This is a genomic window from Rubellimicrobium aerolatum (genome assembly GCF_017872975.1).
Classification (GTDB): Bacteria; Pseudomonadota; Alphaproteobacteria; order Rhodobacterales; family Rhodobacteraceae; genus Rubellimicrobium; species Rubellimicrobium aerolatum.
Window position 1 is genome coordinate 1 of the sequence record NZ_JAGGJP010000011.1, and the last position, 54,711, is coordinate 54,711.

Sequence of the window (54,711 nt, forward strand, 5' to 3'; positions counted from 1 at the left end):
GCATGACGCGGATCGCGATCTCGCCCCGGTTGGCAATCAGGATCTTCTGGAAATCGGGCATGAACAGGCTCCGCTGCGGACAAGGGCAGCTTACGAGGTTCTCACGTCCCTGCAACCGCATCTGCATGAGAGATACAATAACAAATAAACGTTGAGGACCGGCCGTGCTCATGTTGGCGAGCAACAGATCGTCAAGAAGAGGGCGCAAGCTGAGCTCCTCCCCAGAAGCACCCAGACACTTGGGACCAGTTGGAAAGTGCCCAACTGTTGCGCCAAAGCTTGTCTTCCCTCGCCAGCATACGGAGCCTATGCGAGGAGCAATGCTTGTTGCAAAAACACTTAATGTAAAAAAAATTGCAGTATAGGTAAATACGCAATCTGCTGTGTCAAGGGCTGTTGGAGGCAGCTCTCGTCATGGCGGAGCCCCACGGGAGGACATACATGAAATTTATGACCCTGGCCCTTCTGGCCACGATGACGCTTGCCGGCTCGATGGCTGTCGCGCAGGACGCCCCCAAGGTGTTCATGCTGCTGCCGAACGAAACCACGATCCGCTTCGAGAGCCGTGACGCGCCCTTCTTCACGGTCGCCATGTCCGAACTCGCGCCTGAAGCCGAGGTGATCGTGCAGAATGCCCAGGGCGATCCGGCCCGCCAGCAGGCGCAGGTCGAGGACGCCATCGCTCAGGGCGCAGCCGTCATCGTGCTGACCTCGGCCGACGCCAACCTTGTGGCTGGCGGGCTCGCGGCGGCCGAGGCGCATGTGGTGTTCGACTCGCTGGCGGTCGGTCGTGCCTAGGGCGAGCGGGCGGCGCAGCTTATCGAGGCCATGGAGCAGACTCCGGTCCAGGTGGCGCGCGTCAAGGGCAACCAGGGCGAGTACGGCACCACCCAATACGAGGCTGGCCAGAACGAGTTCATTCAGCCGCTGATCGACTCGGGCAAGGTCGAGATCGTCTGCGAGCAACATACGCAGAATTGGGACCCGGTGGTGGCTCAAGCCTTCGCCGAGGACTGCCTGACCCGCACGGGCGGCGAGGTGGACGTGTTCCTCGGCATGAACGATGGCACCACCGGCGGCTCGGTGGCCGCGCTCATCACGCAAGGCTACCAACCGGGCGAGATCCTCGTCACCGGCGGTCAGGACGCGACCGTCGAGGCGCTGCGCTACATCGCGCAGGGCTGGCAGGACAACTCGGTCCTCAAGGATCTCAACGTCCAGGCCCGCCATGCGGCCGAGGTCGTGGCCTCGATCCTCAAGGGCGAAGGCGTGCCCCAGGATCTCGTGAACGGCACGGTCAACAACCAGTACATGGACGTGACGGCGGTCTTCCTGCCCGTGTCGAACATCACCCAGGACAACCTGGCCGATGTGGTGACGGTCGGCGTCTGGACCTGGGACGAGATCTGCCAAGGCATCGAGGACACCGAAGTCTGCCAGACCAGCAACCCGAACTGATGGTCTTCCGAGGGCGGCGGATCGCGCCGCCCTCTCGCCCCTGCCCGACGAGGAGCGCCAGCCCCATGCCTACCACCGCTGCCATGCCGCGGCCCGCCAATCCCGCGGCCGATCGGACCCAGCCGCTCATCTCGATGCGACGCATCACCAAGTCCTTCGGCTCCGTGCAGGCCTTCAGGGGCGCCTCGGTCGAGGCTCACGCCGGCGAGATCGTGGCGCTTGTCGGCGACAACGGCGCCGGCAAGAGCACCCTCGTCAAGGTCATGGCCGGCGTCTTCGGCTTCGACTCGGGCGACCACGACTTTGAGGGGCGGCCCGCAAACATCCGCACACCATCGGATGCCACGGCCATGGGGATCCAAACGGTCTACCAAGACCTCGCCCTCTGCAACAACCTCGACGCCGTCCAGAACCTCTTCCTCGGGCGCGAGCTGACAGGGAGCCGCTGGTGGGGCCGTCGCATCCGCCGCGCCGAGTGCGAGGTCCGCGCCCGCGAGGTGCTGACGCGGATGCGGCTCGGCAACCTATCCCTGACACGTCCCGTGGGCGCGATGTCCGGCGGCCAGCGCCAGAACATCGCCATTGCCCGCTCGATCCTCTGGACCCCCAAGGTGGTGATCCTCGACGAGCCGACCGCTGCCCTCAGCCACTCCGCCGCCGAGCAGGTCTCGCGCCTCGTGCGGACGCTGGCGGACCAGGGGCTCGGCGTCGTCATCGTCAGCCACGACATTCACCATTTCGTCGTCAACGCCACCGACCGGGTCGAGGTCATGCGCCTGGGCGCCAACGCCGCGAGCTTCCGCTCGCGCGACGTGACCGGCGAGCAGGTCGTCAATGCGAGGGTCGGCGGCAACGAAGCCGTCAACCTCGCCGGCTGAACCCTCCGCGACAGGACCCTGCACATGACATCGGTTCCCACCATGACGCCGCCTGTCAAGCGCCGCACCTTCGGCGAGCTTCTCTCCTCCGATCTCCGCGCGCTTCCGGTGCTCCTGGCGCTGGTGCTTCTTTGGGCCTTCTTCGCCATTCAGAGCGACGTCTTTCTCAGTCCGCGCAACCTGTCGAACCTCCTGATCCAGTCCACCGTCGTGGGGATCATGGCGCTGGGCCTGATGTTCGTCCTTCTCGTCAAGGAGATCGACCTGTCGGTCGCCGCCATCAACGGCGTCACCTCGGTCTTCATGGCCAAGGCCATCGTGGAATGGGGCGCCTCACCTTGGATGGCAGTTCCCGCCGCCATCCTTCTGGGTGCCGGCATCGGCTCGCTCTCGGCGCGCTGGGTGAACTGGGTGGGCGTGCCGTCCTTCGTCGTCACATTGGGCTTGGGCCTTGCGCTCAACGGCCTTCAGCTCATCCTTCTGCCCGACACGGCACGTTACGGTCTCCAGGGCACCGGGATCGAGGCTGTGGCGCTGACCACCATCGGCGGAACCTGGGCGTGGATCGCGCTCGCGGTAGGCATTGCGATCTTCGCGTCGCTGGTCCTGTCCAGCGTCGGCCGCCGCCGCCGTGCCGGGCTGGAGGTCAACGCCCGAAACGAGGTCGTGCTGCCTCTCGTGGGCGGGACCCTGTTCGGCATCGTCGTCGTGCCCTCCTGAACGCACACCAGGGCATCCCGCTGCCCGTGCTCATCTTCACGGCTCTCCTGGGCATCGGCGCCTACATTCTCAAGGAAACGCAGTTTGGCCTCTACCTCTATTCCGTCGGCAACAACGACGAAGCCGCGCGCCGCGCCGGCATCAAGGTCCGCTCGGTGCGGGTCGCCGCCTTTGCCATCGCCGGGGGCGTGGCCGCGCTGGCCGGCGTGATCGCCTCGGCACGGACCCTGGGCGTCGGCGTCTTCTCGGGTGGCGGAATCGGCGGCGGCACGCTGCTCCTCGAGTCCATCGCGGCGGCCGTCATCGGCGGCGTGAGCCTCTTCGGCGGTCGAGGCGGTGCCCATGCCGCGCTCCTGGGCTGCCTCGTCATCGGCACGGTGTCGAACGGACTCAACCTGATGGGCGTCGAGAACGAGGTGCGGCTGATCGTGACCGGCCTCCTCCTCGTCCTCGCCGTGTCCATCGACAAGATCATCGAGAAAGCGACGGGGCAGCAGAGCTTCTGACCCACCTGTTAGATTCCAAACCAGGGCTCCCGCAGTCTGAATGTTCTACGCAGTTCGACATGCCCTCCCGTGTAGGCGGAGCCGCCTGGGGCTCGACAGACCCGGTCAGTCGCTGATCGAGGGTGGACCCTGATCAGTATCTAGACGGCCATCCCCGATCCAAGTCATTTTCATCAGGAGAACTTCCTTGAACAAAGTCAGGTATGCCGTCGTCGGAGCCGGCTGGATCTCGCAGGAGGCCTTCATGCCCGGAGTGGGCCAGACCGGAAACTCCGAGATCGCGGCCATCGTGAGCGGCAACGCCGACACCTCCCGCCGGTTGGCTGAGTTCCACCGCGTCCCCGAGGTGGTGGGCTACGAGGACTACGACACGCTCCTTGCGTCGGGGCGCGTGGACGCCGTCTACATCGCGCTGCCGAACTCCATGCACGCCGACTACGCCATCCGGGCGCTCCGGCGCGGCATCCACGCCCTGGTCGAAAAGCCTCTCGCTCTCACGGTCGCCGAATGCGAGGCGATGATCGTGGCGGCCCGCGAGGGCGGTGCCTTCCTCATGACGGCTTACCGACTGCACAGCGAGCCCGGGACCATGGAGGTGCTTGAGCGTGTTCGCCGCGGCGAAATCGGCACGCCACGCCTGTTCCACGCCGACTTCTCCTTCCAGTCCGGTCCCGACAACCACCGCCTCCGAGCCGAGCACTGGGGCGGGCCCCTTCAGGACATCGGTGTCTACTGTCTCAATGCCGCGCGCCAGATCTTCGGGGCCGAACCTCTGAAATGCGTCGCCATGGAGGGCGCGGCAGCGGGGGACGCGCGGTTCCAGGACGTCCATGAAGGGCTCACCGCTATCCTGCGCTTTCCGAACGGCGCCTTGGCCAGCTTCTCCTGCAGCTTCGGTGCGGCGGAACAGGATCGTTACCGGATTACCGGGTCCGATGGGATCATCGACGTCGAGCGGGGGTTCCGATTCGAAACCGTGCCGAAGGTGCGAATGATCCATGCGGGGGGCAACGAGGAGTGGCAGCCCGAGCCGGTTGATCATTTCGGTGCGCAAACAGCGTACTTTTCGGACTGCATCCGCCAGGGGACTCCGCCCGAAGCCGACGGCGCCGAGGGGCTGGCCGATGTGCGGGCCCTTCGGGCCATTGAGGAGGCCGCAAGGACCGGGCGTGCGGTCACGATCGGCGGGCCGGAACGCGACCGCCGGCCGGGGCCGGACACGGTGCGTCGGATTTCCCGGACGGATCGCCGGCTTGTGCTCTGAGCCGAGCTTCCGTCTGACTTCATCTTCGCCCGAGGGGATGAGTAGGTCTCCTTAGGAGGGATGGCATCCGCGCTCCGATTGGATCCTCCAGATCATCATGGACATTCCCTATCGATCCTGCAAAAAATATTGCAGGATGACGCTCGTAACTTGGAGGTATTCTGTCTGTGGTCGACGACAGCTTCACCGCACCCCGGTCCTACGAAGAGCTGATCCGTCTGATCCACGACCGCCATGCCGGGATGAGCAGGGCGTTCCAGAAGGTCGGCCTTTACCTGACGCAGAACCCCAACGACGTGGGCGTGCTGTCGGTGGGTGCCATCGCGGAGCGCTGCGGCATCCATGCCTCGAACCTTGTGCGCTTCGCGCAAGCCCTGGGCTTCTCGGGCTTCAAGGAGCTCCAGCAGCTTTTTCGCATCCGGCTCACCACCGCAGCTCCGGGCTTCGACGCGCGGGTGCGCGCGCTCGAAGCCGAGTTGGGCGGTCGCGAGGATCGGAGCGAGCTCGGGTTCCTGCGTGACCTCGTGGTGCGAGACATCTCGTCGCTTCAGGATCTCATCGCCGACATCTCGGCCGAGCAGATCGCCCACGCCGTCACGCTGATGGAGAAGGCCGACACCATCTACCTGATGGGGCAGCTCCGCTCGGTGCCCGTGGTGGAACTCCTGCGCTACGTGCTGACCATGTTGGGCAAGCGCACGGTGCTGCTCGACCCCGGAGGAGGCCTTGCCACGCACATGGCGCGGGCGGCGCGGCCCACGGACCTGCTCCTTGTGGTGTCCTTCCGCTTCTACGCCACCGAGGTCGTGAACGTGGCCGAGGAGACCTTGTCCCGCGGCGTGCCGCTGGTGGCCATTTCGGACAGCACGTTGTCGCCGATCGCGAAAGGTGCAGCCGTGCTCTTTGCCGTGCCTGAGCACGAGTACACCTTCTCGCGATCCTTGGCCGCGCCGATGTGCCTGGCTCAGGCGTTGGCGGTGGCCTTGGCTGCGCGGCTTCAGAACGACTCGGAGCAGCCGCGCATCCCGATCGTGACGACGGCCTAGTCGCCGGTTCGGGCGGACGGCCCTGGCAGGGTCATGGTCAGTTCATCATTTCAACGGCTTGCAGGTCGCGGCGCATCTTCCGCGCCATCTGCGGCTTACCTTCAGACGCCCTGCAGGTGGCGCAGCCCGCCCTGCAACAATGAATTGCACGATCACCCCTGAAATGCCTCATTGACAATATTCGTTGATTGCAACAAATCTTGCGGCAACCAACAGAATAGTACGCCTTGGAGGGGACTATGTTACGGATAGCCGTGCTGGGCTGCGGTCGCATCGGTCAGATGCATGCCGCCAATGTTGCGCGCCACCCTGGCCGGGGTCTTCGACCTGCATCAGCCGTCCGCCGACCGCGTGGCCGCCGCGCAAGGGGCCCAGGCCTTCGCCAGCGCCGAGGAGGTGTTCGCCTCGCCGGACGTCGATGCGGTCCTGATCGCCACGGCCACCCCGACCCATGCCGACTACATCGAGATGGCCGTCGCCGCCGGCAAGGCCGTGCTCTGCGAGAAGCCCATCGACCTGGGCCTTGAGCGGGTCGAGGCCTGCGCCGCCAAGGTCGCGGGGACGCGCCTGCCGATCCAGATCGGCTTTAACCGCCGCTACGACCCCGGCCATGCCGCCGCACGCGCCGCGATGCTGGCCGGCGAGATCGGCGACCTGCATCAGGTCATCATCACCTCGCGCGATCCCGGCCTGCCGCCCCGCGCCTATCTGGAAGCGGCGGGAGGTCTCTTCCGCGACATGACGATCCACGACTTCGACCTCGCGCGCTTCATGCTGGGCGAGGAGCCGGTCGAGGTCTTCGCCTTGGCCAACGCGCTGATCGACCCGGAGCTGGGAGTCGCCCTGAACGAGGTGGACAGCGCGATGTTCATCCTGCGCACGGCGTCGGGCAAGCAGTGCCACATCAACAACTCGCGCACGGCGGTCTATGGCTACGACCAGCGGGTCGAGCTGATGGGCACCAAGGGGATGGTGATCTCCGACAACCGCAAGCCGCACGAGATGCGCCGCTTCACCGCCACCTCGACCGAGGGCGCGGAGCCCGATCAGTTCTTCTTCCTCGAACGCTACCACGAGGCCTTCATGGCCGAGATCGATGGCTTCGTGGACTGCGTCGAGAAGGGCGCTCAGCCACTGGCCAGCTTCGAGGACGGGCGGCGGGCGCTGATCCTGGCCGAGGCCGCTTACCGTTCCCTGAGGGAGGGGCGCCTCGTGAAGGTGGCGGAGATCGCCAACTAGACCGCATCGGCCGCGGCCCAGCCGGGAGGGGGCGGGCCCGCGGAACTGAGGAAGGAGCAACGCAAGACGCATGATCCGTAGCTCGCGGCCCGTATCGGCCGCGCGCCTGGACAAGTCTTGTCTCCCCGCTACCCCGACCGACGATCCGAGCCCGCAAGGCGCATTCGGATGCAACCCACGACCTGCGCGGTTGGATCGGCCAGCCCGCAGACCCGAAGCGGACCCGACCAAAGTGGCCGCCACAATCAACGAATCAACTGGAGGAAGACATGGAAGTTGGAACAACCCTGAGATTCGGCCGCCGCGCCGTCGTGGCGGCGATCGGCGCCGCCCTGCTGGCGTCCACGGCCACCGTGGCGCTGGCGCAGAACGCCGACGTGCAGATCGGCTTCACGCCGAAGTTCCTGAAGGACGACTTCCAGACCCTGATGCTGGAACTCTCGCTTCAGGCCTTCGCCGACAAGGGCTTTACCGTCGTGGGCTCGCCCGACCCGAACGGCGACATCTCGGCGCAGGTCGATACGCTCCAGAACCTCCTGGCCAACGGCGCCAACGTGATCGTCTTCGCGCCCCTCGACGCGGCGGGCATCGTCCCGGCCGTGGAGCGCGCCAACGAGGCTGGCGCGCTGGTCTTCTCGATCAACGACTCGCCGGCGGGCGGTCAGGTGACGGCGACCGTGCGGGCCGACAACCTCGATGCCGGCGTGCAGGGCGCGACCGAGATGGTGGCCCGTCTCCAGAACGACGCCTGCTGGGCCGACAATTCCTGCGTCGTGCTCGAACTCCAGGGCTCGCTGACCACGCCGAACGGGCTCGACCGCTCCGAGGGCTTCTCCACGACCCTGGCCGAGCTGGCCCCCGAGGTGGAGCTGATCCAGCGCCCGACGGAATGGACGGCCGACATGGCCGCCGATGCGGCGCAGAACGTGCTGACGCAATACCCCGAGCTCGACGGCATCTTCATGGCCTCCGAGCTGATGGCGACGGCGATCAACGCGCAACTGAAGTCCGCAGGCCGGGACACCCCGGTCGGCGACGCGGCCTCGGTGATCCGCGTGGCGATCGACGGCACGCCGCAGGGCCTGCAGCTGATCCGCGAGAACGCGCTCGATGCCACCGTGTCGCAGCCGCTGAGCGCCTATGCGACCAAGACGGCCGAACTGATCGAACTGGTGTCGAACGGCGGCACCATCGAGATCGGCCCGCGCGACGACGGCCAGGTGATCGAGACCCCCGTCGGCCCGCAATACCAGCTCAAGGCGACGCTGGTCACGATGGACAACGTCGACTCGCCCGATCTTTGGGCCAACCAGCTCAACAACTGAGGCCCGTCCGTCAGTGACAATCGTGGAACCGAAGATCATGGACATGACCCAGCCCATCGTCGAGATGCGCGACATCACGAAGACCTTCGGTTCCACGCGCGCCCTCCGAGGCGTGGATTTCACGGTCATGCCGGGCGAGATCCACGCGCTTCTGGGCCGCAACGGCGCGGGCAAGAGCACGCTCGTGTCCGCGCTGAGCGGCGTCACCCCCGCCGACGCCGGCACCATCCGCATCGGCGGAACCAGCGTGACCGCGAACGGCCAGAGCTACGCCGCCGCGATCCGCGACGAGATCGCCCATGTGCAGCAGACGCCACGGCTCTTCGACCAGCTCACGGTCGCCGAGAACCTGTTCCTGGAGAACCCGGTCGTCCGCAAGCGGTATGGTCTGGTCAGCCACGGTCGGATGATCTCGCGCACCCAGGCCCTGCTGGACGAGTGGAGGATCGACATCCGCCCCACCGCCCTGGCCGGGCAACTGGACGCCGGCACGCGGCAGCTCCTGGAGATCATGAAGGCCCTGAACCGGGGCGTCCCGGTGATGATCCTCGACGAGCCGACCGCCGCCCTCAGCAACGCCGAGAAGCGCATCCTGTTCGATCATATCCGGGCGCTGAAGCTCCGGGGCGTGTCCTTCGTCTACATCTCGCATCACCTGGACGAGGTGTTCGAGGTCGCCGACACGGTGACCATCCTGCGCGACGGGCAGATCGTCACCGCGCGCGCCCCGGTGTCGAGCCTCGACGTGGAAACCATCGCCAACCTGATGATGGGGCAGGCGACCACCCGCAGCGAGCGCAGCGACACCACCGACGCGACCGCGCCGCCCCTGCTTCGGGCCAAGGGCATCCGCATCGGCCCGGCCCACGAGGCGACCGTCGATCTGGAGGTGCGCGGCGGCGAGATCGTCGCCCTGGCCGGTCCGGTCGGCAGCGGCAAGGAAAGCCTCGCCATGATCCTCGCGGGGCACCAGACGCCCTTCGGCGGAGAGATATCGAGCCCCCGGGGCAAGCTGCCGGTGATCGGCCTCGTGCCGACCGACCGGCACGCCAGCGGTTATGTCGGCATCCTCGGCGTGCGCGAGAACGTGGCGGCGGGCGGCCTCGACATCCTGTCGGGCCCGCTCGGCTTCATCAACCGGCGCAAGGAGCAGGAGCATGTCGGCCGCCTGGCCCGGCAGACCAACGTCATCGCCTCCTCGCTGGACCAGGCCGTCGGGCAGCTCAGCGGCGGCAACCAGCAGAAGGTCGTCTTCGCGCGATCCCTCTGCCGAAGTCCCGACGTCATCGTGGCCCTCAGTCCGACGCGCGGCGTCGATGTCGGCGCCAAGGAGCAACTCTACGCGCTGCTGCGCGACCTTGCCGCCAAGGGCATGGGAGTCGTCGTCGTCTCCGACGAGGAGGACGAAATCAGTCAGTTGGCAAACCGTGTCGTCATCGTCTTCGAAGGAGCGATCGTCGATGAACTGGTCGGAGATTACAGCATGAAGGACCTAATCCTGCGGATGGAGGGCGTGGCATGATGGTGGAGCGGCACAGCACGGCCCCGACGCCTGCCTCGTCGAGGCGGTCGGCCTTCGGCAGCGCCTTCGTGGCCAACGGGTTCACCATGTATCCCGTCCTCCTCCTCCTGGTGATCGTGGGGGCGCTGGTGGCCCCGCGTTTCCTGACGCCGCTCAACCTCATCAACATCCTGGAGCAGGTCAGCGTGCTCGGGCTGACCACGATCGGCCTGACCTTCGTCGTCCTGATCGGGCGGCTCGACCTGTCCCTCGAAGGGATCGTGGGCTTCGCCCCGATGCTGGCGGCCGTCCTGCTCGTTCCGGCCTCGGCGGCGGCTTCGGCGTGGAGCTGCCGGGCTGGATGGGACCCGTCGTGGCGCTCGGCGCGGCGGGGCTGATCGGCTGGTTCAACGGCTTCATAGTCGTGCGCGTGGGGTTGAACCCCTTCATCTCGACCCTCGGCCTTCTCGTGCTGCTTCGCGGCGGCATCCTCATCATCTCGAACGGGCGCTCGATCTATTCGCCGGGAGAGGCGCTGACCTATTTGGGCTCCGAGCGGATCCTGGGCCTGCCCGTGACGGTGCTGGTTTTCCTGATTGTCGCCGTGATCGTGGGGCTGGTCTTCCAGTACCATCGCTACGGCCGCGCCCTTTACGCGATCGGCGGCAACGAGGAGGCCGCGCGCGCGGCCGGGATCAACGTGGATCGGGTGATCTGGTCGGCCTTCGTCTTCGCCGGGCTTCTGGCCGGCTTGGCCGGCGTGCTGATGACTAGTCGCCTTGACTCGGCGGTGACGACGCAAGGCGAGGGGATCATCTTCTCGGCTTTCGCGGCGGCGGTGATCGGCGGCGTCAGCCTCGGGGGCGGCAAGGGCAACATCATCGGCGTGGTCAGCGGCGTGCTGCTGATCGGCGTGATCAACAACCTGCTGACCCTGGCGCAGGTGCCGTCCTTCTACGTCCAGGCGTCCACCGGGGCCGTGATCATCGTCGCGGCGATCCTGACGACGCTGGCCAGCCGGCGTTCCAGCGGGATCAGGACGCGGACCTGATCGGCGTCGCGGCCTCATCCTTTGGAGGCCGCGACCCGACTCGGCACAGTCCCTGGGCCTTGGACGCCAAGGCCGTGGGCCGGCGCTGTGCCTCCGCCCTGTTCGTGGCGCCCTCGCGCCGTGCCTCCGCGCAGAAGGTCACCATGGGACCTGCCGACATGCCCGAGGCACCCCCCATGACGGAGGCCGGTCCCGGCACGGGGCCATGACGGCTCTCCTTCAGCGATGGAACCTCGCCGACGGAACGACATCCACGATCCGTATCGGTCTCCATAACCCGGCAGCACGAGCCGATCGTGCCCCGCCTATGGAGGTCATCCCATGACCAACCGCCGCACGTTCATCCTTGGCCTCACCTCGCTGGGAACGCTCGCCGCGATCTCCACGCCCGCCCTTGCCGCCGACCTTGCCCCGCAAGGCGCAACAGCGATCACCAGGGTGTACGGAGACGGGCTGCGGTTTGTGGCCGTTGCGGTCTCCTATTCGGGCGCAGTCTCGGCGAGCGACCTTTCGGTCGAGGATTTCAGGGTGGGCGACCGCACGGTGACCGCCGTCTACCCCGCCACCGCACCCGATCCCGCCAGCCGCGCCGACAGCGGCGCGGTCGTGATCGTGGAGCTTTCGGACACGGATCCTGGCGCCTTGCTTGCGGTCGAGCCGGAGCGGTCCTAACCACCCTCGGGCAACTCGCAAGGCGAGGGCAAGCCCCGCTGGACGGCGGGCGACCCCAACATCAGCGACACGACCTGGGCCACGCCGCAGGCCCGCGTCGAGGTGGCCGAAGTCGCGGCGGCAAACGGCGACACCCTCGCGGCCGCGTCTGTCGAGACCAGCGCGGTCAGGAACCTCGTCCTCGACGAGTTCGAGCAGCGGGTCTGGAACGACCCCGAGACCGGCGACACGCTGCCCTACAACCTGTTCGTGCCGAAGGGCTACGACCCGTCCAGATCCTACCCGCTGGTGAACTTCATGCACGATGCCGGCGCCACCAGCGACGATCCGCTGTTCACGCTGAAGCAGGGCCTGGGCGCGATCGTCTGGGCCAGCCCCGAGGATCAGGCCAAGCGCCCGTGCTTCGTTCTCGCCCCGCAATTCGCCGAGATCATCGCCGATGACGACAACAACACGTCGAGCATGCTCGACACCACCATCAATCTCATCAAGGCGCTTGTCGAGGAATTCAGCATCGACGCCGGGCGGCTCCACACCACCGGCCAGTCGGGCGGCGGGATGCTGTCGATCGCGATGAACATCAAGTATCCGGACTTCTTCGCCGCCAGCTTCCTCGTCGCCTGCCAGTGGGGGCCCGAGCTGGTGGCCCCGATGGCCGGCAACCGGCTGTTCATCGTCACCAGCCAGGACGACCCCGGCGCCTTCCCCGGCCAGAACGCCATAACCGAGGCTCTGGAAGATACGGGCGCCACCGTGTCCCGCGCCATCTGGGACGGAACCTGGACCGCCGAGCAGTTCCGGTTCGCCTTCGACGACCTCGATGCCGAGGGGGCCCGGATCAACTACGTCTCCTTCGCCGAGGGCACGGTCATTCCCGAAGGCCAGAGCGCCGCCGGGGCCTCGGGGCACCGCAACACTTGGCGGGTCGCCTATGCCATCGAGCCGATCCGTGAATGGATCTTCCGGGCCGACGCGTGAACGAACAAGGCAGGAGATCAGGATGACGATCCGCGGAACCCGTCCTGGCGACACCCTGGTGGTATGGAAGCTGGACCGGCTCGGCCGCTCGCTGCCGCACCTGCTGGCGATCGTCGCCGAGCTGAGGTCGCGGGACGTGGCCTTCCGCTCGCTGACGGAGTAGATGGACACGACCACGCCGCACGGGGAGCTGCTGTTCTCGATCTTCGGCGCGCTGGCCCAGTATGAGCGGGCCTTGACCCGCGAACGCGTGGTCGCGGGCCTCGCGGCCGCCAGGCGCCGCGGCCGGCGTGGTGGCCGCCCGCCGACGCTCGACCCCGAGCAGATCGAGCAGATCACGGCCGCGCTCGACGGGGGTGCGAGCAAGGCGTCGGTGTGCCGGACCTTCAAGGTGCCGCGCTCGACGCTGCTCGACACGCTGGCGTGGGTGGGCTGGACCTCCCCGGCCAAGGCCTGACCGGTGCCCCGGCGCGCCGTTCTGACCGAACGGCAGCGCGCCGCCCTAATGGCGCTGCCTGAAAACGAGCCCGACCTGGTCCGGCACTGGACGCTCGGGGCCGACGATCTGCGCGTCATCGGGACCCGGCGCAGGCCGCACAACCGCTTGGGCTTTGCGCTCCAGCTCTGCGCGTTGCGCTACCCCGGCCGGGGCCTCGCGCCCCGGCGAGGTGATCCCGCACGTGCCGCTCGCGTTCGTCGCCGACCAGATCCCCGTCGACCCGCAGGTGCTGGCCGACTGCGCCGTGCGCGAACCGACCCGGTACGAGCAGCTCGACGCGGCTCGCGCGAGGAGTTCGGCTTTCGGCCGCTCGACCCCTTGGCCAAGGCCGAGCTCCAGGCGTGGCTCCTGCCGGTCGCGCTGGCCACGACCAGCGGGGTCGACCTCGCGCGCCTGTTGCTCGACGAGTTCCGCAGCCGCCGCGTCATCGTGCCCGGCATCACGCTCGTCGAGCGCATGGTGGCGCAGGCGCTGCTTGAGGCGGAGCGCCACGTCGCCGACCTGCTCACTCGGCGCCTCACCGCCGGGCAGCGCGACCGGCTCTCGATCCTGCGCGCGACCGAGCTCGATCCGGCGCTGGCCTCCGCGGTGCATCCCCAGCGCCTGCGCCGCCTGTGCCAGGAAGGGGCGCGGTTGACCGCCCAGCACCTCACTACCCTGCTCCCCACCCGGAGGCGCGCGGTCCTGGTCGCGACCGTGCTCGAGGCGCAGGTGACGCTGACCGACGACGCGGTGCTGATGTTCGAGCGGCTGTTCGGCTGGATGTTCCGGCGCGTCGAGCGGGGCGAGGAGGCCGCGCTGAAGCGCGACCGGCGCACCATCAACGACAAGATCAGGCTGTTCGCCCGCCTCGGCGACGCGCTCCGAGCCGCCTGCGACAGCGGCGCCGACGCGTTCGCCGCGATCGAGCGCGTCGGCGCCTGGGACGAGCTGGGCACGCAGGTGGACGAGGCCAAGCGCCTGGTCCGGCCCGATCCGCTCGACCCGGTCGCGCTCGTGCAGTCCAGTTTCCCCATCCTGCGGCAGATCGGACCCGCGTTCGTGCAGGCGTTCGCGTTTGGGGCCGTGCCCGGCTGCTCGGGGCTCGCGCGCGGGGTCGAAGTGATGCGCCGGCTCGGCCAGGGACGATTGCGGAGGCTGCCGGCCGACGCGCCGACAGGCTTCATTCGTCCGACCTGGCGGCGCCGGATCGGCCGCGACGGCATGGACCGGCGCATCTACGAGTTCTGCGTCCTGGCCGAGCTGCGCGACCGCCTGCGCGCGGGGGACATGTGGGTGGAGGGAAGCCGACGCTACTGCTCGGTCGAGCAGCAGCTCATCTCCGCCCCCGTGTTCGCAGCCATGCGCGAGGCGGGTCCGCTGCCCGTGCCCGTGGTCGGGTCGGCCGCGGAGTGGCTGGCCGACCGCCGCGCGCGGCTCGCTCGACGGCTGGCCGAGGTCGCGGCCAAGGCGGAGGCCTGCACGCTCGAAGAGGTCCAGCTCAAGGCCGGGCGGCTGCGGATCTCGCCCTTGAAGTCGGCCACGCCGGAGGAGGCAGAGGGCGCGCTAGCCCCCCTTTACGCCCACCTCCCGCTCATCCGCGTGACCGACCTCCTCGCCGAGGTCGATCGCTGGACCGGGCTCGCCGGCTGCTTCACGCACCTGACCACCGGGCGCGCCCACGACGAGCCGCGCGCGGTGCTCACAGCCGTGCTCGCGGACGCCACCAACCTCGGCCACGCCCGCATGGCGGAAGCCTGCAACCTCGTCAGCCAGCGCCAGCTCGGCTGGCTGTCGTTCTGGCATCTGCGCGAGGACACCTACGGCGCCGCGCTCGTCCGGCTCGTCGACGCGCAGTACCGGATGTCGCTCGCCGCCGCTTTCGGGTCCGGCACCGCGTCGAGCTCGGACGGCCAGCACTTCCCGCTCGACCGGCGCGCCCAGGCGACCGGGGCCGTCAACCCGCACAAGGGATCGGAGCCGGCCGTGTCATCTCACACGCACCTGTCCAACCGCTACGCCCCGTTCCACTCCAAGATGATCTCGGCGAGCGCGGGCGAGGCGGCCCACGTGCTCGACGGGCTGCTTCACCACAGCGCCGACCTGAACGTCGAGCGGCAACCACACCGACGGCGGCGGCGTGTCGGACCGCGTGTTCGCGCTCTGCCATCTGCTCGGGTTCCGGTTCGCGCCGCGCGTCCCGAACCTGGCCGCCCGACGGCTGCACCTGTTCGAGGGGCCGGAGCCCGGGCCCGACATCGCCCCGCTTTTGGCCGCCCCCATCGACGAGCGCCTGGTCACGGACCACTGGACCGACGTGCTCCGGCTGGCAGCCTCGATCCGCACGGGCGTGACCAGAGCCTCCGCGATGCTGGCGCGGCTCGGCTCCTACCCGCGCGCGAACGGGCTGGCGCTCGCTCTGCGCGAGATCGGGCGCGTCGAGCGCACGCTGTTCACGCTCGACTGGATCGAGGACCCCGAGGAGCGGCGCCGCGCGACCCGCGAGATGAACAAGGACGAAGCCGAGAACGCGCTCAAGCGGGCCATCTTCTTCCACCGGGCGGGCCGGCTGCGCGACCACGGCCTCCAGGCCCAGGGCCACCGCGCGAGCGCGCTCAACCTCGTGGTGGGCGCGATCGTGCTCTGGAACATGACCTACCTCGAAGCCGCCATACGCCACCTGGAGCGCCAGGGACGGCCGGTGCCGCCCGACCTGCTCCAGCACCTGTCCCCGCTCGGCTGGCAGCACATCAACCTCACCGGCGACTACCTCTGGACCGACCCTCCCACCCAGGCCGGACAGCGCCGGCCCCTCCGCCGGTGGCTCACCCAGCCAAAGCCGCATGGCCCTAAGCGTAGATCTGGGTCCGTTCTGTGTGACATCCCCGTTTCGGCGGACCCGGAGCAGGATCACGAGCCCAAGACAAGGCACCGGCTTGGCAGGCAGTGGAGCCAAGCCGGTTCCTACGGGGCCTGCGGTGCTCTACGTCACCTGGGCAGCGCCATCGGTCCCTCGGGCGCTGGCGCCTGGCCCGGATAGGCGCCCCAGATCGACTGGTCGAAGTTCACGATGGCCCCGGTCATCAGCCCGGCGTCGTCCGACACGAGGAAGTTGATCGCTCGCGCCGCCTCCTCCGGGTCCACGAGGCGCCCGAAGGGGAGCCGCGCCGCCGCCTTCGCCTCCCAGTCGGGATCGCCGCTTTCGACCGCCTGAACAAGGTTCTCGTTGTCCGACGACATCCAGCCCACGTTGAGCTGGTTGACCCGGATGCGGTTCGCCATGACCGAAAAGGCCGTGTTGGTCGTCAGCGTGCTCAGGGCCGCCTTGGAGGCGCAGTAGGGGTTGATGAAGGGCTGCCCGGCCAGCGCCGACATGGAGCCGACGTTGCAGATCGCCCCTTCCACGCCGTCGCGGATCATCAGCTTGATCGCCTCCTGCATCAGGAAGAACGGACCGCGTACGTTGGTCGCGAACATTCGGTCGAAGAGGTCGGGCGAGGTGTCGAGGATGGAGCCCCGCTCGGTGGAGGCCCCTGCGTTCACCAGCACGTCGATCCGACCGAACAGCCGGTCCACCTCGGCCACGGCGCGGCGGCAGTCCTCGACACGCGCGAAGTCCGCCGGGACGAAGTGGACCGCTGCGCCGCTGGCCTCGGCGATGGCGCGGCGGGCGGCCTCGCCCCTCTGTGGATTGCGTCCGGTGATGACCACGCCGGCGGCCCCGGCAACGGCCAGACGGCGCGCGACGGCCGCCCCCAGCCCCTGGGTGGCCCCGGTCACGAGGCAGATCTTGTCGTCCATGCGGTTCATTGCACCACCCCGTATCCCGCAGCTTGCATCACGCGAAACAGCTCGTTGTGGCCGATCCGCGCCATCTCGGCGGGCGGCGCCTTCCTCGGGTCCTGCTCGGCCTCGACCACGAACCAGCCCTCGTAGCCATGGCTGGCCAGCCGCTTGACGATGGCCTCAAAGTCGAGGCTGCCGTCGCCCGGCACGGTGAAGGCGCCCTTCACCACGGCGTCGAGGAAGGACTCTTTTGTGCGGTCCAGCGCATCGATCACTTCCTGCCGCACGTCCTTAGTGTGCACGTGGCTTATGCGGGCGTGGTGCTTGTCGATCACCCGCAGCACGTCACCGCCCGCGAAGGCCATGTGCCCGGCATCGTAAAGGAGCGGCAGGGCTTCACCTGTCACGGCCATGAAGGCGTCGAGTTCCGCTTCGGTCTCGATAACGGCCGCCATGTGATGGTGGTAAGCCAGTGGCATCCCCTCCTCGGCGCACCATTCCGCGAAGGTGGTCATCTTGCGCCCGTAGGACCGCATTTCGTCGTCCGAGAGCCGGGGCTTGGTCGCCAGCGGCTTGGACCGGTCGCCTTGGATCGACCGCGCCGTCTCGCCATAGACGAGGCAGGGCGCCTTGGCCGCGATGAAGAAGTCCATCTGTTCGCGGACCCGGTCCTTCTCGGCCTCCAGGTCGCCGTCGAGCAGCAGCCCCGAGAACCAGCCCCCGCAAACCTGGATGCCGTAGCGGTCGAGAATGGGGGTCAGGACCGTCGTGTCCATGGGGAAGCGTCGCCCGGTCTCCATTCCGGTGAAGCCGGCCTCGGAGGCCTGCCGGAGGCACTCCTCCAGCGACACGTCGTCCGACAGTTCCGCAAGGTCGTCGTTCCACCACGCGATGGGGGCGATGCCGAGCTTGGCCTTCATTTCCTGTTGATCCTTCCGTTCCATGTGGTCAGGCCGCTGGGCAACCACGGCTTCCCGGTCGGCCCGAACCCTGTCCCGTGAGCCCTCAGACGCCCACGCGCTGCTTCTTGCGGATCGCATCCTGCGAAGTCCGCGCGTCCTGCACGGCAGGCCTCTCGGACACTTCCGGTACCCCCACGTCCCAGTCGGCGTCGCCGGGGACCCAGGCATAGGCGTCGGTGCGCAACGAGATGACCGTCGTCCGGTCCGTGCCCTTGGCCCAGTCCAGGGCCGCTTCCAAGTCGCCCATGCTCTCGCAGTGCCGCGCCTCCGCGCCCATGGCGCGGGCGTGGGCCACGAAATCCACCGGGAAGGGCTCCCGGGCCGTGCGGCAGTCCTTGAGGAGGTTGTTGAACCCCGGCACCCCCTTGAACTGCTGGAGACGGTTGATGACCGCGTAGCCGCCGTTGTCACAGACCAGCACGACCAGCTTATGGCCGGACAGCACGGTCGAATAGATGTCCGAGTTCATCATCATGTAGGTGCCGTCGCCGATCATCACGATCGGCACGCCGTCGCCCTGCTTGGCCAGCGCGTGGCCCCAGCCCGCCGCGATCTCGTAGCCCATGCAGGAGAAGCCGAACTCCAAATCGAAGGTGTTCGGCTCCTTGACCCGCCAGCCCTTCATCAGTTCGCCCGGCAGGCCGCCCGCGGCCGTCACCACCGTATCGCGAGGGCCAGCCCAGCTGTTCACCGCCGCCACGACTTGCGCGTAGGTCGGCCGCTCGGCGTTCGTCGGCGCCTGATGCGTGTCGAGCAGCGCGTTCCACTCCGCGAAGAGCCCCCGCGCACGCTCCATGTGGGTGGCCGGCGCGGCCCAGTCGCCCAGGGCGGCGTCGAGTTCCCCCACCGTTTCCAGCGCATCGCCCACCACGGGCAGCGTGGAATGCTTGAGGGCGTCCCAACGCGCGGTGTTGATGCCGATGAAGCGGGCCTCTAGCTTGAAGGAGGTCCAGGACCCGGTGGTGAAGTCCATGAGCCTGGTGCCAATGGCGAGCACCACGTCCGCCTCGGCGGCGAGCGCGTTGGCCGAGGTGGACCCCACGATGCCGATGGGCCCCGCGTGGACGGGATGCTCATGCGTGAGCGTCCCCTTCCCGGCGATGGTCTCCACGACCGGGATGCCGCGCTTCCTCGCGAACTCCGCCACGGCCTCGCTCGCACCCGAGTAGCGCACGCCACCGCCGGAGATGATGAGAGGCGTCTTCGCGTCGCGCAGGACGTCGGCCGCGCGGGCGACGGCCCGGCGGTCGGGCCGAGGTCGCGGGATCTCCCACAGCCGGGGCGCGAAGAACGCGGCGGGGTAGTCGTAGGCCTTCTCCTGCGTGTCCTGGCAAAGCGCCAGGAACGCCGGCCCGCAGTCCGCCGGATCGAGCATGGTGGCGACCGCCTGCGGCAGGGAGGCGAGGATCTGTTCTGGCAGGGAGATCCGGTCCCAGTAGCGCGTGACGGCCTTGAAGGCGTCGTTCACTGTGACCGTCGGGTTCCCGTAATGCTCCACCTGCTGCATCACCGGATCGGGCACGCGGCTGGCGAAGCTGTCGCCGGCCAGAAGCAGCACCGGCAGCCGGTTGGCATGCGCCGTCCCGGCCGCCGTCAGCATGTTGGTCGCCCCCGGTCCGATCGAGGAGGTGGCAACCATGAGTTGCCGGCGTCGCTGGGCCTTGGCGAAGCCCACGGCGGCCAGTGCCATGCTCTGCTCGTTCTGTCCCCGCCAGGTGGGCAGGCGGTCCTGCACGCCCTCCAGCGCCTCGGACAGGCAGGTGACGTTGCCGTGCCCGAAGATCGCGAAGCATCCCGCGAAGAGAGGCACCCGCCGGCCATCCAGCTCCGTCTCCTGCGCGCACAGCCAGCGCACGAGCGCCTGCGCCATCGTCAGGCGGATCGTGGTCCCTGTCATCCTAAACCCCTCCCAGGTCGAGTGTCCTGCGGACTTTATGGAATGCTCATTGACAGCGCAATACAGTTGCAACAAAGATTGCACAACAAGACGGGGAGGACATCGATGCGAAGGATCGCCCTGCCGGGCCATGGCCACATCTGGAGCATCCACGCCGGTGTCATCGCAGCGCCGGCCCAGCGAAGGCTGTCGCGTGTCTACGATGCGGCCTCCCTTGTGTCCACTGACCCGGCTCGACTTCGCCTTGCCGCTGCCTTCGTTGGCACCAAGGCGGCCGGGGTCGGCCTTGGTGTGGCTGTCCGCCTCGGGATGCCAACTGACGCCGCGCTGAAACCGGCTGCCGGAACGCGTGCCCCCCACCTCAATCAGATCGGGTGATCTCATGTATCAGTCCTATGGGCTGTTCCTCGATGGCGCTTGGCGCGCCGCATCGAACGGCGCCTCGGCGCCGGTCCTGAGTCCGGTGACCGACCAGCCCCTCGGCAAGGTTCCGTTGGCGACCGCGGCCGACACGGCCGAAGCCATCGACGCCGCCGAGCGGGGGCTTGCGGTCTGGCGGGCCCTGGGCAACTTCGCCCGCGCCGATGCGCTGCACCGCATCGCTGACGAGATGACCCGGCGCAGGGACGAAGCGGCACGTATGATCTCCTCCGAGACCGGCAAGCCCCTCGCGCAGGCCGAGCGGGAGTGGGGTCTGTCGATCGACCAGTTCCGTTGGTACGCCGAGGAGGCCCGTCGCATTTCCGGCCGGATCGTGGAAAGCCGCGTCCTCGGCGGACGCTTCGAGATCACGAGCGAGCCCGTGGGGGTCTGCGCGGCCTTCACGGCCTGGAATTTCCCGGCGGCGCTGGTGGCCCGCAAGGTGGCCCCCGCGCTGGCGGCGGGCTGCGCCACGATCGTCCGGCCGTCCAGCCAGACGCCAGGCGTCGCGATGCTGATGGTGGACTGCTGTCGGGCGGGGAACCTGCCTGCCGGGGTCGTCCAGCTCCTCGTCGGCCCGACCGATGCGACCTACGCGCCCTTGATGGCCGACAAGCGGGTGCGCAAGGTCTCGCTCACCGGCTCGACCCGCGTGGGCCAGCAGATGATCCGCGACGCCGCCGCGACGGTGAAAAAGGTGTCGATGGAGCTTGGCGGCAACGCGCCGTTGATCATCTATGACGACGCAGACCTGGATTTGGCGCTGAACGTCTCGGTCCCGACCAAGTTCGCAAACGCCGGCCAGGTCTGCGTGACGGCGGACCGCTTCTACGTCCACGAGTCCTTGCACGACGCCTTCGTCGAGGGCTTCGTCGCACGCGCGCAGGCCCTCAAGGTCGGCGACGGGCTCGATCCGACGACGCAGATGGGTCCGCTTATCTCGCGGAGGCGGCTCGAGGAGATCGAGGGCATCGTCGCCGACGCCATCAAGGCGGGCGCGACGCTCGCCTCCGGAGGCAAGCGCGCGTCCGGCTTCAACGCCGGCCATTTCCACGAGCCCACGGTGCTGACCGACGTCACCGACGATATGCGCGTGATGGCCGAGGAGAACTTCGGCCCCATCGCCGCGATCACGCGCTTCACCAGCGACGACGAGGCCCTGAGCCGCGCCAATTCCACCGACATGGGCCTGTCCGCCTACGCCTTCACCCGCTCGCCGCAACGGGCACGTCGCACGGTGGCCGAGCTCAAGGCCGGGATGGTCGGCATCAACAGCTTCGCCATGGCGGCGGCCGAGGCCCCCTTCGGCGGGACGGCCTTCTCGGGCCTGGGCCGCGAGGGCGGTCCCGAGGGGATCGACGCCTATCTCGACACCAAGCTCGCGCAGATGGTGTGGCTATGACCCAGCTCCGCGACCTCTGGGCCCAAGGCAAGCCAGTCCTCAACGGCTGGCTGTCCATCGGCAACGCCTTCACGGCCGAGATCATGGCTGCCCAAGGCTACGACAGCGTCACCATCGACGTGCAGCACGGGGCGCTGGACTACTCCTCGGCCTTACCGATGCTGCAAGCGATGCGCGCCTCCGGGGTGGTCCCCATGGCGCGCGCGCCCTGGCGCGAGCCCGGCATCATCATGAAGCTCCTCGACGCGGGCGCCCTGGGGATCGTCTGCCCGATGGTGAACACGGCCGAAGAGGCAGCAGAGTTCGTGAGCTTCCTGCGCTACCCTCCACGCGGGCAGCGCAGCTTCGGGCCCACGCGGGTGGGGGTGGCCCATGGGCTGGCCGCCTATGCGCGCGACGCCAACGACCTCGTCCTCGGCTTCGCGCAGATCGAGACGTCCGAGTCGATGGCGAACCTCGATGCGATCGCGGCCACCCCCGGCCTCGACGGCCTCTACGTCGGACCGGCCGACCTCGCCCTCGGCCTGAGCGACGGCCGTCTCTCGCCGGGCTTCGATCGCGAGGAGCCCGAGATGATCGACGCCATCAAGGAGGTCCTGGCCGCCGCTCACCGCCACGGCATCAAAGCCTGCCTCCACTGCGGGACGCCCGACTACGCCGCCCGCGCCGTGGGCTGGGGCTTCGACCTCGTGACCGTCTCGGGCGACTCGCGCCTCCTCGCGGCCGCGGCCAGCGCCTCCGTGGCGAAGTTCCGAGAATTGGCAGCGCAGGGGGAAAAGCCAGTCGCGGTCGCTGCTGAGGGAGGCTACTGATGCCGCATCTGCTCATCGCCGGAAAGCTGCACCCTGCGGGCCTTGGGGTCCTCAAGGCTACGCCGGGGCTGACCTACGACTATGTCGAGGAGGTCTCCGAGACTTCTTATGCCCCGCTGATCGACAGGGCCGATGCGCTGGTGCTGCGCACCCAGCCCCTGTCGGCCGCCACCGTGGCGCGAGCCGGGCGCCTGAAGGTCGTCTCCCGCCACGGCGTGGGCTATGACGCCGTGGACATCAAGTCCCTCGACGCCCGCGGCATCGCGCTGGCCGTCGTCGGCGACGTCAACTCCGTCTCGGTGGCCGAGCACGCGATGATGATGCTTCTCGCCTGCGCCAAGAGGGCGGTGGCGGCTGACCGCGCCGTGCGCAACCCCGCGCGTTGGGGCTGGCGCAACCAACTCGAGGCTTCCGAGATCTCCGGCCGCAGGCTTCTGATCCTGGGCTATGGCCGCATCGGGCGGCACCTGGCGCGCATGGCCCGGGGCTTCGGGATGGAGGTGCGGGCCTTCGATCCGTTCTTGGCGGCGCAAGGCTGGCCGGATGGGGACACGACGGCCCCTGTAAGCTCGCTTTCGGAGGGTTTGGCCTGGGCCGATGCGGTCTCTGTCCATGCGCCGAAAGGCGAGCGCCCTCTTCTCGATGTGGCAGAACTGTCGCTGCTCCAGCCCGGGGCGATTCTGGTCAACACGGCTCGTGGCGGCGTGGTGGACGAAGGGGCGCTAGCTGACGCCCTCGCCTCGGGACGTGTAGGCGCGGCCGGCCTCGACGTCTTCGACGATGAGCCGCCAAATCCCGACCACCCGCTCCTCGCTTTCGAGCAGGTGCTTCTCTCGCCGCACATCGCCGGACTAACGGCCGACGCCGCCGAGCGCATGGCCGTGGCCTCCGTCCGAAACGCCCTCGACTACCTCGACGGCCGGCTCGACCCGGCCCTTCTCGTCAACAAGGACGCACTCGCATGTCACGTTCTCCCCTCCGCGTCGGCCTGATCGGCTCGGGCTTCATGGGCAAGGCGCACGCCTTCGGCTACGGCGCGGCCGCCAAGGTCTTCGACCTGCCCTTTGCCGTGGAGCTGCACACGCTGGCCGACGCCACGCCCGATCTGGCCGCCCGCGCTGCGCGCGAGCTGGGCTTCGCGAACTCCACCGCCGACTGGCGCGCGATGGTCGCCTCCCCGGAGATCGATGTGGTGAACATCACCGTCCCCAACGCGCTCCACAAGGAGATGGCGCTCGCCGCTATCGCGGCTGGCAAGCACGTGTACTGCGAGAAGCCCTTGGCCCCTCGCGCGCGCGACGCCCAGGAGATGACCGAGGCCGCCGAGGCGGCGGGCGTCAAGACCCAGGTGGGCTTCAACTATCTCTGCAACCCCATGCTGCGGCTGGCCCGCGACATGATCGCGGGGGGCGAACTGGGCCAGATCGTGAGCTACCGGGGCGTGCACGCCGAGGACTACATGGCCGACGCCACCTCGCCGTGGTCCTTCCGCCACGACCCCCAGGGCGGCGGCGCCTTCGCCGACATTGGCAGCCATGCCCTCGCCACGGCCGAGTTCCTTCTCGGGCCGATCACGCGGCTGCTGGGCGACACGGTGACGGTCATCCCCGATCGCCCCGACGGCACGGGCGGCCGCCGCCCTGTCGAGGTGGATGACTTGGGCCGCGCCTTCGTGCGCTTCGCGGGTGGCGCGTCGGGCAGCATCGAGGCCTCCTGGGTCGCGATGGGCCGCAAGATGCAGCACGATTTCGAGGTCTACGGCACCCGGGGCGCGCTCCTGTTCACGCAGGAGCGGTTCAACGAGCTGCACGTCTACTCGGCCGATGACGCGCCGGGCCGCCGCGGCTTCCGCCGCATAGAGGCCGCGCCCGACCACCCGCCCTATGGCCGCTTCTGCGTGGCGCCGGGCCACCAGATCGGCTTCAACGACCTCAAGGCCATCGAGGTCGCGGGCTTCCTCGACGCGCTGGCGGGGCAGGGGCCCGAGCCTTTCGGCTTCCGCCAGGGCTGGCGCGTCCAGTCCCTTGTCGAGGCCGTCCATGCCTCCTCGAAGGCGCAGGCCTGGGTGGACGTGGCATGAGCCTCGCGGTCGGGATCATCGGCGCGGGGGTCATGGGCGCCTTCCATGCCCGTCTTCTGCGCGAAGGGACGGGGCACGCCCGCCTCGCAGCCGTCTGCGACACCGATCCCCAACGGGCGGCGCAAGCCGCCGAGGGCGCGCGAGTCCATTCCGACCCTCTCGCCCTCATCGCCGACCCGCAGGTGGAGGCGGTGGTCGTGGCCTCCCCCGACGCCACCCATGCCCCCCTGGCGCTGGCCTGCCTGGCCGCCGGCAAGCCCGTGCTGCTGGAGAAGCCCATCGCCGCCACGGCCGCCGAGGGTTGGCGCGTGTTGGAGGCCGAGGCCGCGCGAGGCCGCCGCCTCGTGACGGTGGGCTACATGCGCCGCTTCGACGCCGCCTACCTGGAGATGAAGTCCGTGGCGGACACGGGTGACATCGGCACGCCCGTCCTGCTGCACAACGTCCACCGCAACCCCTCCGCGCCCGACTGGTTCGCCGGCCCCATGCCGATCACCAACTCCTTCGTCCACGAGATCGACGTCAGCCGCTGGCTCCTGGGCTCCGAGATGGTGGCGGCTCGCGTTCACGCGGGGCCGGGCGGCGAGCCGCTCCTCATCGCCCTGACCACCGACCGGGGCGAGCTCGTCTCGACCGAGGTCAACATCAACGCTCGCTACGGCTACCACGTCCACGCCGAGCTGGTGTGTCGCGAGGGCACCATCTCCATGGCCCAGCCCGAGTTGACAGCTGTCAACTCCGCCCTCCGCCACGCCTCGGCCTACCCGGACAACTGGGTGCCCCGCTTCGCGCAGGCCTACCGCGACCAGATGCAGGCCTGGGTCCGGTCCGTCAGCAGTGGCATCCCGGTCGGCGCCTCCGCCTGGGACGGCTACTGCGCCACCGCTGTCGCCGAGCAGGTGGCGCAAGGGCTCGACGGCTGCGAGGTGCAGGTCACGCTGCCTCCGATTCCTGCCCTCTATGAAGCCGCAAGATAGGAACACGGTCCGCTAAGACCCCACCTCGCCTAGGCAGGGCTCAACCCGACACCTGAAACTCTCAAGGCAGCCGTCCCGTCTGCCTCATCTGCTTCCCTAGGAGACTTCCATGCCATCGCTCACCTTCGCCATGAACCGCACTTGTGCCCCCCACCTGCCGCTTGGCGAGTTCATCGCGCTGGCCCGAGGCGCTGCCGTCTCGGCTGTCGAGATCCGCAACGACGTGGCCGGGCAGGAGTTCATGGATGGAACCCCGGCCGCCGATTTGCGCCGTCGCCTCGACGATGCGGGGCTCAAGGTCGCGTCCGTCAACGCCCTGCAACGGTTCAACGATTGGACGTCCGAGCGCGAAGCAGAGGCTCGAGCCCTGATCGCGTATGCTGCCAAGTTGGGGGCGCCGGGACTCGTCATGTGCCCGGTCATCGATGAAGCGCATGGCTGGTTGGAGGCGGAACTGGAACGCAATCTGCGCGACGCGTTGCGGGGCCTGCGTCCGATATTAGCTGACCAAGGCGTTACGGGCTATGTCGAGCCCCTGGGCATGAGGGGCTCGACCCTCATGCGGCAGGCCAAGGCCGTCGAGGCAGTGGCCGACATCGACGGCTGGGACAATTTCGCGCTCTGCTACGACACGTTCCAGTACTTCCGCTGCGGCGACGACCGAACCGTCCCGCAGCATGTCGGGCTGGTCCATGTGTCCGGCATCTCACGAAGCGACCTGACGCCCGGCGAACTGAGTGAGCCGGACCGGGAACTGGTTTTTGTCGATGACCGAGTGGGAAACGTGGTCCAGTTGCGTGCATTGGCATCAGCGGGCTTCAAGGGTTATGTTTCCATGGAGCCGTTCAGCCCCCGTATCCAGCAAGATCCCTCGCTCGGGACGCGCCTGCAGGCCAGCTTTGCCTACCTGAATGCGGCAGTTGGTGCGGAAGGGACGTCCATGCAGCGGGCCGGTGCTTAGGGGCGCCAAGCGAATGGTACGAGACAGACCGCCGAGGCTCTTGCTGCTCAGCTCAACAGAGTCGTTGACCCTACGGTGTGCCAGAAGTAATTTTTGACAGAGTGATGAATTATGCAATTTTTTCTGCGAACCACCGCTCGATGGAGCGGAGCTGTGACCAAAGCGTGCTCCGCAGCCATATGAGAGTGCATCATGACACGATGGGAGGCATCGATGAAGGATTTCGTGGCTGGGCTGGACTTTGAGAAGTTCCGCGCTCAGGCTGAGGCGGCGACCACGCGCGAGCAGTGTCCGTCGGCGGTCGACATTGAGAAGAATATCCCGATCTACGACGGGGCGGGCATTACTGAGTCGATCGCGCCCGAGTAGACAGGCGTGATCGGTCGGGGGCCGGGCGTCTTCGCCATCAGGCGCGCCTTCACGGACCTCGGGGCCATCGACGCCGCCTCCGAGGCCTTCCGCGCCATCATCGCCCAGGAGCGGGCGGCGGGGGACCACTTCGCCGAGGCCGGGGCGAACGACCGCATCTGGAGCAGCCTCCAGAAGCTCTGCCTGCACGATCCGGCGGTCTATGCGCGCTACATGGCGAACCCGGTGTTCGACCTCGCCTGCCGGGCCTAGCTCGGGCCGGGCTACCAGATGGCGACGCAGGTGAACCAGGTGCGGCTGGACGGCAAGGCGCAGGCGCCGCACCACGACTCACCTCGGTTTCATGTCGCCCCCGCAGATGGCCGAATATCCCGAGCACATCCACGCGATGGGGCCGACGCTGATCCTCCAGGGCAGCGTCGCGCATTGCGACATGCCGGTGGAGAGCGGGACGACCAAGCTCCTGCCGCATTCGCAGCGCTACCTGCCGGGCTACGTCGCCGCAACCCGGCCCGAGTTCCGCGACCATTTCGAGGCGCGTTGCATCCAGCTGCCGCTGGAGAAGGGGACGCGATCTTCTTCTCGCCGGCGCTGTTCCACGCGGCGGGCGAGAACCGGACGGAGGACGTGGTGCGGATGGTGAACCTCATCCAGACCGCCTCGGCCTTCGCGCGCCACATGGAAAGCATAGACCGCACCGCCATGTCGCGAGCGGTCCATCCGCATCTGGCCGCGCTCTCGCCCGAGGGGCGGCGCGCGGAGAGCGCCGCCACGGCGGACGGCCATCCGTTCCCCACCAACCTTGACACCGATCCGCCGATCGGGGGGCTTGCGCCGGAAACCCAGCAGGATCTCTTGGCGCGGGCGGTGGCGGAAGGCTGTGAACAGGCGCGGCTCGACGCGGCGCGGGCGGCCAAGCGCCGGCCCTGGGCCGCGACACGAGGGCCGCCAAGGTCCCGGCGAACGACCACGGCACAAGAACAGGGGAGGAGTGCAAATCATGAGAGCCATCCTGAGATCGGCTCTAGCCGCGGTCCTGACGACGGCCGCGCTGACGGGCGCGGCGCGCCGAGGGCGAGCAGTTTGTCTGGATCAGCCACGGTCCCGACAGCGATAGCTGGTTCAACGTGATCAAGAACGCCATCGAGGTCACCAACGAGCAGCTTGGCGTCACGACCGAATACCGCAACCCGCCGACCGGCGACCTTGCTGACATGGCGCGGATCGTCCAGCAGGCCTCGGCCGCCGGCGTGGACGGCATCATTGTCACCATTGCCGACTACAACGTGCTGGAAGGCCCGATCGCCGACACCGTCGCCAAGGGCATCCCGGTCGTGACGGTGAACTCGGGCATCGTGGAAGAGAGCAGGAACCTGGGCGCGCTGCTGCACGTGGGCCAGCCCGAATACGAGGCGGGTTTGGGCGCCGGCGAGCGCGCGAAGGCGGAGGGCATCACGTCCTTCCTCTGCATGAACCACATCATCAGCAACCCGGTCTCGGTCGAGCGGTGCCGGGGCTTCGCCGACGGGATCGGCGTGGAGCTGGGGAACCAGATGATCGACTCCGGGATCGATCCGTCCGAGGTGCAGAACAAGGTGATGGCCTACCTGACCGCCACCCCTGACACCGGCGCGGTCCTGACGCTCGGCCCGAACTCGGCCGAGCCGACGATCCGCGCGGTCAAGGAGATGGGCCTCGACGGCGAGCTCTACTTCGGGACCTTTGATCTCTCGGCCGAGATCTCGGCGGCGATCAAGGACGGCACGGTGGACTTCGTCATCGACCAGCAGCCGTTCCTGCAAGGCTCCGTCCCGATTCAGGTGCTGACCTCCTACGTCCGCTACGGTGTGGCGCCCGCCAACTCGATCTTCACCGGCCCCGGCTTCGTGACCAGCGAGACCATCGAGCAGGTCGAGGCGCTGGCCGGCGAGTTCCGCTGATCCGATCCCGGCCGGGGGAGCCTCCCCCGGCCGTCCTTGCTCATGGGAATGACCTCATGACCGACGCGGCCAAGGCTGCGCCCGACGAACGCATCAAGGCGGTCCCGCCTTGGCGGTGCGCCCTCAGCCGGCCCGAGCTGGGCGGGATCTGCGGCACCATCCTCGTCTTCCTCCTGTTCGGCGCCATCGCCGGGGACTCGGGGATGTTCGCGGCCGAGGAGGTGCTGAACTGGACCGTGGTCTCGGCGCAGCTCATGATCATCGCCGTGGGCGCCTGCCTGCTGATGATTGCGGGCGAGTTCGACCTGTCAGTGGGCTCGATGATCGGCTTCTCGGGCGCGGTCATGGCGATCCTGTCGGTGCACCCGGGCTGGCCGCTCTGGGTGGGGATCCTGTTCACCTTCGCCGTCTGCATGGCCATCGGCGCGCTGAACGGCTGGCTGGTGGTCCGCACCGGGCTGCCGTCGTTCATCGTCACGCTCGCCTTCCTGTTCATCCTGCGCGGGCTGACCATCTGGGGATCGGTCTTCTTCACCCGCCAGACCATCATCGGCGGCGTGTCCGAGCGGGCCGAGGGCGATTGGCTGGCGCCGGTATTCGGCGGCAAGGCTCTGACCGGGCTCTTCCAGTGGATGGCGGACAGCGGCTGGATCGCCACCTTCTCGCGGGGGAGCCGCGCGGGCCAGCCAATCGTGGACGGCGTTCCTGCTGGTGGTCTGGGCCCTCGGGCTGGTGATCTTCGGGCACTGGCTGCTGACGCGGACCAGGTTCGGCAACTGGATCTTCGCCGCCGGCGGCGACGCGCAGGCCGCGCTCTACGTCGGCGTGCCGGTCATGGGACGATAGGTAACACGTGACAAGGCCTTCTACCTTCAGGCCATCAGTAGAACCATGGCGATGACAAACTCTTCCCGTAACATGAGCTTCAACTTCCCCGGAAAGGCTGGTTCTTTCCCCGCTGCCACAGTTGATGGCATCGAACAGTGGGCCGGGGATTTGCGCAACGGCTTGGCCGTGGCCGATCCGGCACGCGAACCGGGAGACGAGCGTGGGTGATGCGATGCTGGAGGCGCTAGGGCGGCTTGCGCTGACCGGGCCGGGGCAGGCGGCGGTGCTCGCGGGGGCCACGGCGCTGGCACTGGCGGCGCCGGACGTGGACCTCCTGATGCTGCGGCTGCTGCACCATCGGTCGATCCTGACGCATTCGGTGCTGTTCCCGCTTCTGGTGCTGTGGTTTCTGCCGGCGCTCGGCCCGGCGGCGGTGGCGGGCGTGGCGCTGGGGGTGGCGGTGCATTTCGCGGCGGACCTTCTGTCGCCGGCGCGGGGCTTCGGGCAGGTCTGGCTGCCCGAGCCCTTCCAAGTGAGCCTGGGGCGCTGGAGCCATCTCTGGCTGTTGGTGAATGCGCTGGGGGCGTCGTGGCTCGCGCTCGCGGTGCTGCCGCCGGGCGCGCGGGGCCTCGCGCTCGGCGTGGGCGTCGTGGCGGCGCTGGGCTATGGGCTGGTGCGCGAGAGGTCGGTGCTGTCGGCGCTGGTGGCGCTGGCGGTGGTCGCGGGGCCGGCGGCTTGGGATCGGTGGGGTCGGGGGCTGCTGGCCTGACGGCGGGCGGGCGCGGCGGGGTGACCCCCGCCCTGCGAGGCTGCGACGCATGCCGCTCCTCCTGCTTCTCGCCATGCTTTGGCGCCAAATATCCCGGGGGGAGCGCGCCAGCGCGGGGGGCAGCGCCCCCCTGCGACGGATGACATGGGGTGGACCTCGGACCCGTCCGTCCCCATCTCCGTTGGACCCGATGAACCCGCCCCGGAGCGCGCCCATGGAACTGTCCGTCCTCGACCTTTGCCCGATCGTGGAGGGCGGCGACGCCGCCCAGGCGCTGCGGGAATCCGTGGCCTTGGCGCAAGAGGCGGAGCGGCTGGGATTCCGGCGCTTCTGGCTGGCCGAGCATCACAACATGCCGGGGATCGCCTCGTCGGCGACGCCGCTGGCGATCCAGCACGTCGCGGCGCACACCGATACGATCCGTGTCGGGGCGGGCGGGATCATGCTGCCGAACCATTCGCCGCTGGTGGTGGCCGAGCAGTTCGGGACGCTCGCCACGCTGTTTCCGGGACGGATCGACCTCGGGCTCGGGCGGGCGCCGGGGACGGATGGGCTGACCATGCGGGCGCTGCGGCGGCATCTGGACGGGGACGAGGACGGCTTCCCGCGCGACGTGGTGGAGCTGATCGGGTATCTGTCCAAGGAGGGCGGGCACGCGCGGGTGCGGGCGGTGCCCGGCGCCGGGACCGAGGTGCCGGTGTGGATTCTGGGCTCGTCGCTGTATGGGGCGCAACTGGCGGCCTATCTGGGACTGCCCTACGCCTTCGCCTCGCATTTCGCACCGACGTATCTGGAGCAGGCGCTGGAGATCTACCGGGCCACCTTCCGGCCGTCGAAGTGGCTGGAGAAGCCGCACGCGATGGTCGCGATGGGCGTCTGCGCGGCGGCGACGGACGAGGAGGCGCGGCATCTGCGGACCTCGCAGGTCCGGGCCTTCGCGCGTCTGCGGACCGGGGAGGCAGGGACGCTGCCGCCGCCGGGGCCGGTGGACGACCTGCCCGCCGAGGCGCTGCGGGGGGCGGAGCAGGCGATGGCCTTCTCGGCGGTGGGAAGCGCGGAGACGGTGAGGCGCAAGCTAGAGGAGGTGCGGACGACGCTGCGGCCGGACGAGATCATCGTCGCGGGGATGATCTTCGACCTGGAGGCGCGGCTCGAGTCGCTGCGGATCGTCGCGGGGGCGGCGGGGGAGATGCGGGCCGCCGCCTAAAACGCGAGGAGTAGGGCCAGCCCCAGCAGGATCGCCCAGGCGCGCCAGAGGGTGCAGGTGGCGGCGTCGATCTCGGCCGGGCCGATGGCCTTGCGGCCGTGGGGGTGGACCCAGGGATAGTCGCGGCTCTCGCCGTGGTAGGACCGGGGGCCGGAGAGGGCGACGTTCAGGACGCGGGCCATGGCCGCCTCGGGCCAGCCGGCATTGGGGGAGCGGTGGAGGCGAGCGTCGGAGATGATCTCGCGCCAGCCGCCGTGCGGGCGGGTGAGCCAGATCAGCAGCGCGGACAGGCGCGCGGGGATCAGGTTCAGGAGGTCGTCGAGGCGGGCTGAGGCCCAGCCGAAGGCCTCGTGGCGGGGCGTGCGGTGGCCGATCATGCTGTCGGCGGTGTTGACCACCTTGTAGAGGAGGAGGCCGGGGAGGCCCCCCAAGGCGAACCAGAAGGCCGGGGCGACGACGCCGTCGGAGAAGTTCTCGGCGGCCGATTCGATGGCGGCGCGGGCGATGGCGGGCTCGTCCATCGCCGCCGTGTCGCGGCCGACGATCATCGCCACGGCGCGGCGGCCTTCGGGGATCGAGAGGCGGAGGGCCTGGGCGACGGCCCGGACGTGGTCGGCGAGCGATCGTTGGGCGAGGAGGATCGCGCCGACGAGGACTTCGGCTATCGGACCGGGGAGAACCTGGAGCGCGAGGCCGAGGAGGATCGCCCCGCCGCTGAGGAGGAGGACGGCGAGGACCCCGCGCGCTCGGGTGCGGTCGTTGAGCCGGCGGTCGGTCCAGGCGACGGCGCGGCCCATGAGGACGGCGGGATGCGGATAGCGGTCCCAGAGGGCGCGGGGCTCGCCGAAGGCCGCGTCGAGGAGGAGGACGAGGACGAGGGTCAGAGCGCGGCTTCCAGTTGCGCCCAGCGGTCGGGGGCGGGGAGGCCCAGGCGGAGCCAAGTGCGGGAATAGGGGAAGGTGCGGGCGAGGATGCGGTGCTTCGCGAGGCGGGCGGCCCAAATGGCGGCGTCGTCCACCTCGTAGAGGCGGAAGAGCGTGGTGCCGCCCGCGACGGTCGCGCCATGTCCGGTCAGGAGCGCGTCGAGGCGGCGGGCGTCGGCCGAGAGGCGCTGGCGCGTGGCCTCGGCCCAGACAGGGTTCCCCAGCGCCTCGGCCCCGATGGCGAGCGCGGGGCCGGAGACGGGCCAGGGGCCGAGAGAGTCGCGCAAGCAGTCCGCGACGGGGCCGGGGGCGAGGATGGCAAAGCCCAGGCGCAACCCGCCGAGGCCCCAGAACTTACCGAAGCTCTTGAGGATCACCGCGCCGGGGCGGGCGGCGCGGGCGACGTGGGTGGCCTCGGGCGTCACGTCGCAGAAGCTCTCGTCGATGATGGCGAGGGGGCGCGCGTCGAGATCGGCGGCCGTCCAGAGGCGGCCGGTGGGGTTGTTCGGGTGGACGAGGACGGCGGGCGCGTCGGGGTCGTCCACGAGGGGGGCGCCGGCCTGCGCGAAGCTCGCGGCGTATTCGTTGTAGGTGGGACCGGGGATGGCGACGCGGGTCGCGCCCAGCGCCTGGGGCAGGCGCGCGATGAGCGCCGAGAGGCCGGAGGCGGGGACGATCGTGGCGGCGTCGGGGACGGCCCAGGCCTCGCAGGCGGCGAGGAGGAGCGCGTCGGTCGCCGCGCGGTCGGGGAGGGCGGTCCAGGCGTGGGGCGGCAGGTCGGGGATCGGGTAGGGAACCGGGTTGATGCCGGTCGAGAGGTCGAGCCAGTCCTCTCGCGCGCCGCCATGCACGGCCATCGCCGCGTCGAGGCCGCCGCCGTGGTCGCGCATCATTCTTCCTCCGGCAGCGGCGGGTGGCGGGTGACGAAATGGCCCTTCACCGGCGCGGGCCAGAGCTTGTAGGGCACCTGGCCCGAGGCGCTCTCGGCGTGGAGCAGGCCCCAGGCGACGATGGCTTGGGCCGCCTCCGGCGTGGGGTCGAAGCGGCCGAGGGTGTAGCAGAGCTTGGCCCGCGCCTGCACGGCGACGTTGCAGCCGTGGTCGCAGCCCATCAAGCAGGCGATGCGGCGGGTGCGGAGGGGCGTGCCCTCGGCGGCCTGTTCGACCAGCGCGGCGAGGCGGGCGCCGGGGAGATCAGCCCCTTCGGCGGGGCCGGGATGGCCCTCGCGCTTGCAGGTGTCGCAGATGGTGATCCAGGTGGCCATGGGCGCGGGTTGAACCGCATCCGGGGCGGCGGGGCAAGGGGCGCGAGGCTCAGGTCCCCAGCGCCTCGCGCCCATGGGGGGCGAGGAGGTCGAGGTCGGGGCCGATGGGGACGATGCGGAACGGGTTAATCCGGTCGTGGCTGTAGTGGTAGTGCCGGGCGATGTGGTCGAGGCGGACGGTCGCGGCGACGCCCGGCGTCTGGTGGAGGTCGCGGGTGGCGGCCCAGAGGTTCGGGTGTTCGATCAGCTTGCGCCGGTTGCACTTGAAATGGCCGTGGTAGACCGTGTCGAAGCGGATCAGCGTGGTGAAGAGGCGGATGTCGGCCTCGGTCATGCGCTCGCCCAAGAGGTAGCGTTGCCTGGCCAGCCGCTCCTCCAGCCAGTCGAGCGTGTCGAACAGGGGATGCACGGCGGCGTCGTAGGCCCCCTGCGATTCCGCGAAGCCCGCCTTGTAGACGCCGTTGTTCAGGGTGTCGTAGATGCGGGCGTTCACGGGCTCCAGGGCGTCGTGGAGGTCCTGGGGCCAGAGGTCGAGCCTGTTGCCGATGATCCCGTCCCAGGCTGAGGTCATCATGCGGATGATCTCGGCGGATTCGTTGGAGACGATCCGGTTCCGCTCGCGGTCCCAGAGGACGGGGACGGTGACCTTGGTGGTGATGCCGGGGTCGCTGCGGGTGTAGATGTCGCGCAGGAAAGGAAGGCCGTGAAGGGTGTCGCCGGTCGCGCCCGGGAAGTCGGTGGCGAAGGTCCAGCCGTCCCCCAGCATGTCCGGGTGGACGACGGAGACGCCGATGTGGTCCTCCAGCCCCTTCAGCGCCCGAACGATCAGCGTCCGGTGCGCCCAGGGGCAGGCGTAGCTGACGTACAGGTGGTAACGCCCCGACTCGGCCTTGAAGCCGCCGTCGCCCGTGGGGCCGGGGGCGCCGTCGGGCGTGACCCAGTTTCGCAGCACGGAGTCGGGGCGGTCGAAGGCGCCCGCCTTGACGCGGGCCACCGGCGCCTCGACCCACCGGCCATTCTCGAGCTGCCCCATCGCGCGGTCCTCCTGCCTGATCCGCCGCCGGACCTAGACGATGGGGAAGCCGGGGAAAGGCGCAGGACCGGTGCGGGGGCGCACAGCGCGTGGGCTGATGTCGCAGGGGGGTCCGTCCCCGCCGCTTCCCGCTTGCCGCGTGCGCGGTGCGCGGGCTAGGAGGGCGGGAGACGAAGCCCTGCGGGGCCGGACAGGTGGCGCGAGGGGGGACCGACCCAGATCGGGGGTTCCCGGCGCGCGTCGTCGAGCGGGGGCCTTGGCCCCCTCGTGCCGGCTTCGCTCCCACATCCGGCCCCGGGAGCCAGTTCATGCGCAAGACCCTCCTCCTCCTCGCCCTCCTCCTGCCCTCGGCCGCTCTGGCGCATCCGGGGCACCTGTCCGAGGCGGAGGGGCACGCCCACTACGTCGCCGCCTGGGCGCTGTTCGGGGCCATCGCGGGCGCGGGCTGGCTGATCTGGACCGAGCTGCGCGCCCGTTCGGCTCCCAAGCGCAAGGACGACGAGGCCGGGGCGTGAGCACGGGGCGCGTCGGCGTCCTGCTCTGCGGCCACGGCTCGCGCGATGCGGGGGCGGTGGCGGAGTTCGCCGCGCTGGCCGCCGCGCTGCCGGCGCACCTGCCCGCCGACTGGCTGGTGGAGCACGGGTATCTGGAGTTCGCGAACCCGGTGCTGCGCGACGGTCTGGAGGCGCTGAGGGCGCGGGGCGCGGCGCGCATCCTGGCGGTACCGGGGATGCTCTTCGCGGCGATGCACGCGAAGAATGACATCCCCACCGTGCTGTCCACCTGGGCGGCGGCGTCCGGGGTGTCTGTCTCCTACGGGCGCGAGCTGGGCGTGGACCCCAAGATGATCGCCGCCGCCGCCGCGCGGGTGCGCGAGGCGCTGGTCAGGGCGGACGCGGAGCGGGGCCCGGTGCCGCTGCACGAGACCTGCCTCGTGGTGATCGGGCGGGGGGCCTCGGACCCCGACGCCAACGCCAACGTGTCCAAGGTCGCGCGGATGCTGTGGGAGGGGCTGGGGCTGGGCTGGTGCGAGGTCGGCTATTCCGGCGTGACCTTCCCGCTGGTGGAGCCGTGCCTGACGCACGTCGCCCGGCTGGGGTATCGGCGGGTGGTGGTGTTCCCCTACTTCCTGTTCTCGGGCGTGCTGGTGGACCGCATTTACGGGTTCACCGACCGCGTCGCGGCGGCGCATCCGGGGATCGAGTGGGTGAAGGCGGATTACCTCGGGTTGCACCCGGAGGTGCTGCGAACCTTCGCGGAGCGCGCGATGGAGCAGGTCGAGGGCGTGCCGCCGCCGAACTGCCAGCTGTGCAAGTATCGCACGCAGGTGCTGGGATTCGAGGCCGAGGTCGGCCGCCCGCAGGAGAGCCACCACCATCACGTCGAGGGGCAAGGGGCGAGCGCGCCGGGCTCGAACGTGGCGGACTGCGCGCTTTGCGAGGACTTCTGCACGGGGCTGTGCCGGCTGAAGGTCGCGGCGGTGGAGCCGTCCGGGCCGGTGGCGGGCGGGCATTTCCACGTCCATGGCGACGGTCAGGCGCACTGGCACGGCCATTCGCACGACCACGGCCATCACCATCCGCGCTATCCGCACGAGGATCACCCCCTGGGGCCGCTGAGCGTGCTCTCCACCCTGAAGGCGCGCTGAGGCCCTTCTTTGGCTCCAAATATCCCGGGGGGAGCGAAGCGGGGGGCAGAGCCCCCCTCCGCCCTTTCCGCCCATCCCGAAGGCCCTGCCGATGCGCCCCTACCTCAAGGATCCCGCCGCCATCTACGCCGAGAGCTTCGCGACCGTGGCGCGCGAGGCGCGGCTAGGGCGGTTCCCCGAGAGCCTGCGGCCCCTGGCAACGCGTGTGATCCACGCCTGCGGCATGGTCGAGGTCGCGGACAGGCTGGCCTTCTCGGCGGACGCGGGGGAGGTCGGAAGGGCGGCGCTGCGGGCGGGGGCGCCGGTGATCTGCGATTGCGAGATGGTGGCGGCGGGGATCATCCGGTCGCGGCTGCCGGTGGGGAACGAGGTGATCGTGACGCTGAACGAGCCCGGCGTGCCGGAACTGGCGCACCGGCTCGGCACCACGCGGTCGGCGGCGGCGGTGGAGCTGTGGGAGGGGCGGATCGAAGGCGCGGTAATCGCCATCGGCAATGCGCCGACGGCGCTTTTTCACCTGTTGGAGCGGCTGGACGCCGGGTGGCCCCGGCCGGCGCTGATCCTCGCCTTCCCGGTGGGCTTCGTCGGCGCGGCCGAGAGCAAGGCCGAGATCGCGGCGGACCCGAGGGGGGTGCCCTTCGTGGCGTTGAAGGGGCGGCGCGGCGGGTCGGCCATGGCGGCGGCGGCGGTGAACGCGCTCGGGGTCGAGGGGCCGTGATGCCTTGGCTGCATGTCGTCGGGCTGGGCGAGGATGGGCTCGCCGGCCTTGCTCCCGCCGCGCGCGGGCTGGTGATGGGGGCCGAGGTGCTGGTCGGTGGCGCGCGGCACCATCGGCTGACCGAGAAGGCGGAGGGGGAGCGGATCGCGTGGCCCTCGCCCTGGGACGCGATGCTTGGGGTGCTGGAGGGGCTGCGTGGGCGGCGGGTGGTCGTGCTGGTGACGGGCGATCCCCTGTGGTTCTCGGGCGGGGAGCGGATCGTTGCGGCGTTCCCGGGCGAGGTCGCGGTGCATCCGCATCCGGGGGCGTTCCAGATGGCGGCCGCGCGGATGGGCTGGTCGCTGGACGGGGTCGAGTGCCTGACGGCGCATGGGCGGCCGGTGGGGCGGGTGCTGCCGCATCTCGCGCCGGGCGCGCGGTGGCTGGTGCTGGTGAACGGGCCGGAGACGGCGGGGGAACTGGCGCGGCTGCTGGTCGCGCAGGGCTGGGGGTCGAGCCGGGTCGTGGCGCTGTCGCATCTGGGCGGGCCGGGAGAGGCTCGGGTCGAGGGGACGGCGGGTGGGTGGTCGGGCGAGACGCCCGCGCTTTGCACGCTGGCGGTCGAGTGCATCCCTGGGCCGGGCGCGCGGGTGCTGGGGCGGACGGGGTTGCCGGACGAGGCGTTCGAGTCCGACGGGACCATGACCAAGCGCGAGGTGCGGAGCGCGACGCTCGCGAAGCTGGTGCCTCTGCCGGGGCAGATGCTGTGGGACGTGGGGCTGGGCTCGGGCTCAGTCGCGATCGAGTGGATGCGGGCGGCCAAGGGGGCGCGGGCGGTGGGGGTGGAGCCGCGAGCCGACCGGCGGGCGCTGGCGGCGGCGAACGCGCTGGCCTTGGGCGTGCCGGGGCTGGAGATCGTGGCGGGGGAGGCTCCGGCCGCGCTGGAGGGTTTGCCCGCGCCGGACGCGGTGTTCCTGGGGGGCGGGCTGTCGGAGGCAGCGTTCGAGGCCGTTTGGGCGGCGCTGCGGCCTGGGGGGCGGCTGGTGGCGAACGCGGTGACGCTGGAGGCGGAGGCGGTGATGCTGGCGCTGCATCGGCGGCACGGGGGGGAGCTGGTGCGGATCGCGGTGAGCCGCGCCGAGCCAGTAGGGCGGCTGACCGGCTGGCGGCCGGCGATGGAGGTGATGCAGTGGAGCCTTCGGACGCCGTGACGCAGGGAAAAAGAGAAGATGCGTATTTGGGCCAAGTTGAGAGGGCAGGGACGCTCGTGGGCGTGGGCGTGGGGCCGGGGGCGCCGGACCTGCTGACGCTGCGGGCCGCGCGGGCCATCGAGGGGGCGCGGGTGCTGGCCTATCCGACGCTGGCGGGGGCGCCGTCGTTCGCGCGCTCCATCGCGGCGGGGTTCATCCGCGAGGGGGTGGAGGAGGTCGCCATCGACATCCCCATGATTCCGGCTCGGGAGCCGGCGCAGGCAGCTTATGATACTGGCGCCCTGCGGATCGCGGCGCATCTGGAGGCCGGGCGGGATGTCGTGTGCCTCTGCGAAGGGGACCCGATGTTCTACGGGTCGTTCATGTATCTCCAGGCGCGGCTGGCGGGGCGCTTCGCCGTGGAGGTGGTGCCGGGGGTGACCTCGGTCTCGGCAGCGGCGGCGGTCGCGGGGCTGCCTCTGGGCGCGCGGGAGGGGCGGATCGCGGTGCTGCCGGCGACGCTCCCCGACGAGGCGCTGGCCGAGGGGCTGCGGGCGCACGAGACGGTGGCGCTGATGAAGCTCGGGCGACATTTCCCGCGCGTGCGGACGCTGCTGGACGGGCTCGGGCTGACGGGGCGCGCGACCTATGTCGAGCGGGCGACGCTGGCGGGGGAGGTCGTGCGGCCCCTTGCGGAAGCGCCGGCCGAGGCGCCGTATTTCTCTCTGATCCTCGTGACGAAGGACGCTGATCCATGGCTTTGACCCCTGTCGTGGTCGCGCTGACCCCCACGCCCGTTGCGGCCCGCGTGGCGGAGGCGCTGGGCGCGACGCTGCATGGGCGCGCGGGGCGGGTGGAGGCGGAGGTGACCTTTGACGACACGCTCGACCACCTGCGGACGCTGTTCGCGGCGGGGATGCCGGTGATCGGCGTCTGCGCGGCGGGCATCCTGATCCGGGCCGTCGCGCCGCTGCTGTCGGACAAGCGGACGGAGCCCCCAGTGGTCGCGGTGGCGGAGGACGGGTCGGCGGTAGTGCCGCTGCTGGGCGGGCACCGGGGGGCAAACGCGCTCGCCCGCCGGATTGCCGAGGCGCTGGGAGTGCCGGCGGCGGTGACCACCGCGGGGGACGTGGGCTTGGGCCTCGCGCTCGATGAGCCGCCGGAGGGCTGGCGGCTCGCGGAGCCGGAGAAGGCGGGGGCTGTCATGGCGCGGCTGCTGGCCGGCGAGGGCGCGCGGGTCGTGGGCGAGGCGGCGGAGGCGGCCGGGTGGCTGGCGGCGCTGCCCGAGGGCGACGGCGTGACGGTCGCCTGCACGACGGGGCGGGCGCTGGGGGCGGACCTGCGCTTCGCGCCGCAGGTCGCCGCGCTGGGCGTAGGGGCCGCGCGGGGTTGCCCGCCGGACGAGCTGGCTTTCCTGGTGCAGAGCGTCCTAAAGGAGGCCGGGATCGCGCCCGAGGCGCTGGCAGCGGTGGGAACGCTGGACCTCAAGGCCGACGAGGGCGCGGTGGTGGCGCTGGCGCGGGAGCTGGGCGTTCCGCTGCGGCTGTTCGGGGCGGCGGAGCTGGAGGCGGAGGCTGGGCGGCTCCTGACGCCTTCGGAGGTGGTCTTCGCGGAAGTCGGGTGCCACGGCGTGTCCGAGGGCGCGGCGCTGGCGCTGGCGGGGCCGGAGGGACGGCTGGTCGTGGCAAAGCGCAAGACGGGGAACGCGACCTGCGCGCTGGCGCTGTCGCCCGCGCCGGTCACCCGGCTGGCGGGGCGGCCGAGGGGGCGGCTCTCGGTCGTGGGGATCGGGCCGGGGCAGGCGGCGTGGCGGACGCCCGAGGTGTCCCGGCTTGTTGCGGAAGCCGAGGAGCTGGTGGGATACGGATTGTATATTGACCTCCTTGGGCCGCTGGCGGCGGGGAAGCCGCGCGCGGAGTTCCCGCTGGGCGGCGAGGAGGATCGCTGCCGCCATGCGCTGGAGCGGGCGGGCGAGGGGCGGGACGTGGCGCTGGTCTGCTCGGGCGACGCGGGCATCTATGCGATGGCGGCGCTGGTGTTCGAGCTGCTGGATCGGCCCGGTGCGGTGTCGGACGCCGCGCGGCGGGTGGAAGTGGTGGTGAGCCCCGGCATCTCGGCCTTGCAGGCGGCGGCGGCGCGGGCGGGGGCGCCCTTGGGCCACGACTTCTGCGCGGTGTCGCTGTCGGACCTGCTGACCCCCCGCGAGGACATCCTGCGGCGGCTGCGGGCGGCGGCGGCGGGGGATTTCGTCGTGGCGCTCTACAACCCCGTCTCGCGGACGCGGCGGACTCTGCTGAACGACGCACGGGAGATCCTGCTGGCAGAGCGGCCCGCCGATACGCCGGTGCTGCTGGCGTCGAACCTGGGACGACCGGGGGAGCGGCTGGCCTATCGGCGGCTGGGCGAGCTGCGGGTCGATGAGGTGGACATGCTGACGGTGGTGCTGATCGGGTCGTCGCAGAGCCGGATCGTGGAGCGGGGCGAAGGGCCGCGGCTGTACACGCCGCGGGGCTATGCGAAGAAGATGGTGACGGCATGACGGTGCATTTCATCGGCGCGGGGCCGGGCGACCCGGAGCTGCTGACGCTCAAGGCGCAGCGGCTTATCGGGACGTGTCCGGTGTGCCTCTATGCGGGGAGCCTGGTGCCGGAGGCGGTGGTCGCGGGGGCGCCGGAGGGGGCGCTGGTCCGGGACACCGCGCCGATGACGCTGGAGGAGACGCACGCGCTGATCGTGGGGGCGCACGGGCGGGGGCAGGACGTCGCGCGGGTGCATTCGGGGGACCCGTCGCTCTATGGCGCCATCGCCGAACAGATCCGGCTGCTGCGACGCGATGGCATCCCTTATGACATCACGCCCGGCGTGCCGGCCTATGCGGCGGCGGCGGCGGCCTTGGGGCAGGAGCTGACGGTGCCGGGGGTGGCGCAGAGCATCGTGCTGACGCGGGTGTCGATGCAGTCCACGTCGATGCCCGAGAGGGAGACGCTGGAAGCCTTCGCGGCCTCGGGCGCGACGCTGGCGATCCATCTGGGGGTGCGGGCGCTGCGGGACATCGTGCGGCGGCTGGTGCCGTTCTACGGGGAGGGCTGCCCGGTGGTGGTGGCCGTGCGGGTGGGCTGGCCGGATCAGGCGATCCTGCGCGGGACGCTTGCGGACGTCCATGCGCGGGTGCGCGAGGCCAAGGTGACGCGGACGGCGCTGATCCTGGTGGGGCCGGCGCTGGGCGAGGCGGAGGGGTTCCCGGACAGCGCGCTCTACGATCCGGCGCGGCCGCATGTGCTGCGGCCCAAGGCGCGGGCGGCGGAGTGACGATCCCGGGGCATATCCCGTTCGGGTAACTTGATCTTAACGGCGCTTGGGGCATTCTGGGAATCGAGGGAAGGAGGTCCCGACCAGATGACCGAAGACTTGCCGGAAGCCGTTCGCCAAGGGCTGGAGGCTGCCCGCGCGGCCGCGACGCGACGCTCGAACCGCCTGTGCCTCCATGACGGGGGCAAGGTGCACCGCATCCTGCGGATGTGGGAGGGGGGATTCGCGCTGGCGGCTTCGGACACCGCTCCGCTGCGGGGCTACGTGGACCTGTACGACGGGCCCCGCCACCTGTCGTCCTGCCTGATCGTCGCCCTGCCGGAGGAGGACGGGGCGGAGCGGATCTACGAGTTCAAGATGCGGATGCCGGTGAGCGATGGGCCGCCCGCCGACTTCGAACGGACGGAGGCCAAGCCGGCGGCGCTGATCCCGAGGGGGTTCTGAGAGGCATCGGTGGAGCCGGCGCGTCGGCTGTGCCTGCCGCGCCGGGTTTCGGAGCGGCGGGCGCGGCGGTCAGTGGAATCGCCGCGTCTGCGTGATGAACCCCAAGGCGAGAAGCTCCTCGTGTCGGGAGGCGAGGTCCATCCCGGCGAGGGCGTCGGCCACGCCGGTGTCTTGGAGGAGCTGCCAGGCGGCACGGAGGTCCTCCTCGTCCACGGGCTCGGGGCATTCCACGAGGCGGAGCGCGCGGAGGCTCGGTGAGCTTTCGGAAATGTCGATCTTGGCCGTGAGCGACGTCATTGCACGTCCCCGAAGGCGCGTTGCAGGCGGGCCACCGCCTCGGCCACCACGGCGCGGGGAGTGGCGAGGTTGACGCGGACCCAGCCCTCGCCGCCGGTGCCGAAGCTGGGGCCGGCGTTGACGGCGATGCGGGCGTCATGGGCGATGCGATGGGCGATCTCCTCGGGGGGCATGCCGAGAGCGCGGAGGTCCACCCAGGCGAGATAGGTGGCCTGTAGCGGCATGGAGCGGACGCCGGGGATCGCGTTGACGCCTTCGTCGAAGAGGCGGCGGTTGCCGTCGAGGTAGGCGCAGAGATCGTCCACCCAGGCCGCGCCCTCGGGCGAGTAGGCCGCGGTCGCCATCCGCATCCCGAAGGCATTGGGCGAGAAGCCGAGGGCGCCGAGGCGGGCGGCGAAGGGGGCGCGCAAGCCTTTGTCGGGCACGATGACGTTGCCGATGTGCGCGCCGGCGATGTTGAAGGTCTTGGTGGTGGCGGTCATCATCACCAGCCGGTCCTCGATCCCGCCGATCCGAGTCATCGGCGTGTGCCGGTAGCCGGGCATCACGAGGTCGCAGTGGATCTCGTCCGACACCAGCACGAGGTCGTAGCGACTGGCGAAGTCGGCGACTGCCTCCAGCTCCTCGGGCGTCCAGACTCGGCCGCCGGGGTTGTGGGGGGAGCAGAGAATCATCATGCGCTCGCGCCCCGTCAGGAGCGCGTCGTAGCTGCCAAAATCCATCACGTAGCGGTCGCCGTCGAGGGCGAGGGGGCATTCGGTGACGGTCCGGCCTGCCGCGCGGATGATTCGGGCGAAGGCATGGTAGACGGGGGTGAACAGCACCACGGCGTCGCCGGGCGCGGTCCAGGCATCGACGGCGAGACCCACGCCGTTGACGAGGCCGTGGGTGGTCAGGATCGACTCGGGCGCAGGGTCCCAGCCGTGGCGCGTTTGCATCCACCAGCGGATTGCCGCGAGGTAGGCGCGGTCGTCGCCGAAGTAGCCGTAGACGCCATGGGCGACCATCGCCTCCAGCTCGCGCTGGATGCAGGCGGGGGGGCGGAAGTCCATGTCCGCCACCCACATGGCAAGGCCGTCCTGGGGCGAGACGCCGTAAAGCGGCTCCATCATGTCCCACTTGGAGCAGTGGGTGCCGCGGCGGTCGATGGGCTCGTCGAAGGTCATGCGATTCTCCGTCCTGCGCGCGCAGGGGTGCCAGCCCCCCGCGCCGCCCGCAAGGGCAGGCGGTTGCACGGGCGGGGCCTCTCGCCTACATCCGGGGCATGAGCATACGACCGATCGTCCTGCACCCCGATCCGCGCCTCAAGGCCGTGGCCAAGCCCATTGTCGCCATCGACGACGCCCTGCGCCGGCTCGCCCAGGACATGCTGGAAACGATGTACGACGCGCCGGGCATCGGCCTTGCCGCGCCGCAGGTAGGGCAGATGATCCGGCTGATCGTCATGGACTGCGCCAAGGACAGGGAGACGCCGCGCCCGCTCGCGCTGGTCAACCCGGAGGTGGTCTGGCGGTCGGAGGAGGAGATCCCGCACGAGGAGGGATGCCTGTCGATCCCCGAGCACTTCGCCGAGGTGACACGCCCCGCCGAGGTGAAGGTGACCTGGACCGACCTCGATGGCACCCCCCGGCAGGAGCGGTTCACAGGCCTTTGGGCGGTCTGCGTACAGCACGAGATCGACCACCTGAACGGCAAGCTGTTCATCGATTACCTGGGGCCGATCAAGCGGGGGGTCATCACCCGCAAGATGGAGAAGCTGAAGCGCGACCTCGCCCGCGACAAGCCCGCGCCGAAGGGTCCCGAGGCCGCGCGGCTGTGATCCGCTCCATCCGGCAGGTGCCCGACACGGTGCTACGCGAGGTCTGCACGTCGGTGGCGACCTTCGACGGCGCCTTGCGCGAACTGGCCGAGGACATGCTGGCGACGATGTACGACGCGCCGGGCCGGGGCCTCGCCGCGCCGCAGGTGGGGGTGGCGCTGCGGATCTTCGTCATGGACGTGGCCTGGAGAGATGGCGCGCCCGCCCCGCAGGTCTTCGTCAACCCAGAGATCGTAGCGGCCTCGGCCGAGACGGTGACGCGCGAGGAGGGGTGCCTGTCGATCCCCGGCCGGACCTCCTTTGTAGCACGGTCCGCCGAGGTGGCTTTGCGCTGGCGCGGCATCGACGGGACGGCGCGGGAGGGGTCGTTCGACGGATTCGCTGCGACTTGCGTGCAGCACGAGATCGACCATCTGGACGGCATCCTTTGCACCGACTGGGAGAATGTCCCCACATGACCCGCGCCATCGTGCCTTGGCCGAACCCGATCCTCCGCACCCCGGCGCTGCCGGTGGACGATGTGACCGACCCGCTCCGTGCCCTGTGGGGCGAGATGGTGGACGTCATGGAGGCGATGCCGGGGGTTGGCCTCGCCGCGCCGCAGATCGGGGTGGGGCTGGCGCTGGCGGTCGTGGACGCCTCGGAGGCGCGCGGGCAGGCGGTGCGGATGGCGAACCCGGTGGTGCTGCACGCCAGCGGCCAGTTCCGGGAGCACGAGGAGGCCTCGCCTTGCCTGCCCGGTGTGTCGGCGATAATCCGGCGTCCGCGCGCGGTGACGGTGAGGTTCCTGGACGAACGAGGCGAGCTGGTGGAGCGGGACTTCGTCGGGCTCTGGGCCACGAGCGTTCAGCACCAGATCGACCATCTGGCCGGGCGGATGTATTTCGACCGGCTGAGCCGGGTGAAGCGCGACATGCTGATCCGAAAGGCGCGCAAGGGATGAGGATCGCCTTCCTTGGGACGCCGGAGTTCTCGGTCGCGCCCCTGCGGGCGCTGATCGAGGCCGGGCACGAGGTCGCCTGCGTCTATTGCCAGCCGCCGCGCCCTGCCGGACGGGGGCAGAAGGCGCGGCCCTCGCCCGTGCAGGCGGAGGCGGAGCGGCGGGGGCTGATGGTCCGGCACCCGACAAGTCTGCGGACGCCCGAGGCGCAGGCGGAGTTCGTGGCGTTGGGGCTCGATGTCGCGGTGGTGGTGGCCTACGGGCTGATCCTGCCGCAGGCGGTGCTGGACGCGCCGGCACAGGGGTGCCTGAACATCCATGCGTCGCTGCTGTCGCGCTGGCGGGGAGCCGCGCCGATCCACCGGGCGGTGATGGCAGGGGACGCCGAGACCGGCGTCTGCATCATGCAGATGGAGGCGGGGCTCGACACCGGGCCGGTGCTGCTGCGCGAGGCGGTGAGGATCGGGCCGACCGACACGACGGGCGACCTGCACGACCGGCTGAGCGGGCTGGGCGCGCGGCTGGTCGTGGAGGCGCTGGCTCGGCTGGGGACGCTGGAACCGGAGGTCCAGCCCGAGGAGGGCGTGACCTACGCCCGCAAGATCGACAAGGCCGAGGCGCGGATCGACTGGACCCGCCCCGCCGCCGAGGTGGACCGGCTGATCCGGGGGCTGTCGCCCGTTCCCGGCGCCTGGTGCGAAGCCGGAGGGGAACGGGTGAAGCTCCTGCGCTCGCGGCTGGCCGCTCGTTCGGGTGCGCCGGGCGAGGTGCTGGGCGGGCTGACGGTCGCCTGCGGAGAAGGGGCGGTGGAGGTGCTGGAGGTGCAGCGTGCCGGGGCCAAGGCGCTGCCCGTAGCCGAAGCGCTGCGGGGTTGGGACCCGGGAGCGCGGCTGGGGTAACGCTCCACGGGAATACGGTTCATTCGTAGGGTCCGCTTCAGCGCACCATGACGAGCAGGCTTTGGCTGGTGATGGTGCGCTGAAGCGCACATGACGAGTTGGGCAATGTGTCGGGCGGGCTTCCGCCCGCCAAGTCTCGCCAGTGGCGGGCGGAAGCCCGTCCCACGGAGTCTTATGACGCCTTCGCCTGCTTCGGCTTGAACGGCGCCATGCCGGCGCGGGCCAAGGCGTCGGCCCGCTCGTTCTCGACATGGCCGGCGTGGCCCTTGATCCAGCGCCACGTCACCTTGTGGCGGGAGGCAGCCTCTTCCAGCCGGCGCCAGAGGTCCTCGTTCTTGACGGGCTCGTTCGACGCGGTGCGCCAGCCGCGCCGCTTCCAGTTCGCCAGCCATTCGGTGATGCCGCCCTTCACGTAAGCCGAATCGGTGACGACGGTCAGGACGGAGGGCCGCTCCAGCGCCTCCAGGGCGTTGATGGCGGCCAAAAGCTCCATGCGGTTGTTGGTGGTCAGGGGCTCGCCTCCCATCAACTCCTTCTCGCGGACGACCTGATCGCCTTCGCGCGCGATGAGGAGGGCGCCCCAGCCGCCCGGCCCCGGGTTCCCGGAGCAGGCGCCGTCGGTGTAGGCGAAGAGGGCGGGCATGGCGGGCTCCTGGGTCCGGGGAGCCCGTGGCCTAGCCCGCCCCGCGCCGGGGCGCAACCGATCCGGTCAGACCGGGAAGTCGGCGGGAGCGACGCCGGCGGCCTCCAGGGCGCGGCGGACCTGCGCCACCTCGTCCTTCGAGAGGCCGTGGTTGCCGCCGTGCAGGCTGATGTGCTGCCCCGCCAGCGTGGCGGTGAAGCGGCCGTGGCCCGAATGGCCCACTTCGGCCCCAAGGTCGCGCAGCACCCGCTCCACGTCGGCGAGGTGCAGGTTCGAGGGGATCGGGTGGGCGAAGAGGCTGTGAAGGATCTTGCGGTGGCCGTGGTTCATCGGATGTCTCCCGTTGCTTCGGGACCATCTCCGCACGGGAGCGGGGGCGCAGCCTTGACCTGCATCAAGCAGACCGTGGTCGCGGCCGACCGTGGCCTCTCGGCCACGTCAGGGCAGGCCGGGGAGGAGGCAGAGCACGACCAGCGCAGTCAAGAGGAGGCGCAGGCGCAGCCACCAGGGCGGCGCGAGGCCGGCGGCTTGCGCGTGGCGGTCGAGCAGGAGGAGCGCCGCGAAGCCCAAAGCGAGCGCCAGGGTCGAGAAGCCGGAGAAGACCGCCCAGAGCGCGGGCAGCGTGGAGAGGGCGTAAAGGACGGCGGCGTGCCGCCCCGTCGCGCGGGTGGCGAAGCCCCAGATCACGCCCGACATGAAGCCGAGGATCACCGTCCCGTAGAGAAGGAGCAGCGTCCGTCCCGTGAAGCGCGGCCCCAGCAGGTCGAGCGACAGGTCGCCCAAAGCCGGGACCAGCACCGTCAGCGCGCCCCAGGTGAAGGGCAGGACCCCCGCAAGGCCTAGGAGGAGCGGCGCGCGCGGGATGCCGGTCATGTGCGCGGTCCGGTCACGCCGGCTCCCGCAGGATTCGGGGAACCTTGAACTCGATGTTCTCTTCGGCGGTGACGACGGGCCTCACCGTCACGTCGTGGCGCAGGCGGCAGGCGTCGATCACCTCATTGACCAGCTCTTCGGGCGCGGAGGCCCCGGCGGTGAGGCCAAGGGAGCGGACGCCCTCCAGCGCCCGCCAGTCGATCTCGGCAGCCGTCTGGATCAGTTGCGCGTAGGGGCAGCCGGCCTTGCGCGCGACCTCGACGAGGCGGCGCGAGTTGGAGGAGTTCGGCGCACCGACGACGAGGATCGCGTCGCAGGAAGGGGCCATGGCCTTGACCGCCATCTGGCGGTTGGTGGTCGCGTAGCAGATGTCCTCGCGCGCGGGGCCGCTAATCGCGGGGAAGCGCGCCTGCAACGCCGCCACGATGTCCGCCGTGTCATCCACCGAGAGCGTCGTCTGAGTCACGAAGGCGAGCCGATCCGGGTCCCGCACCTCGAGCCGCGCCACGTCCGCCACGTCCTCGACCAGCAACACCTCGCCGGGCGGGAGCTGACCCATGGTCCCCACCGTCTCCGGGTGGCCGGTATGGCCGATCATCACAAGTTGCAGCCCCTCCGCGTGGTGGCGCGCGGCCTCGATGTGGACCTTGGTCACCAGCGGGCAGGTGGCGTCCACCTGGATCATGTTGCGCGCCGCGGCCTCCTCGGGCACCGACCTCGCGACGCCGTGGGCCGAGAACACGATGGGCCGATCGGCGGGGGCCTCGTGGACCTCCTCGACGAAGACGGCACCCTTGGCGCGCAGGGCGTCCACCACGGTCCGGTTGTGGACGATCTCGTGCCGGACGTAGATGGGGGCGCCCCACTTCTCCAGCGCCAGCTCCACGATGCGGATGGCGCGATCCACCCCCGCGCAGAAACCGCGCGGGGCCGCGAGATGGAGCGTGAGCGGGGACCGGGTCATTCCTCGGCGGCGACAGGGGAGGCGCTGGGGGCGGTGGTCTCGGCCGGCTCGCGCGGGGCGAGGGTCCGGGTCGCCTCGGGGCGTGGCTCGCGCGGGGGACGTCCCACGACCTCGCGCAGGTCCTCCAGGTCGATGAAGTTGTCGGCCTGCCGGCGCAACTCGTCCGAGATCATCGGCGGCTGGCTGCGGATGGTGGAGCAGACCGAGACGCGCACGCCCTTGCGTTGAAGGGCCTCGACCAGCGGCTTGAAGTCGCCGTCGCCGGAGAAGAGCACCACGTGGTCCACGTGCGGCGCGAGTTCCAACGCATCCACGCAGAGCTCCACGTCCATGTTGCCCTTGACCTTCCGGCGGCCGAGCGAGTCGGTGTATTCCTTGGCGGGCTTGGTCCGCATCGTGAAGCCGTTGTAGTTCAGCCAGTCCACCAGCGGCCGGATGGGCGAATATTCCTCGTTCTCCAGCAGCGCGGTGTAGTAGAAGGCGCGGACGAGCTTGCCCCGGCGCATGAACTCGGACCGCAGGAGCTTGTAGTCGATGTCGAAGCCCAGGGCCTTGGCTGCGGCGTAGAGGTTGGAGCCGTCGATGAAGAGCGCCAGACGGTCGTCGCGGTAGAACATGGAATGCCTTTCGGTAATGCGCCGGAGCCGGCCTCACCGAAGCGGGCGGCGTGAATGGAGCCAAGATATGGAGGCGCGCGCGCGACGCAAGGGAGGGGCGGTGTGACCTTTGTGCAGGCCTTGGTGGCGCTGGGGGCCAACCTGACTTCGGACCGGGGCGGCCCGGTCGAAGCGGTGGCGGGGGCGCTGGCGGCCCTGGGCAAGCTGGGCCGGGCGGTAAGGCCAAGTCGGCTCTGGCAAAGTCCGTCTTGGCCGCCGGGCGGGCCGAGCTACGTCAATGCTGCCGCCGCGCTTGAGACGGAGCTGCGGCCCGAGGAGCTACTGGCCGGGCTCCATCGCATCGAGGCGACGTTCGGCCGCACCCGAGACGTGCGCTGGGGCGCGCGGACCCTGGATCTCGACCTGATCGCCTGGGGCGACGCGGTGCGGCCCGAGGCAGTCACGCAGGCGCTCTGGCGCGACCTGCCGCCCGAGCGGCAGGGCCGGGAGGCTCCCGACCGCCTCGTCCTGCCGCATCCCCGGATGCAGGATCGCGGTTTCGTGCTCGTGCCGCTGGCCGAGATCGCGCCCGACTGGCGGCACCCCTTGATTGGGCGCACGGTGCGGGAGATGCTGACGGCGCTGCCTTCCGCTGCGTTGGAGGGGATGGAGCCCCTGCCCGGCGGCTAGGGGCTGATTCGTGCTTGTCAACCGGCGCGCGACTGTCTAGCTAGGGGGCTTCCGAGGCCGGACCGCCGGACGTATCCGTGCGCCCGGCCCATCGCCATTTCGGGAGTGTGCTCAATGGCCCGCGTGACCGTCGAGGATTGCGTCGACAAGGTTCCCAACCGCTTCGAGCTCGTGATGCTCGCCGCCCACCGCGCGCGCGAGCTGGCCTCGGGCTCGCCGCTGACCATAGCCCGCGACAACGATAAGAACCCCGTCGTCGCGCTGCGCGAGATCGCCGAGGAGACCCAGCAGGCCGAGGACCTGCGCGAGCGGATGATTGCCGCCCACCAGACCCAGATCGAGGTGGACGAGCCCGAGGAGGACACCATGGCCCTCCTCATGGGCGCGGAGATGGACCGGCCCGTGCAGAACGACATGGACGAGGAACGGATGCTCCGCGCGCTGATGGAGGCGCAGGGCCAGCGCTGACCTTTCGGGTCCCGGCGCGCGGCGGGGGGACAAGATGCAGGATCAGGCTTTCGCAATGGCACCGGGCGCGGCGACGATCGCCACGCCCGACGACCTCGTGGCGCTCGTCAAGCGCTACAACCCCCGCTCCAACGAGGCGCTGATCCGCCGCGCCTGGGTCTTCGGCGAGAAGATGCACGAGGGGCAGACCCGCAAGAGCGGCGAGCCCTACTTCACCCATCCCATCGCCGTGGCCCGCATCCTGGCCGAGCAGCAGATGGACGATGCCACCATCGTGACGGCGCTGCTGCATGACACGGTGGAGGACACCAAGGCCTCGCGCGCGACCGTGGAGGCCGAGTTCGGCCCCGAGATCGCCGAACTGGTCGAGGGCGTCACCAACCTGACCAAGATGCAGATCCGGTCGGACGAGACGCGCCAGGCCGAGAACTTCCGCAAGCTGTTCATGGCCACGAGCCGCGACCTGCGGGTGACGTTGGTCAAGCTCGCCGACCGTCTGCACAACATGCGGACGATCAAGTCCATGCCGCCCGAGAAGCAGGCCCAGAAGGCTCGGGAGACCATGGACATCTATGCGCCTCTTGCCGGGCGCATGGGGATGCAGTGGATGCGCGAGGAACTGGAGGATCTCTCCTTCAAGGTTCTCATGCCCGAAGCGCGGCAATCGGTGATCCGTCGCTTCCTGACCTTGCAGGACGAGGCCGACACCGTCATCAACAAGATCGTGGAGGACATCCGCGAGTTGCTGGCGCGCGAGGGGATCGCCGCCAGCGTGACGGGTCGCGCGAAGAAGCCCTATTCGATCTGGCGCAAGCTGCAAACCAAGGACCAGGCCTTCTCGCGGCTGTCGGACATCTACGGGTTCCGGATCATCTGCGGCACGGCGGCCGACTGCTATCGCATCCTGGGCGTCATCCACCAGAAGTGGCGCGCGGTGCCGGGGCGCTTCAAGGACTACGTCAGCCAGCCCAAGTCGAACGGCTACCGCTCCATCCACACCATGGTGTCGGGCCGCGACGGCAAGCAGGTCGAGATCCAGATTCGCACCCAGGAGATGCACGAGGTCGCCGAGTCGGGCGTGGCCGCGCACTGGTCCTACAGGGATGGCGTCAGGTCCGAGAACCGCTTCGCCGTCGATCCGGTGCGCTGGATCGCCCAGATGACCGAGCGGTTCGAGGGCGGCGAGGACCACGACGAGTTCCTCGAGGCCGTGAAGCTGGAGATGTACCAGGACCAGGTGTTCTGCTTCACGCCCAAGGGCCACGTCATCCCCTTGCCCAAGGGCGCGACGCCCATCGACTTCGCCTATGCGATCCACACCCGCATCGGCTCGGCCTGCGTGGGGGCCAAGGTGGACGGGGTGCGGGTGCCGCTCTACTCGCGGCTGCGGAACGGCCAGATGGTCGAGATCATCACCGCCGAGGGTCAGACCCCGCAGGCGAGCTGGATCGGCATCGCCGTCACGGGTCGCGCGAAGTCGGCCATCCGGCGGGCGCTGCGCGAGGAGGACCGGGAGAGGTTCATCAAGCTCGGCGCGGAACTGGCCCGCGTCGCCTTCGAGAACGTGGGCAAGAAGGCCACCGACAAGGCGCTGCGGACCGCCGCCAAGGCGCTGGGGCTGGACGACGAGGACGATCTCCTCGCCCGCCTCGGCTCGGCCGAGATGACGGCGCGCGAGGTGGTGCGCGTGCTCTACCCCGACCTCGCCCGCCGCCCCGGCGAGGAGGTGGACGAGAAGAAGGCCGTCGTCGGCCTGGAGCCGGGGCAGGCCTATCGCCGCGCGCTCTGCTGCCAGCCGGTTCCGGGCGAGCGGATCGTCGGCATCACCCACCGGGGACAAGGCGTCGTCGTCCACGCCATCGATTGCCCGGCGCTGGTGGACTACGAGGAGCAGCCGGACCGCTGGCTCGACCTGCGCTGGCAGGAGGGGAACCACCGCGCGGTCAACACCGTGACGCTGGAGCTGACCATCTCCAACGGTCCCGGCGTGCTCGGGCGCATCTGCACCCTGATCGGGGAGCAGTCGGCCAACATCTCGGACCTCCAGTTCACCGACCGGAAGCCCGATTATTACCGCCTGCTGGTGGACGTGGACCTGCGGAACGCCGAGCACCTGCACCGCGTGATGACCGCGCTGGAGGCCGAGACCAACGTCTCCGCCGTTGCCCGCCACCGCGACCCCCGGCGGGCGACGATGACGCCGCCGCGCGGCTGAGGCGGCGCGGCGGTGGTCTTCCGGCGGCGCGACCGGCGGTCCCCCTGGCGCATGGCGGCCGAGGCCGTCTATCCGCGCGGCGGCTGGATGCGGGCGATCGAATACATCAAGCACCGCCTTCGCCGCCTGCCCGACAGCCCCGAGAAGATCGGGCGCGGCATGGCGGCGGGCGTGTTCATCAGCTTCACGCCTCTGTACGGGTTCCACTTCCTCGGCGGGCTGCTGATCGCCAAGCTGATCCGTGGCAACCTGCTGGCGTCGATGATCGGGACTTTCGTCAACAACTTCCTGACGCTTGTGCCCATCAGCGCCCTGGCGATGGGCTTGGGCACCTGGATGCTGGGCCATCCCCCGGACGCCGACCTCATGCGCGAGCTCGGACACCAGTTCAGCCAGGCGGGCCGGGACCTCTGGCACAACATTTGGTCCGTTTTCTCGCCTGAACGGATGGAATGGGACCACCTCCGCGTCTTCCTGCGGGCGGTGTTCCTGCCCTACCTCGTGGGTGGGATCGGGCCGGGGCTCGTGGTCGCGCTGGTCTTCTACTGGATCACCGTGCGGCTGGTCGGCGCCTATCAGGCGGGACGGCGCAAGGTGCTGGAGGAGAAGCTCGCGCAGCTCCGCAAGCCCCCTGGCGCGGGCGGGCCGGGGCGCTAGGGTGGCCCCGACTCGAACGGGGGATGCGATGAGCGAACGGCTGAGGCTCGGGGTCAACATCGACCATGTGGCGACCGTCAGGAACGCGCGGGGAACGGCCTTTCCCGACCCGGTGCGCGCGGCGCTGGTCGCGGAGGGCGCGGGCGCCGACGGCATCACCGCGCACCTGCGCGAGGATCGCCGCCACATCTCGGACCGCGACATCGAGCGGCTGATTGAGGCGCTGAGTAAGCCTCTCAACTTTGAGATGGCCGCCACCGAAGAGATGCAGGCCATCGCGCTCCTCCACCGCCCCCACGCGATCTGCGTCGTGCCCGAGCGGCGGGAGGAGCGCACGACGGAAGGAGGGCTCGACGTGGCGGGATCCGAGGACCGCATCGCCCGCTTCATCGCCCCCCTGCGCGACGCGGGCTCGCGCGTGTCGCTGTTCATCGGCGCGGACCCGGCCCAGGTGGACGCCGCCGCCCGCGTCGGCGCGGTGGTGGTCGAGATCCACACAGGGACTTATTGCGACGCCCACCATGAGGGGAGGCCCGAGGAGCGGAACGCCGAGCTGGACCGCATCGCGGCGGCGGCCAAGCAGGCGGCGGCGCTCGGGCTGGAGGTCCATGCCGGCCACGGCCTCACCTACGAGACGGTCGCCCCCATCGCCGCGATCCCCGAGATGCGGGAGCTGAACATCGGGCATTTCCTGATCGGCGAGGCGATCATGCAGGGCCTCGCCCCGGCCATCGCCGAGATGCGCCGCCGCATGGACGCGGCGCGCGGGCTCGGCTGAGGACGGGGCGGATGGCGCTCGCGCTCGCCCCTGGACCCGGCCGGGACCGCCCTCGGATGAGGCCCTTCGCCGTCCTCCTCTGGATTGCCCGCCGGCTCCCGCGGCTTGTCCTGCGGACCGCTTGGGCCATGGCGGTCCTGGCCTTCCTCCTCGGCACGACGCTGGCCTCCCTGGCGACGGCGCTGTCCCCGGTCCTGCTGGCGGCGGTGTCCGAGGCGGTGGAGGCGGTGCTTCCGGGGCGAAGCGCGGCCGCCCGGATCGAGGGGCTCCGCCGGGCGGAGCTGGCTGGCCTCCGCGAGGCGCAGGCCGACGAGTTCGCGGCCTTGGAGCGCCGCCACCGGGCGGAGCTCGACGGGCTGCGGCGGAGCCACGCCGACGACATGGCCGGCCTGAACCGGCGGGCAGCGGCGCAGGCCGACGAGATCGCGGCGCTCCGCTCCCGTGGCGCGGCGGTGCGCGGCGCCGTGGACCGGATCGTCGCCCGCTCGGTCCGGGTGCAGGCCGCCAACATCGGCTCCATGGCCGGCGAGGCGCTGCCGGTCCTGGGGGTCGCCGTGATCGCCGCGACCACAGCCTACGAGGTCAAGTCCACCTGCGACACGGTGGAGGACCTGATCGCGCTCGACCGCGTCTTCAACCCGGATCGGGAGATCGACCCGCGAGAGGTCTGCGGCCTTCCCGTGCCCACGGCGGACGAGGTCTGGGCCGCGGCCGCAAGCAGCCCGGCCAAGGTCTGGACTTCGATGAAGGAGACCTGGCCGGACAGCGTGCCCGATCCGGGCTGGCCCGCGTCGCTCGACTGGCTGTTCCCGCCGTCCAGGTCTATCGAGGGCTGGTT

At 70.0% G+C, this 54,711-nt stretch carries 58 protein-coding genes and 5 pseudogenes (1 of these 63 only partly in view); 48 read left to right on the plus strand and 15 right to left on the minus strand.

The window, feature by feature from the left end; genetic code table 11:
• Positions 1-208: hypothetical protein (locus J2Z33_RS12455; RefSeq protein ID WP_209841539.1), on the minus strand; the 208-nt coding region annotated here is incomplete at its 3' end.
• 317 nt (positions 209-525) lie between these two features.
• Between J2Z33_RS12455 and J2Z33_RS12460 the strand changes: the two are divergent.
• The 17 genes and pseudogenes from J2Z33_RS12460 to J2Z33_RS18720 all read left to right on the plus strand — a co-directional run bounded on the left by J2Z33_RS12460 (position 526) and on the right by J2Z33_RS18720 (position 16,156).
• A pseudogene (locus tag J2Z33_RS12460) lies at positions 526-1,458 on the plus strand (substrate-binding domain-containing protein).
• Positions 1,459-1,523: 65 nt separating this feature from the next.
• Complete coding sequence (locus J2Z33_RS12465; protein ID WP_245218820.1) at positions 1,524-2,336, plus strand: ATP-binding cassette domain-containing protein; 813 nt, start codon at positions 1,524-1,526, stop codon at positions 2,334-2,336.
• A gap of 24 nt (positions 2,337-2,360) precedes the next feature.
• Positions 2,361-3,056 (plus strand): ABC transporter permease subunit, encoded by a 696-nt coding sequence (locus J2Z33_RS18395; RefSeq protein ID WP_245218821.1) that lies wholly within the window; start codon positions 2,361-2,363, stop codon positions 3,054-3,056.
• 26 nt (positions 3,057-3,082) lie between these two features.
• The gene (locus J2Z33_RS18400; RefSeq protein ID WP_342454175.1) at positions 3,083-3,562 is read left to right on the plus strand and encodes an ABC transporter permease subunit; all 480 of its coding nucleotides are present in this window, start codon (positions 3,083-3,085) and stop codon (positions 3,560-3,562) included.
• A 187-nt stretch (positions 3,563-3,749) separates the two neighbouring features.
• Entirely contained in the window at positions 3,750-4,826 is a 1,077-nt protein-coding gene (locus tag J2Z33_RS12475) for a Gfo/Idh/MocA family protein (RefSeq protein ID WP_209841541.1), read from the plus strand.
• 167 nt (positions 4,827-4,993) lie between these two features.
• On the plus strand, positions 4,994-5,872 hold the full coding sequence (locus J2Z33_RS12480; protein ID WP_342454176.1) for a MurR/RpiR family transcriptional regulator: 879 nt from the start codon (positions 4,994-4,996) through the stop codon (positions 5,870-5,872).
• A gap of 294 nt (positions 5,873-6,166) precedes the next feature.
• Positions 6,167-7,111, plus strand: a complete 945-nt coding sequence (gene iolG, locus J2Z33_RS12485) for an inositol 2-dehydrogenase (protein ID WP_245218822.1) — start codon at positions 6,167-6,169, stop codon at positions 7,109-7,111.
• Positions 7,112-7,380: 269 nt separating this feature from the next.
• Positions 7,381-8,436 (plus strand): sugar ABC transporter substrate-binding protein, encoded by a 1,056-nt coding sequence (locus J2Z33_RS12490; protein WP_209841544.1) that lies wholly within the window; start codon positions 7,381-7,383, stop codon positions 8,434-8,436.
• A 43-nt stretch (positions 8,437-8,479) separates the two neighbouring features.
• A complete protein-coding gene (locus tag J2Z33_RS12495; RefSeq protein WP_209841546.1) occupies positions 8,480-9,958 on the plus strand; it encodes a sugar ABC transporter ATP-binding protein in 1,479 nt (492 codons plus the stop codon).
• Complete coding sequence (locus tag J2Z33_RS12500; protein ID WP_209841548.1) at positions 9,955-10,335, plus strand: hypothetical protein; 381 nt, start codon at positions 9,955-9,957, stop codon at positions 10,333-10,335. The genes J2Z33_RS12495 and J2Z33_RS12500 overlap by 4 nt, the downstream gene beginning before the upstream one ends.
• The gene (locus tag J2Z33_RS12505; protein ID WP_209841550.1) at positions 10,299-10,988 is read left to right on the plus strand and encodes an ABC transporter permease; all 690 of its coding nucleotides are present in this window, start codon (positions 10,299-10,301) and stop codon (positions 10,986-10,988) included. The genes J2Z33_RS12500 and J2Z33_RS12505 overlap by 37 nt, the downstream gene beginning before the upstream one ends.
• Before the next feature lie 321 nt (positions 10,989-11,309).
• On the plus strand, positions 11,310-11,660 hold the full coding sequence (locus J2Z33_RS12510) for a hypothetical protein (RefSeq protein WP_209841552.1): 351 nt from the start codon (positions 11,310-11,312) through the stop codon (positions 11,658-11,660).
• 102 nt (positions 11,661-11,762) lie between these two features.
• Positions 11,763-12,638: a carboxylesterase family protein gene (locus tag J2Z33_RS12515; RefSeq protein ID WP_209841553.1), complete on the plus strand. Its 876-nt coding sequence runs from the start codon at positions 11,763-11,765 to the stop codon at positions 12,636-12,638.
• Positions 12,639-12,660: 22 nt separating this feature from the next.
• Positions 12,661-12,867: pseudogene (locus J2Z33_RS18955) on the plus strand (recombinase family protein); the annotation flags it as partial.
• Between the two features lie 21 nt (positions 12,868-12,888).
• Entirely contained in the window at positions 12,889-13,095 is a 207-nt protein-coding gene (locus tag J2Z33_RS18960; protein WP_425342574.1) for a helix-turn-helix domain-containing protein, read from the plus strand.
• Positions 13,096-13,143: 48 nt separating this feature from the next.
• A pseudogene (locus J2Z33_RS12525) lies at positions 13,144-15,174 on the plus strand (Tn3 family transposase); the annotation flags it as partial.
• Positions 15,175-15,268: 94 nt separating this feature from the next.
• Complete coding sequence (locus tag J2Z33_RS18720; protein ID WP_342454182.1) at positions 15,269-16,156, plus strand: Tn3 family transposase; 888 nt, start codon at positions 15,269-15,271, stop codon at positions 16,154-16,156.
• Here the strand turns inward: J2Z33_RS18720 and J2Z33_RS12530 are convergent.
• From J2Z33_RS12530 to iolD, 3 genes are all read right to left on the minus strand, one after another.
• Positions 16,105-16,917, minus strand: a complete 813-nt coding sequence (locus J2Z33_RS12530) for an SDR family oxidoreductase (protein WP_245218823.1) — start codon at positions 16,915-16,917, stop codon at positions 16,105-16,107. The genes J2Z33_RS18720 and J2Z33_RS12530 overlap by 52 nt on opposite strands.
• A gap of 5 nt (positions 16,918-16,922) precedes the next feature.
• Positions 16,923-17,822: a myo-inosose-2 dehydratase gene (gene iolE / locus J2Z33_RS12535; protein ID WP_209841557.1), complete on the minus strand. Its 900-nt coding sequence runs from the start codon at positions 17,820-17,822 to the stop codon at positions 16,923-16,925.
• Between the two features lie 85 nt (positions 17,823-17,907).
• Positions 17,908-19,761: a 3D-(3,5/4)-trihydroxycyclohexane-1,2-dione acylhydrolase (decyclizing) gene (iolD, locus tag J2Z33_RS12540; protein ID WP_209841559.1), complete on the minus strand. Its 1,854-nt coding sequence runs from the start codon at positions 19,759-19,761 to the stop codon at positions 17,908-17,910.
• A gap of 382 nt (positions 19,762-20,143) precedes the next feature.
• On the opposite strand from iolD, the gene J2Z33_RS12545 reads away from it, so the two are divergent.
• The 13 genes and pseudogenes from J2Z33_RS12545 to J2Z33_RS12595 all read left to right on the plus strand — a co-directional run bounded on the left by J2Z33_RS12545 (position 20,144) and on the right by J2Z33_RS12595 (position 31,526).
• The gene (locus tag J2Z33_RS12545; protein ID WP_209841561.1) at positions 20,144-21,583 is read left to right on the plus strand and encodes an NAD-dependent succinate-semialdehyde dehydrogenase; all 1,440 of its coding nucleotides are present in this window, start codon (positions 20,144-20,146) and stop codon (positions 21,581-21,583) included.
• Positions 21,580-22,395, plus strand: a complete 816-nt coding sequence (locus J2Z33_RS12550) for an HpcH/HpaI aldolase family protein (RefSeq protein WP_245218824.1) — start codon at positions 21,580-21,582, stop codon at positions 22,393-22,395. Before J2Z33_RS12545 ends, J2Z33_RS12550 begins: the two co-directional genes overlap by 4 nt.
• Entirely contained in the window at positions 22,395-23,387 is a 993-nt protein-coding gene (locus tag J2Z33_RS12555) for a hydroxyacid dehydrogenase (RefSeq protein WP_209841565.1), read from the plus strand. Before J2Z33_RS12550 ends, J2Z33_RS12555 begins: the two co-directional genes overlap by 1 nt.
• Positions 23,357-24,475 carry a Gfo/Idh/MocA family protein gene (locus J2Z33_RS12560; RefSeq protein WP_209841567.1) on the plus strand — a complete coding sequence of 373 codons (1,119 nt, stop codon included), beginning with the start codon at positions 23,357-23,359 and terminating at the stop codon, positions 24,473-24,475. Before J2Z33_RS12555 ends, J2Z33_RS12560 begins: the two co-directional genes overlap by 31 nt.
• Positions 24,472-25,452, plus strand: a complete 981-nt coding sequence (locus J2Z33_RS12565; protein WP_209841569.1) for a Gfo/Idh/MocA family oxidoreductase — start codon at positions 24,472-24,474, stop codon at positions 25,450-25,452. Before J2Z33_RS12560 ends, J2Z33_RS12565 begins: the two co-directional genes overlap by 4 nt.
• A gap of 109 nt (positions 25,453-25,561) precedes the next feature.
• Positions 25,562-26,413, plus strand: a complete 852-nt coding sequence (locus tag J2Z33_RS12570; protein WP_209841571.1) for a TIM barrel protein — start codon at positions 25,562-25,564, stop codon at positions 26,411-26,413.
• Positions 26,414-26,626: 213 nt separating this feature from the next.
• Complete coding sequence (locus tag J2Z33_RS18405) at positions 26,627-26,782, plus strand: hypothetical protein (RefSeq protein WP_245218825.1); 156 nt, start codon at positions 26,627-26,629, stop codon at positions 26,780-26,782.
• Positions 26,783-26,788: 6 nt separating this feature from the next.
• Complete coding sequence (locus J2Z33_RS18410; protein WP_245218826.1) at positions 26,789-27,034, plus strand: hypothetical protein; 246 nt, start codon at positions 26,789-26,791, stop codon at positions 27,032-27,034.
• A gap of 181 nt (positions 27,035-27,215) precedes the next feature.
• Positions 27,216-27,913 (plus strand): annotated as a pseudogene (locus tag J2Z33_RS18965) (phytanoyl-CoA dioxygenase family protein).
• The gene (locus J2Z33_RS12580; RefSeq protein ID WP_342454177.1) at positions 27,910-28,722 is read left to right on the plus strand and encodes a sugar ABC transporter substrate-binding protein; all 813 of its coding nucleotides are present in this window, start codon (positions 27,910-27,912) and stop codon (positions 28,720-28,722) included. Before J2Z33_RS18965 ends, J2Z33_RS12580 begins: the two are co-directional and overlap by 4 nt.
• Before the next feature lie 56 nt (positions 28,723-28,778).
• Positions 28,779-29,556: pseudogene (locus J2Z33_RS12585) on the plus strand (ABC transporter permease); the annotation flags it as partial.
• 214 nt (positions 29,557-29,770) lie between these two features.
• Positions 29,771-30,319 (plus strand): hypothetical protein, encoded by a 549-nt coding sequence (locus J2Z33_RS12590; protein WP_209841573.1) that lies wholly within the window; start codon positions 29,771-29,773, stop codon positions 30,317-30,319.
• 214 nt (positions 30,320-30,533) lie between these two features.
• Positions 30,534-31,526, plus strand: a complete 993-nt coding sequence (locus J2Z33_RS12595) for an LLM class flavin-dependent oxidoreductase (protein WP_209841576.1) — start codon at positions 30,534-30,536, stop codon at positions 31,524-31,526.
• Here J2Z33_RS12595 and cbiB read toward each other — a convergent pair.
• Genes cbiB through J2Z33_RS12615 form a run of 4 tightly spaced genes read right to left on the minus strand, consistent with a single transcriptional unit; the run spans position 31,523 to position 34,746 of the window.
• Entirely contained in the window at positions 31,523-32,410 is an 888-nt protein-coding gene (gene cbiB / locus J2Z33_RS12600) for an adenosylcobinamide-phosphate synthase CbiB (RefSeq protein ID WP_209841750.1), read from the minus strand. The genes J2Z33_RS12595 and cbiB overlap by 4 nt on opposite strands.
• A complete protein-coding gene (locus J2Z33_RS12605) occupies positions 32,407-33,342 on the minus strand; it encodes a threonine-phosphate decarboxylase (protein WP_209841578.1) in 936 nt (311 codons plus the stop codon). Before J2Z33_RS12605 ends, cbiB begins: the two co-directional genes overlap by 4 nt.
• Entirely contained in the window at positions 33,339-33,713 is a 375-nt protein-coding gene (locus J2Z33_RS12610; RefSeq protein WP_209841580.1) for a DUF1636 family protein, read from the minus strand. Before J2Z33_RS12610 ends, J2Z33_RS12605 begins: the two co-directional genes overlap by 4 nt.
• Positions 33,714-33,762: 49 nt before the next feature.
• The gene (locus J2Z33_RS12615; RefSeq protein ID WP_209841582.1) at positions 33,763-34,746 is read right to left on the minus strand and encodes a glutathione S-transferase family protein; all 984 of its coding nucleotides are present in this window, start codon (positions 34,744-34,746) and stop codon (positions 33,763-33,765) included.
• Between the two features lie 308 nt (positions 34,747-35,054).
• Here J2Z33_RS12615 and J2Z33_RS12620 point away from each other — a divergent pair, with 308 nt between their 5' ends.
• The 8 genes from J2Z33_RS12620 to J2Z33_RS12655 all read left to right on the plus strand — a co-directional run bounded on the left by J2Z33_RS12620 (position 35,055) and on the right by J2Z33_RS12655 (position 42,034).
• Positions 35,055-35,261: a DUF6732 family protein gene (locus J2Z33_RS12620; RefSeq protein ID WP_209841584.1), complete on the plus strand. Its 207-nt coding sequence runs from the start codon at positions 35,055-35,057 to the stop codon at positions 35,259-35,261.
• Positions 35,258-36,394: a sirohydrochlorin chelatase gene (locus J2Z33_RS12625; protein ID WP_209841586.1), complete on the plus strand. Its 1,137-nt coding sequence runs from the start codon at positions 35,258-35,260 to the stop codon at positions 36,392-36,394. The genes J2Z33_RS12620 and J2Z33_RS12625 overlap by 4 nt, the downstream gene beginning before the upstream one ends.
• 91 nt (positions 36,395-36,485) lie before the next feature.
• Positions 36,486-37,112, plus strand: coding sequence for a precorrin-8X methylmutase (locus J2Z33_RS12630; protein ID WP_209841588.1), 627 nt, complete (start codon positions 36,486-36,488; stop codon positions 37,110-37,112).
• Complete coding sequence (gene cbiE, locus J2Z33_RS12635) at positions 37,112-38,302, plus strand: precorrin-6y C5,15-methyltransferase (decarboxylating) subunit CbiE (RefSeq protein ID WP_209841590.1); 1,191 nt, start codon at positions 37,112-37,114, stop codon at positions 38,300-38,302. The genes J2Z33_RS12630 and cbiE overlap by 1 nt, the downstream gene beginning before the upstream one ends.
• Before the next feature lie 26 nt (positions 38,303-38,328).
• Positions 38,329-39,045: a precorrin-2 C(20)-methyltransferase gene (cobI, locus tag J2Z33_RS12640; RefSeq protein ID WP_209841752.1), complete on the plus strand. Its 717-nt coding sequence runs from the start codon at positions 38,329-38,331 to the stop codon at positions 39,043-39,045.
• Complete coding sequence (gene cobJ, locus J2Z33_RS12645) at positions 39,036-40,820, plus strand: precorrin-3B C(17)-methyltransferase (RefSeq protein ID WP_209841592.1); 1,785 nt, start codon at positions 39,036-39,038, stop codon at positions 40,818-40,820. The genes cobI and cobJ overlap by 10 nt, the downstream gene beginning before the upstream one ends.
• Positions 40,817-41,590, plus strand: a complete 774-nt coding sequence (cobM, locus tag J2Z33_RS12650; RefSeq protein ID WP_209841594.1) for a precorrin-4 C(11)-methyltransferase — start codon at positions 40,817-40,819, stop codon at positions 41,588-41,590. Before cobJ ends, cobM begins: the two co-directional genes overlap by 4 nt.
• Positions 41,591-41,677: 87 nt before the next feature.
• Positions 41,678-42,034: a hypothetical protein gene (locus J2Z33_RS12655; RefSeq protein WP_209841595.1), complete on the plus strand. Its 357-nt coding sequence runs from the start codon at positions 41,678-41,680 to the stop codon at positions 42,032-42,034.
• A 69-nt stretch (positions 42,035-42,103) separates the two neighbouring features.
• Here the strand turns inward: J2Z33_RS12655 and J2Z33_RS12660 are convergent, their stop codons facing one another.
• Both J2Z33_RS12660 and J2Z33_RS12665 read right to left on the minus strand, forming a co-directional pair.
• Entirely contained in the window at positions 42,104-42,331 is a 228-nt protein-coding gene (locus J2Z33_RS12660) for a hypothetical protein (protein WP_209841596.1), read from the minus strand.
• Positions 42,328-43,497, minus strand: a complete 1,170-nt coding sequence (locus tag J2Z33_RS12665; protein ID WP_209841597.1) for a MalY/PatB family protein — start codon at positions 43,495-43,497, stop codon at positions 42,328-42,330. The genes J2Z33_RS12660 and J2Z33_RS12665 overlap by 4 nt, the downstream gene beginning before the upstream one ends.
• 98 nt (positions 43,498-43,595) lie before the next feature.
• On the opposite strand from J2Z33_RS12665, the gene def (J2Z33_RS12670) reads away from it, so the two are divergent.
• From def (J2Z33_RS12670) to fmt, 4 genes are read left to right on the plus strand one after another with little or no spacing between them, the layout of a single operon-like run.
• Complete coding sequence (def, locus tag J2Z33_RS12670; protein ID WP_209841598.1) at positions 43,596-44,150, plus strand: peptide deformylase; 555 nt, start codon at positions 43,596-43,598, stop codon at positions 44,148-44,150.
• Positions 44,147-44,608, plus strand: a complete 462-nt coding sequence (gene def / locus J2Z33_RS12675; RefSeq protein ID WP_342454178.1) for a peptide deformylase — start codon at positions 44,147-44,149, stop codon at positions 44,606-44,608. The genes def (J2Z33_RS12670) and def (J2Z33_RS12675) overlap by 4 nt, the downstream gene beginning before the upstream one ends.
• Positions 44,605-45,093 carry a peptide deformylase gene (def, locus tag J2Z33_RS12680; protein WP_209841599.1) on the plus strand — a complete coding sequence of 163 codons (489 nt, stop codon included), beginning with the start codon at positions 44,605-44,607 and terminating at the stop codon, positions 45,091-45,093. The genes def (J2Z33_RS12675) and def (J2Z33_RS12680) overlap by 4 nt, the downstream gene beginning before the upstream one ends.
• Positions 45,090-45,989 (plus strand): methionyl-tRNA formyltransferase, encoded by a 900-nt coding sequence (gene fmt / locus J2Z33_RS12685; protein WP_209841600.1) that lies wholly within the window; start codon positions 45,090-45,092, stop codon positions 45,987-45,989. Before def (J2Z33_RS12680) ends, fmt begins: the two co-directional genes overlap by 4 nt.
• 172 nt (positions 45,990-46,161) lie before the next feature.
• Here fmt and rnhA read toward each other — a convergent pair whose 3' ends face one another.
• The 5 genes from rnhA to J2Z33_RS12710 all read right to left on the minus strand — a co-directional run bounded on the left by rnhA (position 46,162) and on the right by J2Z33_RS12710 (position 49,086).
• Positions 46,162-46,632 (minus strand): ribonuclease HI, encoded by a 471-nt coding sequence (rnhA, locus tag J2Z33_RS12690; RefSeq protein WP_209841602.1) that lies wholly within the window; start codon positions 46,630-46,632, stop codon positions 46,162-46,164.
• 66 nt (positions 46,633-46,698) lie between these two features.
• Positions 46,699-46,962 (minus strand): hypothetical protein, encoded by a 264-nt coding sequence (locus tag J2Z33_RS12695; protein WP_209841604.1) that lies wholly within the window; start codon positions 46,960-46,962, stop codon positions 46,699-46,701.
• A 108-nt stretch (positions 46,963-47,070) separates the two neighbouring features.
• Complete coding sequence (locus tag J2Z33_RS12700) at positions 47,071-47,505, minus strand: DUF3429 domain-containing protein (protein WP_209841606.1); 435 nt, start codon at positions 47,503-47,505, stop codon at positions 47,071-47,073.
• 13 nt (positions 47,506-47,518) lie between these two features.
• Complete coding sequence (ispH, locus tag J2Z33_RS12705; RefSeq protein WP_209841608.1) at positions 47,519-48,469, minus strand: 4-hydroxy-3-methylbut-2-enyl diphosphate reductase; 951 nt, start codon at positions 48,467-48,469, stop codon at positions 47,519-47,521.
• Positions 48,466-49,086: a LabA-like NYN domain-containing protein gene (locus J2Z33_RS12710; protein WP_209841610.1), complete on the minus strand. Its 621-nt coding sequence runs from the start codon at positions 49,084-49,086 to the stop codon at positions 48,466-48,468. Before J2Z33_RS12710 ends, ispH begins: the two co-directional genes overlap by 4 nt.
• 102 nt (positions 49,087-49,188) lie before the next feature.
• Here J2Z33_RS12710 and folK point away from each other — a divergent pair, with 102 nt between their 5' ends.
• From folK to J2Z33_RS12740, 6 genes are all read left to right on the plus strand, one after another.
• The gene (gene folK, locus J2Z33_RS12715; RefSeq protein ID WP_342454179.1) at positions 49,189-49,755 is read left to right on the plus strand and encodes a 2-amino-4-hydroxy-6-hydroxymethyldihydropteridine diphosphokinase; all 567 of its coding nucleotides are present in this window, start codon (positions 49,189-49,191) and stop codon (positions 49,753-49,755) included.
• Positions 49,756-49,869: 114 nt separating this feature from the next.
• Complete coding sequence (rpoZ, locus tag J2Z33_RS12720; protein WP_209841614.1) at positions 49,870-50,223, plus strand: DNA-directed RNA polymerase subunit omega; 354 nt, start codon at positions 49,870-49,872, stop codon at positions 50,221-50,223.
• A gap of 55 nt (positions 50,224-50,278) precedes the next feature.
• Positions 50,279-52,438 (plus strand): RelA/SpoT family protein, encoded by a 2,160-nt coding sequence (locus tag J2Z33_RS12725; RefSeq protein WP_245218828.1) that lies wholly within the window; start codon positions 50,279-50,281, stop codon positions 52,436-52,438.
• A 12-nt stretch (positions 52,439-52,450) separates the two neighbouring features.
• Positions 52,451-53,095 (plus strand): DUF2062 domain-containing protein, encoded by a 645-nt coding sequence (locus J2Z33_RS12730; protein WP_209841616.1) that lies wholly within the window; start codon positions 52,451-52,453, stop codon positions 53,093-53,095.
• Between the two features lie 28 nt (positions 53,096-53,123).
• Positions 53,124-53,873, plus strand: coding sequence for a pyridoxine 5'-phosphate synthase (locus J2Z33_RS12735; protein ID WP_209841618.1), 750 nt, complete (start codon positions 53,124-53,126; stop codon positions 53,871-53,873).
• A gap of 56 nt (positions 53,874-53,929) precedes the next feature.
• On the plus strand, positions 53,930-54,711 hold the 5' portion of the coding sequence (locus J2Z33_RS12740) for a hypothetical protein (RefSeq protein WP_209841620.1). 22 nt of this gene lie beyond the right edge of the window; only the first 782 of its 804 coding nucleotides appear in the window; it begins with the start codon at positions 53,930-53,932; its stop codon lies off the right edge, out of view.

What these genes read in the sequence shown, in the direction of transcription:
- J2Z33_RS12465 (WP_245218820.1), top strand. Translation starts at nt 1,524, where the DNA reads ATGCCTACCACCGCTGCCATGCCGCGGCCCGCCAATCCCGCGGCCGAT.
- J2Z33_RS18395 (WP_245218821.1), top strand. Translation starts at nt 2,361, where the DNA reads ATGACATCGGTTCCCACCATGACGCCGCCTGTCAAGCGCCGCACCTTC.
- iolG (WP_245218822.1), top strand. Translation starts at nt 6,167, where the DNA reads ATGTTGCGCGCCACCCTGGCCGGGGTCTTCGACCTGCATCAGCCGTCC.
- J2Z33_RS12490 (WP_209841544.1), top strand. Translation starts at nt 7,381, where the DNA reads ATGGAAGTTGGAACAACCCTGAGATTCGGCCGCCGCGCCGTCGTGGCG.
- J2Z33_RS12495 (WP_209841546.1), top strand. Translation starts at nt 8,480, where the DNA reads ATGACCCAGCCCATCGTCGAGATGCGCGACATCACGAAGACCTTCGGT.
- J2Z33_RS12500 (WP_209841548.1), top strand. Translation starts at nt 9,955, where the DNA reads ATGATGGTGGAGCGGCACAGCACGGCCCCGACGCCTGCCTCGTCGAGG.
- J2Z33_RS12505 (WP_209841550.1), top strand. Translation starts at nt 10,299, where the DNA reads ATGGGACCCGTCGTGGCGCTCGGCGCGGCGGGGCTGATCGGCTGGTTC.
- J2Z33_RS12510 (WP_209841552.1), top strand. Translation starts at nt 11,310, where the DNA reads ATGACCAACCGCCGCACGTTCATCCTTGGCCTCACCTCGCTGGGAACG.
- J2Z33_RS12530 (WP_245218823.1), bottom strand. Translation starts at nt 16,917, where the DNA reads ATGGACGACAAGATCTGCCTCGTGACCGGGGCCACCCAGGGGCTGGGG.
- iolE (WP_209841557.1), bottom strand. Translation starts at nt 17,822, where the DNA reads ATGAAGGCCAAGCTCGGCATCGCCCCCATCGCGTGGTGGAACGACGAC.
- iolD (WP_209841559.1), bottom strand. Translation starts at nt 19,761, where the DNA reads ATGACAGGGACCACGATCCGCCTGACGATGGCGCAGGCGCTCGTGCGC.
- J2Z33_RS12545 (WP_209841561.1), top strand. Translation starts at nt 20,144, where the DNA reads ATGTATCAGTCCTATGGGCTGTTCCTCGATGGCGCTTGGCGCGCCGCA.
- J2Z33_RS12550 (WP_245218824.1), top strand. Translation starts at nt 21,580, where the DNA reads ATGACCCAGCTCCGCGACCTCTGGGCCCAAGGCAAGCCAGTCCTCAAC.
- J2Z33_RS12555 (WP_209841565.1), top strand. Translation starts at nt 22,395, where the DNA reads ATGCCGCATCTGCTCATCGCCGGAAAGCTGCACCCTGCGGGCCTTGGG.
- J2Z33_RS12560 (WP_209841567.1), top strand. Translation starts at nt 23,357, where the DNA reads ATGTCACGTTCTCCCCTCCGCGTCGGCCTGATCGGCTCGGGCTTCATG.
- J2Z33_RS12565 (WP_209841569.1), top strand. Translation starts at nt 24,472, where the DNA reads ATGAGCCTCGCGGTCGGGATCATCGGCGCGGGGGTCATGGGCGCCTTC.
- J2Z33_RS12570 (WP_209841571.1), top strand. Translation starts at nt 25,562, where the DNA reads ATGCCATCGCTCACCTTCGCCATGAACCGCACTTGTGCCCCCCACCTG.
- J2Z33_RS18405 (WP_245218825.1), top strand. Translation starts at nt 26,627, where the DNA reads ATGAAGGATTTCGTGGCTGGGCTGGACTTTGAGAAGTTCCGCGCTCAG.
- J2Z33_RS12595 (WP_209841576.1), top strand. Translation starts at nt 30,534, where the DNA reads ATGGAACTGTCCGTCCTCGACCTTTGCCCGATCGTGGAGGGCGGCGAC.
- J2Z33_RS12605 (WP_209841578.1), bottom strand. Translation starts at nt 33,342, where the DNA reads ATGATGCGCGACCACGGCGGCGGCCTCGACGCGGCGATGGCCGTGCAT.
- J2Z33_RS12610 (WP_209841580.1), bottom strand. Translation starts at nt 33,713, where the DNA reads ATGGCCACCTGGATCACCATCTGCGACACCTGCAAGCGCGAGGGCCAT.
- J2Z33_RS12615 (WP_209841582.1), bottom strand. Translation starts at nt 34,746, where the DNA reads ATGGGGCAGCTCGAGAATGGCCGGTGGGTCGAGGCGCCGGTGGCCCGC.
- J2Z33_RS12620 (WP_209841584.1), top strand. Translation starts at nt 35,055, where the DNA reads ATGCGCAAGACCCTCCTCCTCCTCGCCCTCCTCCTGCCCTCGGCCGCT.
- J2Z33_RS12630 (WP_209841588.1), top strand. Translation starts at nt 36,486, where the DNA reads ATGCGCCCCTACCTCAAGGATCCCGCCGCCATCTACGCCGAGAGCTTC.
- cbiE (WP_209841590.1), top strand. Translation starts at nt 37,112, where the DNA reads ATGCCTTGGCTGCATGTCGTCGGGCTGGGCGAGGATGGGCTCGCCGGC.
- cobJ (WP_209841592.1), top strand. Translation starts at nt 39,036, where the DNA reads ATGGCTTTGACCCCTGTCGTGGTCGCGCTGACCCCCACGCCCGTTGCG.
- cobM (WP_209841594.1), top strand. Translation starts at nt 40,817, where the DNA reads ATGACGGTGCATTTCATCGGCGCGGGGCCGGGCGACCCGGAGCTGCTG.
- J2Z33_RS12655 (WP_209841595.1), top strand. Translation starts at nt 41,678, where the DNA reads ATGACCGAAGACTTGCCGGAAGCCGTTCGCCAAGGGCTGGAGGCTGCC.
- J2Z33_RS12660 (WP_209841596.1), bottom strand. Translation starts at nt 42,331, where the DNA reads ATGACGTCGCTCACGGCCAAGATCGACATTTCCGAAAGCTCACCGAGC.
- J2Z33_RS12665 (WP_209841597.1), bottom strand. Translation starts at nt 43,497, where the DNA reads ATGACCTTCGACGAGCCCATCGACCGCCGCGGCACCCACTGCTCCAAG.
- def (WP_209841598.1), top strand. Translation starts at nt 43,596, where the DNA reads ATGAGCATACGACCGATCGTCCTGCACCCCGATCCGCGCCTCAAGGCC.
- def (WP_209841599.1), top strand. Translation starts at nt 44,605, where the DNA reads ATGACCCGCGCCATCGTGCCTTGGCCGAACCCGATCCTCCGCACCCCG.
- fmt (WP_209841600.1), top strand. Translation starts at nt 45,090, where the DNA reads ATGAGGATCGCCTTCCTTGGGACGCCGGAGTTCTCGGTCGCGCCCCTG.
- rnhA (WP_209841602.1), bottom strand. Translation starts at nt 46,632, where the DNA reads ATGCCCGCCCTCTTCGCCTACACCGACGGCGCCTGCTCCGGGAACCCG.
- J2Z33_RS12695 (WP_209841604.1), bottom strand. Translation starts at nt 46,962, where the DNA reads ATGAACCACGGCCACCGCAAGATCCTTCACAGCCTCTTCGCCCACCCG.
- J2Z33_RS12700 (WP_209841606.1), bottom strand. Translation starts at nt 47,505, where the DNA reads ATGACCGGCATCCCGCGCGCGCCGCTCCTCCTAGGCCTTGCGGGGGTC.
- ispH (WP_209841608.1), bottom strand. Translation starts at nt 48,469, where the DNA reads ATGACCCGGTCCCCGCTCACGCTCCATCTCGCGGCCCCGCGCGGTTTC.
- J2Z33_RS12710 (WP_209841610.1), bottom strand. Translation starts at nt 49,086, where the DNA reads ATGTTCTACCGCGACGACCGTCTGGCGCTCTTCATCGACGGCTCCAAC.
- rpoZ (WP_209841614.1), top strand. Translation starts at nt 49,870, where the DNA reads ATGGCCCGCGTGACCGTCGAGGATTGCGTCGACAAGGTTCCCAACCGC.
- J2Z33_RS12725 (WP_245218828.1), top strand. Translation starts at nt 50,279, where the DNA reads ATGGCACCGGGCGCGGCGACGATCGCCACGCCCGACGACCTCGTGGCG.
- J2Z33_RS12735 (WP_209841618.1), top strand. Translation starts at nt 53,124, where the DNA reads ATGAGCGAACGGCTGAGGCTCGGGGTCAACATCGACCATGTGGCGACC.